This window comes from Streptomyces pinistramenti (assembly GCF_020564935.1).
GTDB lineage: Bacteria > Actinomycetota > Actinomycetes > Streptomycetales > Streptomycetaceae > Streptomyces > Streptomyces pinistramenti.
On record NZ_JAJCXB010000040.1, the window covers coordinates 1 to 57,277 of the forward strand.

At 70.8% G+C, this 57,277-nt stretch carries 49 protein-coding genes and 2 pseudogenes (1 of these 51 cut by a window edge); 15 read left to right on the plus strand and 36 right to left on the minus strand.

The annotated features are described in order from the left end of the window. The first annotated feature begins 560 nt into the window (after positions 1–560). On the plus strand, positions 561–3,230 hold the full coding sequence (locus tag LIU39_RS24035; RefSeq protein WP_443743002.1) for a helicase associated domain-containing protein: 2,670 nt from the start codon (positions 561–563) through the stop codon (positions 3,228–3,230). Between the two features lie 924 nt (positions 3,231–4,154). On the opposite strand, the gene LIU39_RS24040 is transcribed toward LIU39_RS24035, so the two are convergent. After that, positions 4,155–5,360 carry a glycosyltransferase gene (locus LIU39_RS24040; RefSeq protein ID WP_227048946.1) on the minus strand — a complete coding sequence of 402 codons (1,206 nt, stop codon included), beginning with the start codon at positions 5,358–5,360 and terminating at the stop codon, positions 4,155–4,157. Between the two features lie 987 nt (positions 5,361–6,347). On the opposite strand from LIU39_RS24040, the gene LIU39_RS24045 reads away from it, so the two are divergent. Beyond that, positions 6,348–6,932, plus strand: a complete 585-nt coding sequence (locus tag LIU39_RS24045) for a glycosyltransferase family protein (protein WP_227048947.1) — start codon at positions 6,348–6,350, stop codon at positions 6,930–6,932. Positions 6,933–6,942: 10 nt separating this feature from the next. On the opposite strand, the gene LIU39_RS24050 is transcribed toward LIU39_RS24045, so the two are convergent. The 7 genes from LIU39_RS24050 to LIU39_RS24075 all read right to left on the minus strand — a co-directional run bounded on the left by LIU39_RS24050 (position 6,943) and on the right by LIU39_RS24075 (position 11,465). Beyond that, on the minus strand, positions 6,943–7,194 hold the full coding sequence (locus LIU39_RS24050) for a hypothetical protein (RefSeq protein WP_227048948.1): 252 nt from the start codon (positions 7,192–7,194) through the stop codon (positions 6,943–6,945). Between the two features lie 662 nt (positions 7,195–7,856). Further along, entirely contained in the window at positions 7,857–8,810 is a 954-nt protein-coding gene (locus LIU39_RS24055; protein ID WP_308409409.1) for an NAD(P)/FAD-dependent oxidoreductase, read from the minus strand. Beyond that, positions 8,716–9,063, minus strand: a complete 348-nt coding sequence (locus tag LIU39_RS35325) for an FAD-dependent oxidoreductase (RefSeq protein ID WP_308409410.1) — start codon at positions 9,061–9,063, stop codon at positions 8,716–8,718. Before LIU39_RS35325 ends, LIU39_RS24055 begins: the two co-directional genes overlap by 95 nt. Then, on the minus strand, positions 9,060–9,269 hold the full coding sequence (locus LIU39_RS24060) for a ferredoxin (protein WP_227048949.1): 210 nt from the start codon (positions 9,267–9,269) through the stop codon (positions 9,060–9,062). The genes LIU39_RS35325 and LIU39_RS24060 overlap by 4 nt, the downstream gene beginning before the upstream one ends. Positions 9,270–9,304: 35 nt before the next feature. After that, the gene (locus LIU39_RS24065; protein ID WP_227048950.1) at positions 9,305–10,522 is read right to left on the minus strand and encodes a cytochrome P450; all 1,218 of its coding nucleotides are present in this window, start codon (positions 10,520–10,522) and stop codon (positions 9,305–9,307) included. Between the two features lie 135 nt (positions 10,523–10,657). Continuing rightward, positions 10,658–10,873 (minus strand): hypothetical protein, encoded by a 216-nt coding sequence (locus LIU39_RS24070; RefSeq protein ID WP_227048951.1) that lies wholly within the window; start codon positions 10,871–10,873, stop codon positions 10,658–10,660. Between the two features lie 100 nt (positions 10,874–10,973). Then, the gene (locus tag LIU39_RS24075) at positions 10,974–11,465 is read right to left on the minus strand and encodes a Mu transposase domain-containing protein (protein ID WP_227048952.1); all 492 of its coding nucleotides are present in this window, start codon (positions 11,463–11,465) and stop codon (positions 10,974–10,976) included. A gap of 11 nt (positions 11,466–11,476) precedes the next feature. On the opposite strand from LIU39_RS24075, the gene LIU39_RS24080 reads away from it, so the two are divergent. After that, the gene (locus LIU39_RS24080; protein WP_227048953.1) at positions 11,477–11,626 is read left to right on the plus strand and encodes a hypothetical protein; all 150 of its coding nucleotides are present in this window, start codon (positions 11,477–11,479) and stop codon (positions 11,624–11,626) included. A gap of 343 nt (positions 11,627–11,969) precedes the next feature. Continuing rightward, complete coding sequence (locus tag LIU39_RS24085) at positions 11,970–12,560, plus strand: snapalysin family zinc-dependent metalloprotease (RefSeq protein WP_227048954.1); 591 nt, start codon at positions 11,970–11,972, stop codon at positions 12,558–12,560. A 232-nt stretch (positions 12,561–12,792) separates the two neighbouring features. Here LIU39_RS24085 and LIU39_RS24090 read toward each other — a convergent pair whose 3' ends face one another. The 7 genes and pseudogenes from LIU39_RS24090 to LIU39_RS24120 form a co-directional block, all read right to left on the minus strand. After that, complete coding sequence (locus tag LIU39_RS24090) at positions 12,793–13,683, minus strand: serine hydrolase (protein WP_227048955.1); 891 nt, start codon at positions 13,681–13,683, stop codon at positions 12,793–12,795. Between the two features lie 858 nt (positions 13,684–14,541). Next, positions 14,542–15,585, minus strand: coding sequence for a chitinase (locus LIU39_RS24095; RefSeq protein ID WP_227048956.1), 1,044 nt, complete (start codon positions 15,583–15,585; stop codon positions 14,542–14,544). A gap of 424 nt (positions 15,586–16,009) precedes the next feature. Continuing rightward, positions 16,010–16,684, minus strand: a complete 675-nt coding sequence (locus tag LIU39_RS24100; RefSeq protein ID WP_227048957.1) for a ribonuclease FAU-1 family protein — start codon at positions 16,682–16,684, stop codon at positions 16,010–16,012. 868 nt (positions 16,685–17,552) lie between these two features. Then, positions 17,553–18,128, minus strand: a complete 576-nt coding sequence (locus tag LIU39_RS24105; protein WP_227048958.1) for a transcriptional regulator — start codon at positions 18,126–18,128, stop codon at positions 17,553–17,555. Then, a complete protein-coding gene (locus tag LIU39_RS24110; protein ID WP_227048959.1) occupies positions 18,128–19,861 on the minus strand; it encodes a helix-turn-helix domain-containing protein in 1,734 nt (577 codons plus the stop codon). Before LIU39_RS24110 ends, LIU39_RS24105 begins: the two co-directional genes overlap by 1 nt. 14 nt (positions 19,862–19,875) lie before the next feature. After that, positions 19,876–20,256 carry a hypothetical protein gene (locus LIU39_RS24115; RefSeq protein ID WP_227048960.1) on the minus strand — a complete coding sequence of 127 codons (381 nt, stop codon included), beginning with the start codon at positions 20,254–20,256 and terminating at the stop codon, positions 19,876–19,878. A 114-nt stretch (positions 20,257–20,370) separates the two neighbouring features. Further along, positions 20,371–20,810, minus strand: a pseudogene (locus LIU39_RS24120) (IS5/IS1182 family transposase); the annotation flags it as partial. Between the two features lie 351 nt (positions 20,811–21,161). Between LIU39_RS24120 and argG the strand changes: the two are divergent. Next, the gene (gene argG, locus LIU39_RS24125) at positions 21,162–22,607 is read left to right on the plus strand and encodes an argininosuccinate synthase (protein WP_227048961.1); all 1,446 of its coding nucleotides are present in this window, start codon (positions 21,162–21,164) and stop codon (positions 22,605–22,607) included. A gap of 328 nt (positions 22,608–22,935) precedes the next feature. On the opposite strand, the pseudogene LIU39_RS24130 reads toward argG, so the two are convergent. Continuing rightward, positions 22,936–23,476 (minus strand): annotated as a pseudogene (locus LIU39_RS24130) (respiratory nitrate reductase subunit gamma); the annotation flags it as partial. A gap of 417 nt (positions 23,477–23,893) precedes the next feature. Between LIU39_RS24130 and LIU39_RS24135 the strand changes: the two are divergent. After that, entirely contained in the window at positions 23,894–25,129 is a 1,236-nt protein-coding gene (locus LIU39_RS24135) for an MFS transporter (RefSeq protein WP_227048962.1), read from the plus strand. Between the two features lie 102 nt (positions 25,130–25,231). Here the strand turns inward: LIU39_RS24135 and LIU39_RS24140 are convergent, their stop codons facing one another. From LIU39_RS24140 to LIU39_RS24195, 12 genes are all read right to left on the minus strand, one after another. Next, the gene (locus LIU39_RS24140) at positions 25,232–26,479 is read right to left on the minus strand and encodes an Nramp family divalent metal transporter (protein ID WP_227048963.1); all 1,248 of its coding nucleotides are present in this window, start codon (positions 26,477–26,479) and stop codon (positions 25,232–25,234) included. Between the two features lie 112 nt (positions 26,480–26,591). Next, the gene (locus LIU39_RS24145) at positions 26,592–26,837 is read right to left on the minus strand and encodes a hypothetical protein (RefSeq protein ID WP_227048964.1); all 246 of its coding nucleotides are present in this window, start codon (positions 26,835–26,837) and stop codon (positions 26,592–26,594) included. After that, positions 26,837–28,099, minus strand: coding sequence for an L-2-hydroxyglutarate dehydrogenase (gene lhgD, locus LIU39_RS24150; RefSeq protein WP_227048965.1), 1,263 nt, complete (start codon positions 28,097–28,099; stop codon positions 26,837–26,839). Before lhgD ends, LIU39_RS24145 begins: the two co-directional genes overlap by 1 nt. 20 nt (positions 28,100–28,119) lie before the next feature. Continuing rightward, positions 28,120–29,292, minus strand: coding sequence for a pyridoxal phosphate-dependent aminotransferase (locus tag LIU39_RS24155; protein WP_227048993.1), 1,173 nt, complete (start codon positions 29,290–29,292; stop codon positions 28,120–28,122). 249 nt (positions 29,293–29,541) lie between these two features. Next, a complete protein-coding gene (locus LIU39_RS24160) occupies positions 29,542–29,937 on the minus strand; it encodes a VOC family protein (protein WP_227048966.1) in 396 nt (131 codons plus the stop codon). Positions 29,938–29,978: 41 nt separating this feature from the next. Further along, positions 29,979–31,094, minus strand: a complete 1,116-nt coding sequence (locus tag LIU39_RS24165; RefSeq protein WP_227048967.1) for an Ldh family oxidoreductase — start codon at positions 31,092–31,094, stop codon at positions 29,979–29,981. A 202-nt stretch (positions 31,095–31,296) separates the two neighbouring features. Beyond that, positions 31,297–32,637 (minus strand): ATP-grasp domain-containing protein, encoded by a 1,341-nt coding sequence (locus tag LIU39_RS24170; protein WP_227048968.1) that lies wholly within the window; start codon positions 32,635–32,637, stop codon positions 31,297–31,299. A 41-nt stretch (positions 32,638–32,678) separates the two neighbouring features. Continuing rightward, positions 32,679–34,025 (minus strand): aminotransferase class III-fold pyridoxal phosphate-dependent enzyme, encoded by a 1,347-nt coding sequence (locus LIU39_RS24175; protein ID WP_227048969.1) that lies wholly within the window; start codon positions 34,023–34,025, stop codon positions 32,679–32,681. Position 34,026: 1 nt separating this feature from the next. Further along, positions 34,027–34,458: a cupin domain-containing protein gene (locus LIU39_RS24180; RefSeq protein WP_227048970.1), complete on the minus strand. Its 432-nt coding sequence runs from the start codon at positions 34,456–34,458 to the stop codon at positions 34,027–34,029. Positions 34,459–34,518: 60 nt separating this feature from the next. Continuing rightward, positions 34,519–34,974: a discoidin domain-containing protein gene (locus LIU39_RS24185; protein WP_227048971.1), complete on the minus strand. Its 456-nt coding sequence runs from the start codon at positions 34,972–34,974 to the stop codon at positions 34,519–34,521. 22 nt (positions 34,975–34,996) lie between these two features. Further along, positions 34,997–35,749 (minus strand): HAD family hydrolase, encoded by a 753-nt coding sequence (locus LIU39_RS24190; protein ID WP_227048972.1) that lies wholly within the window; start codon positions 35,747–35,749, stop codon positions 34,997–34,999. After that, positions 35,746–37,182, minus strand: a complete 1,437-nt coding sequence (locus tag LIU39_RS24195) for a hypothetical protein (protein WP_227048973.1) — start codon at positions 37,180–37,182, stop codon at positions 35,746–35,748. Before LIU39_RS24195 ends, LIU39_RS24190 begins: the two co-directional genes overlap by 4 nt. 744 nt (positions 37,183–37,926) lie before the next feature. Here LIU39_RS24195 and LIU39_RS24200 point away from each other — a divergent pair. The 6 genes from LIU39_RS24200 to LIU39_RS24225 all read left to right on the plus strand — a co-directional run bounded on the left by LIU39_RS24200 (position 37,927) and on the right by LIU39_RS24225 (position 45,816). Then, entirely contained in the window at positions 37,927–38,949 is a 1,023-nt protein-coding gene (locus LIU39_RS24200; protein WP_227048974.1) for a helix-turn-helix domain-containing protein, read from the plus strand. A gap of 853 nt (positions 38,950–39,802) precedes the next feature. Further along, the gene (locus LIU39_RS24205; RefSeq protein WP_227048975.1) at positions 39,803–41,110 is read left to right on the plus strand and encodes an aminotransferase class III-fold pyridoxal phosphate-dependent enzyme; all 1,308 of its coding nucleotides are present in this window, start codon (positions 39,803–39,805) and stop codon (positions 41,108–41,110) included. Further along, positions 41,107–42,486, plus strand: coding sequence for an aspartate aminotransferase family protein (locus LIU39_RS24210; protein WP_227048976.1), 1,380 nt, complete (start codon positions 41,107–41,109; stop codon positions 42,484–42,486). Before LIU39_RS24205 ends, LIU39_RS24210 begins: the two co-directional genes overlap by 4 nt. A gap of 16 nt (positions 42,487–42,502) precedes the next feature. Continuing rightward, on the plus strand, positions 42,503–43,141 hold the full coding sequence (locus LIU39_RS24215; RefSeq protein ID WP_227048977.1) for a thermostable hemolysin: 639 nt from the start codon (positions 42,503–42,505) through the stop codon (positions 43,139–43,141). Further along, positions 43,128–44,711, plus strand: a complete 1,584-nt coding sequence (locus LIU39_RS24220; RefSeq protein ID WP_227048978.1) for an AMP-binding protein — start codon at positions 43,128–43,130, stop codon at positions 44,709–44,711. Before LIU39_RS24215 ends, LIU39_RS24220 begins: the two co-directional genes overlap by 14 nt. 169 nt (positions 44,712–44,880) lie before the next feature. Continuing rightward, on the plus strand, positions 44,881–45,816 hold the full coding sequence (locus LIU39_RS24225) for a TauD/TfdA family dioxygenase (RefSeq protein ID WP_227048979.1): 936 nt from the start codon (positions 44,881–44,883) through the stop codon (positions 45,814–45,816). Between the two features lie 60 nt (positions 45,817–45,876). Here the strand turns inward: LIU39_RS24225 and LIU39_RS24230 are convergent, their stop codons facing one another. From LIU39_RS24230 to LIU39_RS24250, 4 genes are all read right to left on the minus strand, one after another. After that, the gene (locus LIU39_RS24230) at positions 45,877–47,487 is read right to left on the minus strand and encodes a carboxylesterase/lipase family protein (RefSeq protein ID WP_227048980.1); all 1,611 of its coding nucleotides are present in this window, start codon (positions 47,485–47,487) and stop codon (positions 45,877–45,879) included. Between the two features lie 49 nt (positions 47,488–47,536). Then, positions 47,537–50,482 carry a helix-turn-helix transcriptional regulator gene (locus tag LIU39_RS35330; RefSeq protein ID WP_308409411.1) on the minus strand — a complete coding sequence of 982 codons (2,946 nt, stop codon included), beginning with the start codon at positions 50,480–50,482 and terminating at the stop codon, positions 47,537–47,539. Between the two features lie 24 nt (positions 50,483–50,506). Continuing rightward, positions 50,507–51,223 carry a FadR/GntR family transcriptional regulator gene (locus LIU39_RS24245; RefSeq protein WP_227048981.1) on the minus strand — a complete coding sequence of 239 codons (717 nt, stop codon included), beginning with the start codon at positions 51,221–51,223 and terminating at the stop codon, positions 50,507–50,509. Positions 51,224–51,428: 205 nt separating this feature from the next. Further along, positions 51,429–52,943: an MFS transporter gene (locus LIU39_RS24250; RefSeq protein WP_227048982.1), complete on the minus strand. Its 1,515-nt coding sequence runs from the start codon at positions 52,941–52,943 to the stop codon at positions 51,429–51,431. Positions 52,944–52,998: 55 nt separating this feature from the next. On the opposite strand from LIU39_RS24250, the gene soxR reads away from it, so the two are divergent. From soxR to trxA, 3 genes are all read left to right on the plus strand, one after another. Beyond that, positions 52,999–53,463 carry a redox-sensitive transcriptional activator SoxR gene (soxR, locus tag LIU39_RS24255; RefSeq protein WP_227048983.1) on the plus strand — a complete coding sequence of 155 codons (465 nt, stop codon included), beginning with the start codon at positions 52,999–53,001 and terminating at the stop codon, positions 53,461–53,463. 147 nt (positions 53,464–53,610) lie between these two features. Next, positions 53,611–54,591: an NAD(P)/FAD-dependent oxidoreductase gene (locus tag LIU39_RS24260; RefSeq protein ID WP_308409412.1), complete on the plus strand. Its 981-nt coding sequence runs from the start codon at positions 53,611–53,613 to the stop codon at positions 54,589–54,591. 251 nt (positions 54,592–54,842) lie between these two features. Then, entirely contained in the window at positions 54,843–55,178 is a 336-nt protein-coding gene (gene trxA / locus LIU39_RS24265; RefSeq protein ID WP_227048984.1) for a thioredoxin, read from the plus strand. A gap of 110 nt (positions 55,179–55,288) precedes the next feature. On the opposite strand, the gene LIU39_RS24270 is transcribed toward trxA, so the two are convergent. The 4 genes in view from LIU39_RS24270 to LIU39_RS24285 are tightly spaced (each overlapping or abutting the next) and all read right to left on the minus strand, a layout consistent with a single transcriptional unit that may run on beyond the window. After that, positions 55,289–56,431 (minus strand): acyl-CoA dehydrogenase family protein, encoded by a 1,143-nt coding sequence (locus LIU39_RS24270; protein ID WP_227048996.1) that lies wholly within the window; start codon positions 56,429–56,431, stop codon positions 55,289–55,291. After that, the gene (locus tag LIU39_RS24275; protein ID WP_227048997.1) at positions 56,421–57,101 is read right to left on the minus strand and encodes a thioesterase II family protein; all 681 of its coding nucleotides are present in this window, start codon (positions 57,099–57,101) and stop codon (positions 56,421–56,423) included. The genes LIU39_RS24270 and LIU39_RS24275 overlap by 11 nt, the downstream gene beginning before the upstream one ends. Then, on the minus strand, positions 57,047–57,208 hold the full coding sequence (locus tag LIU39_RS24280) for a hypothetical protein (protein WP_227048985.1): 162 nt from the start codon (positions 57,206–57,208) through the stop codon (positions 57,047–57,049). Before LIU39_RS24280 ends, LIU39_RS24275 begins: the two co-directional genes overlap by 55 nt. Continuing rightward, positions 57,205–57,277, minus strand: the final stretch of a protein-coding gene (locus LIU39_RS24285) for a GMC family oxidoreductase (protein ID WP_227048986.1). It continues 1,565 nt past the right edge of the window; the window shows 73 of its 1,638 coding nt (coding positions 1,566–1,638); its start codon lies beyond the right edge, outside the window — the gene reads right to left on this strand; it ends in the stop codon at positions 57,205–57,207. Before LIU39_RS24285 ends, LIU39_RS24280 begins: the two co-directional genes overlap by 4 nt.

Consider the following 57,277-nt stretch of genomic DNA (forward strand, 5'->3'; position numbering starts at 1 on the left):
CGTCCTCCTCCGGAGGAACGACGCATGACCCTACGGGTCATAAAGACGCACCCCCCTCCGGGGGGTAAGCCAATTCCTCCGGAATTGGCTTTGAATTCCTCCGGAATTCACGCGGTGCAATGAGGGAGTGTGAAGGATTATTCGGCGGGTGACTCAAGTCTTGTGGATCTGTTCAAACTGGGCTACCTACAGGCAGAGTGAGGGTGCGTCTATTCTTGTCGACTGTGCGTGGTCGCGGGTGACGGAGCGTTAGTGACTGATGGAATGTCACCATCTTATTTCCAGGCCGACCTGCAGGCGTCTGGCCCTGTCCCCCGACGCTCATCTACACCTTCCATGTCTACCCGTACGAACGTGATGCATCACTCCGTGATGCTGGGTAGAGTCTGTGAAAACACTGCACTATCTCAAGTGCTGGGTCCGACAGGTCATCACTGGGAGTCCCTTCAGGCTGTCGCGTTGAATTCTTGGGATTGAGAATTCGTTGAATTGCTGAATTGCTGAGATTGGAGGGTTGTGGAATGGGTGGTATTCCGCTTCGGCCGCATCAGGTGGAGGCCGTGGACGCGATTATCAAGGAGCTTTCGGGGCCGGCGGGTGGGGTGGTGCCTGCCCGGGGGTTGCGGGGGACGGTTGTGTCGTCCACCGGGTCGGGCAAGACGGTCACAGCCGCCATGGCGGCGCTGCGGATAGCGCCGAGAGGGCTGGTGGGGGTGCTGGTGCCGACGTTGGACCTGCTGGCGCAGACCGTCGAAGCGTGGCGCGCGGTGGGTCACACGGGCCCTGCGGTGGCGGTGTGTTCGCTGGGGTCTGATCCGCTGCTGGAGTCGCTGGACGTACGCTGCACCACCAATCCCACCCAGCTGGCACTGTGGGCCGGGAGCGGGCCGATGGTGGTGTTCGCGACGTACGCGTCGCTGTCGCCTCAGGGGCTGGAGGACGACCAGGACGTGGAGGGCGGGGCCGGCAGCGAGGGTGCGGTGGCGCCGGGGGTGCTGGAGCAGGCCATGCGCGGCAGCTACGGGCAGCAGCTTGCCCCCTTCGACCTCCTGGTGGTCGATGAAGCCCACCGCACCTCAGGGGACTTGGGCAAGGCGTGGGCGGCGGTGCACGACCAGGCGCGGATCCCGGCGGTGCGGCGGCTGTACATGACGGCCACGCCCCGCCTGTGGGCCACCTCCCCGAGCGCCGCCGAAGGAACGGCGCGGCAGGGCGCATCGGGCGGTGGCGGTTCTGGGGGTGCTTGTGGGGCCTTGGGTGGGCGTCTGGTGGCGTCCATGGACGACGAAGAGCTCTACGGTCCGGTGTTGTACGAACTCGCGCTGATGGAGAGTGTGGAGCGGGAGATTCTCGCCTCCTTCGAGATTGATGTGCTGGAGATCAGGGATCCCGAGGCGCCGGGGCCGGACGCGTCTGCGGAGGAGCAGCGTGGTCGGCGGCTAGCCGCGCTGCAGGCCGCGTTGCTCAAGCATGCGGATGCCACTGGTGCCCGGTCGTTGATGACGTTTCACTCGCGCACGATCGATGCGATGGCGTTTGCGCGGGCGTTGCCGGAGACGGCCGCCGAGCTGTATGAGACCGATCCGGCGGTCTACCCGAAGCGGGTGGTGGCGGAGTGGCTGTGCGGCGAGCACCCTGCGGCGCGTCGGCGGGTGGTGCTGGACCGGTTCGCGGATGGTGTGGACTCCGAGGGGTGGGTGAACGACTTTCAGGTTTTGGCGTCCTGCCGGGTGCTGGGCGAAGGCGTCGACATCCGCGGCAGGCGTGGTGTCGGTGGCGTGGTGTTCGCCGACACGCGGAGTTCGCCGGTGGAGATCGTGCAGATCACCGGCCGGGGCCTCCGCCAGGATCCGGGCGAGGGGAAGGTGGCGCGGCTGATCGTGCCCGTCTTCCTGCGGCCGGGCGAAGATCCCGAGGACATGATGGCCTCCCCCAGCTACCGGCCGTTGGTCGCCGTCCTGCAGGGATTGCGGGCGCACGACGAGCGGATCATCGAACGGATGGCGCTGCGGACCACCACCGCCCGCGGGAAGGCCACTTCCGTCGTCGCCCTCGATCCCGTGCGCGAGGAAGACGAGCACGAGGAGGACGAAGAGGGGCAGCTGGCCGCCGACGCGGACGGGACGGATGGTGAGGCCGGCAAGGGCCAGGAGGCCGAGGAGCAGGAGGAGAGTGCCGAGCGCGCGGCCGGCGGCCGCGGCGACGAGGACGGGGAGGACAAAGGTGGGGGTGTGCCGTTGCTGCGGTTCTCCCTGCCGCGCAACCCCGACGTCATCGCCTCCTTCCTGCGCACGCGAGTGCTGCGGCCTGACAGTGAGGTGTGGCTGTCCGGGCTCAACGCCCTGCGCAAGTGGGTGGAAGCCGAAGGCCATGCCCAGGTGCCGATGGACACCGTTGTCCCCATCGGGACGACCGAGAGCAACGGCGACGACGGCAACGGCGGCACGTATGCGCTGGGGGCCTGGGTCAGCGAGCAGCGCCGGGCCTTCCGTGCGGGGACGCTGAAGGCGTGGCGGGCCGAACTGCTGGATGAGCTGGGCATGGTGTGGTCGGTCGTCGATGCACGGTTCTGGAAGAACCTGGCCGCCGCCCGCGGCTACTTCGCTGTGCACGGGACGCTGGCTGCGCCGAAGGACGCGTCCGTGGATGGGGTCGCGGTGGGCCAGTGGCTGGCTAATTGCCGCAAAACCGGGGGTCTCGGCCAGGATGAAGAGCGGGCGGAGGAACGTCGGCAGGCGCTGGCGGCCATCGACCCCGACTGGAACCCGGGGTGGCCCATCGACTGGCAACGCCGGTATGCCGACTTCGCTGCGGCCCTCGCCGGCGGTGCCACGCCGGCCGAGATCCTGCCCGGCGTCACCATTCACGGCCAGGACATCGGCTTGTGGCTGCAGGCGCAGCGGGCGGGGTGGGAGCAGCTGGGTGTGGGGCAACGCGAACGCCTGGCGCAGCATGGTGTCGAGCCGCTGCCCGCATGGGGGGAAGCTCCGGCGAAGGGCTGTAGGGGCGGGGTGGGGGCCTTCGAACGTGGCATCAGTGCCTTGGCTCAGTACAAGGAACGCGAAGGGCACGTGACCGTCCCCAGAACGCACGTTGAGACCGTTGTGGTTGACGGCCAGGCGCACGCGGTGAAGCTCGGGGTGTTCCTGTCCAACAGCAAGAGCAGGCGCGGCAAACTCGCCGAGGGCAAACTCCAGGCCCTCGCGGAGTTGGGCTTGGAGTGGACGTGACGCCGCCTCTGGCCGGTCGCTGAACCGGCCCGTCATGCAGAGTGCAGCAAAGCCCCGGGCACGTCTCCCCGGGGCTTTGCACCTGTCAGCCCTCCAGGGCGGGAAGACCGGCCAGATCGGTGTCGAGATGATGCGGAAGACTGTTTCGCGGCTCTGGTGCTCTTCGATGAACCGACGCTTGGGGTCAAACGGCAACGGCGGCTGGAGGGCGATGAGTTGGAGCTGCTCGCCTAAGTGGGGCGTGCTGCGCCGGGCAGGGCGGCCCCGTGTGGCCCCGGTCGTTGGTTTTCGATGAGCTGGTCGAGGATCTTCTGCAGTTGGGCAGTTGGCACTGTCCCTTCTGGTGTCGGATGTTCGCGGTGGAGCAGCGCAGTGTGTTGTCGTAACCGCCGTCGTCCTGCTCTGTCAGGTCCGCTTCCATGTGTGTGGGCCATTCGCAGCCGTTGGGTGCGACTTGGTCGTGCAGGTACTGGCGTACGGCGCCGGGGCGGTGGTGTTGGGGCAGGGTGTGGGGTGCAGCGTCGGGTGGTGCGAGGTGAGGTGTCCTTCCAGGGCTTTTCCGTCTTGGTTGTGGTCGGCTTGTACTTCTCCGGGTACAGGGTGGTCGCCCGTTCCTGGGTGGCGTCGGTGGCTGCGTGGGCCGCCGGGTTCAGGTGGGTCGGCATGATCTGGGCCGGGGTCTCGGTGAGCGGTTCGACGGTGTCCTGGGTGTGGGTGGTGTCTCGGTCGGCGGCCCGCCCTGCTCTTCGATGTTCGGTGAACGCAGTGTGGTCGTGGCTGGGCTCGGGGCGGCGCGCCGGGCGTCGGCGGTTGGTCAGGTCCTGCGCGTGTCGGGGCGGCGGGGTGTGGGTGTCCGGGTCAGGGCAGGGCGGCGGGGTGTGGGTGTCCGGGTCAGGGCAGGGCGGCGGGCGGGGCCGGTCTTGCTCACCCGAGGGCGTCGAGCAGCAGGTTTGCGGCCATCGTCGCTCCATCGGTGTGGATTTTGGTGCTCAGAGCTTTTGCCCGCTCCTGGGTCTCGGGCGCCAGGGCTGTCTTGAACGCGATGCTCAGGGATTCGATGGTCGGGGCCGGGCCGTTGAGTGCCGCGCCGATGTCCAGGTCTGCCACGCGGCCGGCCCAGTATGGGTTGTCCGATATCTGGGCGGCTACCACCACTTGCGGCACGCCTGCCTGTGCGGCTGTCATCGTCGTGCCGGCGCCGCCGTGGTGTACGACGGCGGCCACCTTGCCGAACAGACGTTGTTGGTTGACCTCGCCGATGGCGAAGCAGTCGTCTCGGTCGTCGATCAGGCCCAGGTCTGCCCAGCCGCGGGAGACGAGTGCGCGGTGTCCCTGTGCGCGGAGTGCCTCGATGGCTCTGCGGGCGATGTCCTGCGACGGGCTCAGGCTGCCGAAGCCTATGTAGATGGGCGGTGTGCCTGCCTCCAGGAACGTCACCAGGTCGGCGGGGAGTGGGCGTTCGTCTGTCAGGCTCCATGCGCCCGTCTGGATCACGTCGAGGTCCGGGGTCTCCTGCCACGGTGCCAGGGCCGGGTCTGCTGCCAGCCACGGCTGGTCGGTGAAGACGTGGTCGCGGACGTTGTCCACCGGTGGCAGGCCGAGTGATGCCCGGTGGCTATTGAGTGTCTCGCCGAATTGCGTGTTCACGTTGTGGGCGTCCAGCTCCCACAGCGTCCGGTTGTCGTTCGGCTCCGGCTCCGGCCAGCCCGGCCGTGGCGGGGGCGCGTGGTGCGGCGACGGCAGGTGGACCGCCGCGTAGCTGGCGTATATGTAGCGGGTGTCCGTGGCCTCGGCCACGGACCGTGCGGCTATCTGTGCCAGGCCGGCTGCCACCAGCGCGTCACATCCGTCGACCGCTGTGGGGAAGATGTCGAACTGTGCGTCGACCAGCTCGGTCCGGTACCGGGACAGGTCTGCTGCCGACGGCAGAGTCGCCCCGCGCATCAATGCTCGCACCGGTGGCCCGACCGGCACCAGTTGCACGCCGATATCTGCCAGCCGTTCCGCGAACTCCTCGTCCGGCGGGGCGCACATCCGTACCTCGGCGCCGAGTTCCCGTAGCCGTGCCGCGAGTGCCACCAGTGGTTCGACATCGCCACGTGTCCCGTATGTCGACAGCAGCACCCGCATTCCGCGTCCTCTTTCGTTCTGTCGTCCCATGAGTATCGGTCGTGCCGTCAGCTTTCGAACGGTCCGCGTCGGCGGCGATGTGTCTGCCGTGGCAGATATGCGGGCAGCAGTGTACGTCGTGGGGTGCTCAACGCAGAGGTTGTCCCTGAACAGCGGGGTGCCTGGGGTTCACGTGTGCCTTGCTCTCGGCCTCGGCCGGTCGTAGCCGCCCCGCGTGCGGCGGCGGCTTTCTCGACGACGGTCCTTCGAGGTCGTGCCGGTCGGGCCAGTACGCGAGCGCGGGGGCGTGGTGCTCGCTCCGGGATGCAGGTCGTCCCAGTTGCCTGCCTCGTTCCATGCCTCCAGGTGCCGCCTGTAGGTTATGCCGGAGTCGTATCCGGGCTTCTGGGGCAGTGCTCCCGCTGGGTGCCGGTGGTCAGCGCGGGCAGGATCCCGTGCAGGCCTTGCCGGTCCGGCACTCGTGGACGGCCCTGCATCCGCTTCGGCGCCGGCTGCGGCTGCAACGGCTCGGTCAGCGGCCGCAGTTCGTCCGATACGGGCCACGGCTGCGGCTGTCTCCCCCACATTTCGCTCACGGGGTGACAAGTCGTCAGTCGCACCAACCGTGACTTTTGTCAGGGTTTTCAAGGGTCAACTCGGTGCTGTGGGTGTCGACTTCTTCCTCTGGAGATGGCGTCGGGTGTCCGCCGGGCTTTTCGCGGACGATCTCGTCGATCAATGCTCCGGTCTCGCGTGGAGCCGTCTTCGGTGATTACGGTGAGCGCCCAGCGTGCCTTCCGGTCGACGTTGCGGTGTCGGCCTTGGGCCGCCTGTAGTCGGCGAGGTGCGCAGGGTTCTGGATCGTCCGCACAACCGGAGAGCCACTCGATGCCTGGATCGTCCGCGTCCGTCCCTGATGTTTCGATCATCTTGCCCTGTGCCGGATTCGGAACGCGCTTCAGTGCGCCCTACTCGAAGGAGCTGCACTCTCTGGCTCCTGGGGTCACTGTGCTTGACCGCAGTCTGGAAGCCGTTGTCGAGCTCGCCAAGAGCGGGCTCAACGTGCGTCTGGTCGTGGTGTTCAGGGCTCACAAGCTCGACACGGTGAGTTATCTTGCGCGCTACGCTGAATCCTTTCAAATGGTCTTTGTCTACCAAGATGATTCGTTGGAATCGGGCCTCGACGGCGCGATCCGGTCCGCCTTGCCGATGACGCAAGGGCCGGTGGCCCTTGTCCTGCCTGACATCGTCATTACCGGCGCGGACAGTACGGGCAGTCTTCTCGCCGCATTGCGACGAATAGGGGCGACGGGCTGGAGCGTAGTGGCCGTCGAGGAGCGGGATCCCGACACGCTGCAGCAGGTGGGTGCGCTGGCCGTGGTCGAGGAGAACGGTGTCGTGACCGTCAGGTCGGCTGTCGAAAAGCCGTCAGATCCTTCGGGTTTCAACGCGTTCTGGGGCATGGTGACGGTCACCGAGGAAGAGGCGCACCGGTTGCCTGACGTGGTGAGCAAGGGTGCGGACAACCCTCTGGCCGGGGCGGCCGCTTTCATGGTGGAGGGAATCGTCAACTACAACACCGCCGTTGGTTGACTCCCTGGCGTCAACGAGCCGTGCGGGGGGATGTCCCGCAGTGCAGCCGCAACCGGCGGCCCGGCCCGTCGCGCACCAGGGCCTCGTTGCCGGCGGTGGAGGCGGACCTCTCCTCCACCGTGACGGCTTTGCCGTTGTGCTTCAGCTTCGTGCCCACCCTGGCCCGCGCCGGGGCTGCGCTCCAGCCGCGCCGGGGCTTGTCCCGGGTGATGCCATGGCACAGCTCCAGCACCTGGGGGTGCTGTGATCGGCCGGTGGCCATGCGGCCTGAGGGGTTGGCGGGGCCCGGATCACCGGGTCCAGCGCCGGCCACGACGAGGTGACGTGCTCGATGGCCGTCCCAGCACGGTCGCCCGCCGCGCGGCGGCCGGGTCGGCGCCTGCCTCCGGGGGCTCGCGCTCGACCCGGTCGGTGTCCGGGCCGGCCCTCCTTCAGGAGCGGTTCAGCCTGCCGCTCAGACCCGTCTCCCGGGCTGTCAGGCCGAGCGCGGCCAGCCCGGCCCGTCCGGCGGCCGGGCGGGACATCGGCCTTGTTCTGGGCGGCGCGCAGCGGCTTGCCCGCAGGACGGTGGCCGTCGTCGACCGTCACGCTGCGGAAGTGGTGCGTGACGTGGTGACTTTCTGTTACCGCGTCACGGAAGGAGAACTCGTTTCCGAAGAAGCCGGAAGCCAGCCCGGCCGAACATCTGCCGTTTGAGCATCGTGATCCGGTTGACGTGCCCTTCGACGACACCGGAGTTCCTGGGCAGGGTGAGGCCGGCGACGACGGCTTCGCGGTCGATGCCAGCGGCAAGGGTGTGGAGGCCCGAGAACGGGCGGCACAGCTGATACGGACCGGGGCGCAAGAGGGGCCGAGGGTGGCGACCAGCACAGCGGTGACGGTGGTGAGCGACTGTTCTGCGTCATTGCTTCCTGCGGCCAGGGATCAGTTCACGGTTGCTGATCGGAGTGCGGGTGTGTCTGTGAGGGCTGTCCACGACGCGCGTTCGGCGACCAGGCGGCGCGACGTGCGTACCCGGCGGGGGGTGTTCCAGCCGAGTACGCCGACCACCCTCCCGTGGTGGCCGTAGGCGGCGGCGAAGTAACCGTCGACCGGGTCGCCGTGGACGATCCGCACGTCCGCGTCGGGTGGGAAAATGCCGTACGCCTGGATCCTGGTGTCGTACTGGTCCGTCCAGAAGTAGGGCACGGGAGCAAACGGTTCGGCGTCGCCGAGCAGGTTGCCGGCCGCGGCCATGGCCTGTTCGGTGGCGTTCATCCGGTGTTCCAGTCGCATGCGGGTGCAGAAGCGCTGGTTGTGCCAGGAGGCGATGTCGCCGGCGGCGTAGATGCCGGGTGCGGCCTGGCACAGTGCGTCGCACTCCACCCCGTCCCCCAGTCGCAGACCCGAGCCGGTCAGCCAGCGGGTCGCGGGCGCGGAGCCGAGGGCCAGGACGACGACGTCGGCCGGCAGCGTGGTGCCGTCGCCGAGGTCCGCCCCGGTCACCCGGCCGGCTGCGCCGCGCAGCCGGCGCACCGGTATCCCGCAGCGCAGGCGCGTTCCGTGATCGCGGTGCAGTTCGCCGACGAGTGCGCCGATGCGGTCGCCGAACGGGCGCCGCACCGGGACGGGCTCCGGCTCGACCACGGTCACCTTCAGGTTCATGGTCCGGGTGGCCGCGGCGACTTCGGTGCCGAGGAGTCCGGCGCCGACCACGACCACTCGGGGCCCGGTGGGCAGCGCGGCGCGTAGGTGGAGGGCGTCGTCGAGTGTGCGCAGGACGTGGACCCCAGCCAGATCGCTGTCAGGAAGGCGCCGGGGGGCTACGCCGGTGGCGATGATGAGTGCGTCGAAGCCGATGGTCTCGCGGTTGTCCAGGCGCACCTGGCGGCCCGCCACGTCGAGGGCGGTGGCGCGCTGTCCGAGCCGCAGGTCGGTCTCCAGCCGCGCCAGGTCCTGCGGGGGGGCGCAGGGTGGCCCGTTCGGGCTCCCAGGCGCCGGTGAGGATCTGCTTGGACGGTGGCGGCCGGTCGTACGGCGGATGGAGCTCCTCACCGATCAGGGTGAGGTCACCGCCCCAGCCTCGGTGGCGGAGGGTCTCGGCCGCGGTCAGGCCCGCGGCCGAGGCTCCGACGATGACGGTCCGCTTCACTCCTTCTGCTCCTGTTCTTCCACCCAGATCACCCGGGCCGGGCAGAGGGCGGTGGCCTGCCGGACGTCGTCAGCCAGGTGCTCGGGCGGGGTCTCGGTGAGGAGGACGACGATGCCGTCCTCCTCGCGCTGGTCGAACACCTCCGGTGCGCTCAGCACGCACTGGCCGGAGGCGACACACTTGTTCTGGTCGACGATCACCTTCATCGGATTCTCCTTCCCTGCGCGGCACTTGGCCGCGTTCACCAGGTGATGGGCAGTTCGTAGACGCCGTAGACGAGGGCGTCGTGCCTGAAGGGGATCCCGTCGAGATCTACCGGCAGTTGCAGGGTCGGGATGCGGCGGTACAGGGTGCTGTAGACGACCTGCGGCTCGACCCGGGCCAGCGGCTGGCCCAGGCACTGGTGGACGCCGAAGCCGAAGGCCACGTGGTGGCGGGCGTTGCGGCCGATGTCGAGCCGGTCGGGGTCGGGGAAGTCGGCGGGATCGCGGTTGCCGATGTCGTTGGCGCGGATGGTCTGGCCGCCGATCTCGATGTCCTCCAGGGCCACGCGGCGCCGTCCGCTGTGCACGATCGTCAGGTAGCGCAGGAGTTCCTCGACCGCCGAGGCCACCAGCTGCGGATCGCCGCTTTCGCGCAACTGAGCCAGCTGGTCGGGGTGTTGCAGCAGGGCCAGGGTGCCCAGTGCGATCATGTTCGCCGTCGTCTCGTGACCGGCGATCAGCAGCAGCATCCCCGTGTCGGCCGCTTCATGCCGGGAGAGTTCGCCGGCGCGGACCCGTTCGGCCAGCGTGGAGAGCAGGTCGTCTGCCGGGTGGGCGAGCTTGTCGCCGATTGTCCCGTCCAGGTAGTCGATCAGCCGCTGGGTGGCCGCCCGCGCCTGCTCGCGCGTTGTGTCGCGGTTGATCAGCGTCTTGCTGTTGGACTGGAAGAAGTCGTGGTCGGCGTACGGGACGCCCAGCAGTTCGCAGATCACCAGCGAGGGCACCGGCAACGCGAACGCCTGGACGAGGTCCACCGGCCTGGGTCCGGCGAGCATGGTGTCGATCAGGCCGTCGACGATTTTCTGGATCGTCGGCCGCAGCGCCTCCACGTGCTTGATGGAGAAGGCCGCGGTGGCCATCCGGCGCAGCCGGGCGTGCTCCGGGTCGTCCATCGCGATGAAGGCCCGCGACTGCGTCCGGCGCTCCTTCGGGCCGGGGCCTTGATGGGGGTAGTGCGGGCGGGTGCTGTCCGAGCTGATCCGCGGATCGGCCAGCAGCGTCCGCATGTCCTCATAGCGAGTGGCCAGCCACGGGGTGCTGCCGTCCCATAGCCTCACCCGGCTGACAGGAGCCTGGGCCTGCCGCATGTACAGGGCTGGCGGCGGGTCGAACGGGCAGCCGGTCGCCCGGGGCATGGGGTAGTCCGACACCTCCGCCGACGGGGCATCAGTGCCGGGTGCCGAGATGGTGTTCATGGTTCTCCGCCCTTCTCCGGAAGTCCGATATGGCGGGCAGGCGCGAGGACCGGGGCCCGACACGCGTGCGGCGCGACGGGGCAGCGGAGCAGGTCCTGCCTGCAGGAGGAGACACCGAAGAGCGCACCCCGGGGGTCAGGAAGCCGTACCGCCGCGGGTGGTGCGCGGAGCTTCCCGGAGCATGCGCCGGACGATGGGCAGAGCCGTGTGCATGGCCTCGTCGCCGACGGAGGTGCTGCCGCCACGGACGGCGGCCGGGCATCCAGCTGCGCTCCCGGCGAGCACGGCCGCGGACTGGAGATCATCGATCAGCTCACCGCCGCGCACGGCGACCGCCAGGAGCCCGGACACGCCGTCCACTGGGCCGACGTGAACACACGCGCCTGACCGGACCTCGCATGGCTTGTCGCCCCGCCGGAGCCGTCTCTGCCCCGCACCAGGCGGTTATCGGTCAGCCCCGGTCGATCTGCGCGTGGCGAGCGTGAGAAGCGTGCAGCACGACCCGAACCCGTCTGCCGATCAGCCGGATCGGAACCGAATAACGGATGGTGCGGACCGGGATCTGGCCGCAGCGGTCAACCCGCGGCGTGAACAGCCCGCCCGTCTCGAACGGCTCCTCGGGCAGCGGCCTCAACAGCGGCTGTTCGACCGCGAAGCAGCCGGCAACGGTCTTGGGCCTGGAACCGATCCGGCGGGTGCCGTCCTGCCGGTCCCACTGATCAACCATCTCGTTCAGCTCGGCGAGCGAGGAAACCTCGGCAACGAGGACGAAGTGATGACGGCGGAAGCAGCCGATCCGGCCCTCGACTCCGCCCTTCTCGCGGGCGCCTTCGACGCCCGGCCGGCAGCAGAAACTCTCGATAACGAGTGAACGGCCCCAGCCTGCCGATCTACAGCTGACATGCGACGTCGGCAGGACAGGCCGCCACGAACGGACCCGCACGTACTCCGCCGATGAAGGGAGTCACCGACTTCCGCGGCGTCTGCGCGCTCACCTGGGCGCCGAACGCGCGCCCGACGTCGTACGGCGCGGAAAGGCGCTGCGGGGCACGGCACATCGTGTGGCGCCGGGCCGGCACCCACAACATCGTCTCCGGGGCGTAGGCGGCTCCGGCGGCAAGGCCGTCTGCGACCGCCGGCGCCAGGACGCTCCTCCCCTTCGGCCGGACAAGCTGAGCGCAGCCCCCGCCGCCGGGAGGCACACGGCATCCGCGTGCTGCGGGCCCGGCGAACGGCACCGGCTGCTCTTTCCCGCGACGTGGCGTACCGGCCGGGAAGCGGCCGGCGCGCGGGCGTACCGCGGGGCGGGGCCGCGGCCGAATCAGGGGGAGATCCCGAGGAGTTGACGGTGCAAGAGCGGCCGATTGCTGACTTGTAAAGGTCGTTGCCTGCGTGGTGGCCTTATCGCTTGCGGGGCAACTGATGCTCAAGGAGGCGCACGAGTCTCATGATCAAGCGAATAGCCGCCGTGGCGGCCCTGATACCGGCCATGCTGGGTACTGCGGCCGGAGGCGTTTCGGCGCAGTCCGCGCCGAAGGCGACCGCAGCGGTGGTCACCCTGACCTACGACGCCAGCCAAGCAGGGCAGTGGGCAGGCGCGATCACGCAGGCAGCGCAGAACTGGAACGCCGTGGTGCACAACGTGCACCTGCAGCCGGCGAGTTCGCCCGGTTCGGCGGACTACGTCTACAAGGCGACCGGCGGCTGGCCCCAGTCGACGCTGGGGCCGGTGTTCCCGGGCGGTAGCGGTGAGGTGCAGCTGGGCCAGGAAGCGGTGGACGAGGGCTATGACCTGGCCCGGGTCGCGACGCACGAGACCGGGCACATCCTCGGGCTGCCCGACGACTACAGCGGCCCGTGCTCGGAGATCATGTCCGGCCACGGCCCCGGCCCCTCGTGCACGAACGCCAAGCCGAACGCGGCCGAGGCAGCGCAGGTCGACCAGAACTACGCGGGCGGCACGTCGGCAACGCGCCCGAAGCCCCATCAGGTCGTGATCGACATCTGGCACAACCCGGTCCTCGCCCGCTCGCACTGACCGGCCGGCAGACGCACAGGCGGACACAGTGTGCCGGTCATCCGGGCGAGCAGACCCGGCCCGAGCCGGGAAGCGTGAGATGCCCGCGGCAGGCGATCAGCGCCGCCTGCCGCGGGTACCGGCACAAAGACACCCCACCGCTCCCCGGAGGGCTCGTCGCGGAGGCCAAAGGGCCGTCCCGTTCCGGGGATTGGCAGGTTCCGCCGCCCGGCCTGAGCCGGGCGGCGGGGGCCTACCGGTTGCCGTCGGGTACCAGGGAGCCGTCGGAGGTGCTGGGCAGGGCCTGGCGGCGCTGGGCCTTGCGCGGGCCGGAGACGGACCCGTTGAGGTCCGTGTGGACCTTCCGGGCGATGTTCTCTATCACCGCGACGCTGGCGGGCATGTCGGTGTTGTCGGCGCTCAGGACGACGAGGCCGTAATCATGCCCCTGTCCGGTGAACGCGCCGACACTGTGCACCCGCCATCCGCCGCCGGTTCGCTGCAGCCAGCCGTTCTTGACATGCACTGTCGCATCGCTCGGTGCGCCGGCCGGGACGCCCCAGCGCTGAGAGGGGATCACCCGGTTCAACAGGTCCAGCGCACAGGCACGGTGGCCGTCGTCGAGAACGGAGTTCGCCGAGGTGAGCAGCGCCATCAGTCTGAGCTGGTCGGAGGCGTTGATCTGCGTCAGCCCCCAGTAGCCGTCCGGGTCGGGGGACGTGTGCTCCATGCCTGCCAGGTGCAGGAAACCCGAGATGCGGGCGAGACCGAGCTGTTTCCACAAGGTGGTCGTCGCGTCGTTGTCCGACGTCGTGATCATGTTGGTGGCGAGCGTGCGCTCGGACGCGGTCAGGTCCCGGTGCTCGTCCTGAGCCTGGCGCAGGAGCGTGCCCAAAACGATGACCTTGACGGCGCTCGCCGAGTCGTACTGCTGGTCCGCGTTGAACGCGCACCGGGTTCCTGTGGTGCGGTCATACAAGGCAACGGAGACCCGTCCCTTGAGTGCGGCGTCTTCCACCACGGCCTTGATGTCCTTGCCGAGCTGGGTCGCAAGGCCGGTCTTGGCGGACGTGCAGGAGACCTGAGGCCGGGGCTGCTCCGCACCCGTGACCGGCATCGCGCTCGCCGGGGAGGCTGTGGCCACGATCGCGGCGGCGGTGCCGACGAGGACTGAAACGGTCGAGGTGCGCCGCAGGCCACGGGGACGGGTTGATATGTGGGGAGACAAGCGTTTCCTTACGTGAGGTGCGGGGGGGTGGGCCGAGGCAGAGCAGGGTGGCTCCGGTGTCGGCAGAGGCACGCTATGCCGGGGCAGCCGGTGCGGTGGGCGGAGGATCGGAACGGTCACGGAGCTGTTACGAAGCCCCGCGCCCTGAGTCCGGGCCGGGAGCCGAGCGGCTTTGGCTGTGGCCGTACCGTGCGGCGGAGTCGTCTCAGGGCCCGCGCGGAGCAGCGCGACGCGTCCGACGCAGCGCGGGCGCCGGCCCTCGGCGGGGAGTGACGGTCCGGCAAGGGGCAGGAGTTCGGCACCGCTACGGCGTTGAGTGCCCACCCGGGGTGTTGCAGCGGTGCGTCGCGCCGGGCGGCGCACCGACGGCGATGCCGGGCCGCTGGTTCCACGGCGGCCGCGCACCAGACGCCCTCCTCGTCCACGCCTGGCAACGATTACGGCAAACCGTCGGCCGACTGCCCATCAGCACGCCGGCCTGCGAACTCGGCTGCACCCGAGGCCACTTGGAAGGACGCTTCAGCGAGGCCGGCCGGTGCCCCTCTCCCCCTGCCGGGGTGGCCCAGCCGTACGGCGGGACAGAGGCCGTCCGGTGGGCGCGAGCGGCGCGCAGCCCGGCGATGCGGGCGGCGTCCGTGCCCATGCCCATGCCGGCGTGGGATGCCCTGGCGCTATGGGCCGAGGGTGAACTCCCCAGGGCCGTGGTGTGAACCAGGGTCAGACACCGGTTGTGACCTGGGAAATCAGGCGCACGGCCCTGGATATCCTGGGGTGTTAGCCGTTGCTGAGTGCGTCGGTGAAGGCGAAGGGCGACTGAGCGACGCCGCTGCACACCGGCGAGGCCGCCGGCTTCATGGTCTGCGTGGCGTCCCTGCCGCCCTTGGCCGGCGTCTTCGCAGCCGAGTTGCACGCCTGGTCGCGGCTGACGGACCAGAGGGACATCCGGCCGACCCCGTTGCTCGCCGCCCAGCTCGCCACCGAGGCGGCGTCGGCCAGGCTGAAGGTGGAGCCGTCGTCGTTCACGCCGATCATCGGGGTGATGCCGAGGTTGGCGTAGGTGTAGCCGGGGTCCACGGACTGCATCTGGGCCAGGGTGGCCTTGCTCGCGCTGATCGCGGCCGCGCCCATGTCGGTGCCGGTGCCCTGCCCGTAGTCCATCGTCATGATGTTGACGTTGTCCAGCTTCACGCCGGCCGTCTTGGCGGCTTTCAGCACGTTGACGCCGTCGGTGGTCAGGCCGGTGGGCATCACCGGCAGCGTCACCGAGGCGGTCAGCCCGGAGTTGTTCGCCTTCAGGTCCTTGATCGCGGTCATCTGCCGGGCCACGCCCGCAGTGTCCGCGACGGCCGCGCCCTCGATGTCGAAGTCCAGGGATTTGGTGCCGTAGGCGGTGATCTCCTTCTGGTAGCCCGCGTCGATCTGGCTCTGGTCGGTACAGGTGAAGGCCAGCGGCTCACCGCTTGCTCCGCCGGAGGAGATGATCACGCCGGCGCCCTCGGCCTTGGCCTTGGCGATCTCCGGATCGGTGTACGGGTCGTTGCCGACGGGGAGCGTGTCGCCCCAGATGTTGCTGCAGCCGGCGCCGATGGTGAAAGCGGCGGTGTAGGTCTTCACGTCATGGCTGGTGATGGCTGTGTCGAGCCGGCCTTCGGCGGAGTTGCTCATGTCCACGTACGGGGCGAACTGCGCCGCGTCCAAGCGGGCAGCCGGGCGGATCGCCTGCGGGTGCGCGGTGTCCGCGCCGGCGGCGGTGATTCCGGCGGTGGACAAGGCTCCGGCGGCTGCCGTGGCCAGGGCTATGCGGATCGGCTTCCTCATCAGGTGTCCGGTCCTTCCGTGGGGAGGGAAAGGGGGGAGAACATGAGCGCCCACCGACAAAAGTTGGACTGGACCAAGGCTGACGTCAAGAGTTCTGCAGGCCCCAACCGCCCCGTCTTTGACACCACTTGGGGAATTCCTGGAGCACAGGTTGCCGTTCAGGCGGAGATCGAGGCATCTCCCGAACCCGGTCAATCGCCGCGGCAACTGCCGTACGCCACAGCCGCCTTCGCCCGACCTGTGCTCCGTCCTGGAAACCGACAGGCCAGGTGCTGTCGGTGCCGGCCTGCCGGACCTCGTCCATCCGGGCGTGGAGCTGGGCTCGGTGCGGCGCGCCCCGCCCTCGCCCACGTCGCCGGGAGGCTCCCGCCTCCGGTGACGCCTTCACTCGTCCCCCGCAGGGAGCAACCGTCCAGCCGGCGGTTCAGCCGCCTGCCGGTGCAACCCCCTGCGCGGCCGGGGCGGGCTGCGGCAGGCTTGGTGTGGGCCAGGCCGGCTCCCACCGCCAGGACGTCCACGCGGAGGTGTCGGCGAAGGGGCCGGAGCGTTCCTTGAGCATCGCGAGGACCTGGGCGCGGGCGTCGTCGACGGCCTGGTGCTCGGTGTCCGTGACGATGCCGAGCCGCCTCACGTGGTCGTACTCGTCTTCGTCCTTCCACTGCCACCGGCTCAGGTCGGGGTCGACGACCAGGTCCACGGTGAGGTCGAAGGTGTCGAACCCGTCGGCCGTGCGGCGGGTGGGGTGCTCGAAGTTCACGTACCAGTTCCGCAGCCCGGCCGCGGTGTAGAAGGCGTTGACGCTGAACCACGCGCCCGGCGCCTTCCACAGCCGCAGCCCGGTCTCCTGCCACCGGCCGGGCGCAAGCTCCCACTCCCCCGTCGCCATCGCGTCGAACGCCTCCGTGCGCACCGAGCGGTCGCCGTCGGCGCGGGCCCTGGCGTACAGGGCGGGCCAGCGGGTCTCCGCTCCCGGCGCGCAGGCGGTCACCAGGGCCTCGCTCGTGTCGGCGACGACGCGCAGCGCGTGCTCGCTCCACACGCGGCCTGTGCGGTGCACGTCGCGCCGTACGGCTGTCTCTCCTGCCTCGAAGGTGCGCACCGGCCTCTCCTCTCTCCGTCCCGGCCGGGATGCCCGGCGCAGGCAGCAGCCCAGCACCGGTCCGGTTGCCGGGCAAGCCACCGCACGGGAGACCTTGCCCACGGTCACCTTCGGCCCACCCGGGCCAGGCCCGCCGGCGGAACAGGCCGCGGCGCTTGCCCGGCTCCTGGTCGCGGTCGTCCTCCGGCTCCGGCTCCGGCTGTACGGCGGCGTTCCTCTTCCGCGTCGGCCTGTGCGACCTGGCGGCGGTGGAGGGCGTCGCCGCCGGGGTTGCCGAGCACTTGGTGCAGCGTCTGTTCGCCCGCCCGCCCCGGGCGCCGCCGCGTCCGCGCCGCGGGTGTGCAGTTGCTCCAGGGCGGTGGCGACGACGGGCACGGCCCGGTGGCAGTCCCGGGCAGGAGCCGTGCCGGTACATGTCGAAGCGGCGGGGCGCCCAGTACCGGCGGACCGGCCAGCAGTCCGCCGGCCGGTGACAACGGCAAAACGTCCCGCCCCTCACCTGGAGGAGCGGGACTGATCGAGCGCTGGGCAGGCCTTGCACCTGCATCTCCCCGCAGGAAGCGGGGCGTCTTTCCTTGGACCACCAACGCCGGGCGCAGCAACCGGAATTCCGGCCCCGCGCTCAAGATCAACTATAAGGCATGCTGTGGCCGGCCGCCTCCACGGGAAGGGGGTGCCGATACCGACGAGGGCCACCGGCTCGCACGAGTTGTGGCACAGGGCTGAGCAGGTGTCGCGTGAGATGCCTTGCGCAGGCCACGGGCCAACAGGCCGCGCAGCGGAGCGAGGACGCCGGCGTCGGCGGAGCCGGGGAGGCAGGCCGGGGCGACCGGCCGCTCGCCCGCGGGAGTGCTGCGCGCAGGCCGGTTCAGGCGGCCCAGCCGACGGAGGCGACGTTGGTGTAGGCGTCGTAGTCGGAGCCGAGGCCGGTGATGATCTCGTCCCAGGTGGCGTCCAGGGTCTGTTCGTCGCCGGTGAGCCAGGCGTCGATGGCGGTGTCCCATACGCCGCGGACGTTGAGGGTGCGGGTTTCCAGGGCGCGTTGGTGGCGGCCTTCGACGTGGGACTGGTCGACGGGGTCGATCTCGATGCGGGTGCCGCGGCTGTGATTGTTGAGGCGGCGCTTGAGGTCGGTGGCGACGTTGTGGCGGCGCAGGTCCCAGTAGGCGGTGTCCAGGCGGGCGAGGTTGGCGGGGTTGGGGGTGCGTTCCTCGGCGAGCCAGGCGATGAGGGTGCGGGGTGTGATGCGGATGCCGGCGCGGTCCATGGCCTCGTATCCGGTGCCGGATGCGGTGAGGTAGCGCAGGCGGGCCGCCAGACCGCGCTCGGTGGTGACGGGGGATTCGATGCCCGTCACCATGCGGTCGATGCCGTGGGCCAGGGCGAGCCGGCCGGGGATGCCTTCGGCGCCGTAGTGGCCCAGATCCATCCAGCGGCCGGCCATCAGCGGGCCACCGTGCCGACGGTGTACTCACCGGACGCTTTGGCGTCACTGTGCTTGATCTTCATCTGGGCCAGGCCGCGGCCTTCGGGGAAGACCTGGCGCCAGTCGCCGGTGACGTGCAGTTCGTCGGTGCCCGTCATGGCGATGATGTCCAGGCCGGCCTGGTGGGCCTTGTATGCCTTGCCCCAGAGGTTCGCATAAGCCTGACTGTGGATGAGGTGCATCCAGTCCGGGCGGACCATGTCCCGGTTGTGGATCGACTCCCCCATGGTCGAAACGAACTTCGAGTACATCGCCTTGACGTACTCCAGGGTGATCGTGTCCTCCTGCTCGATGGCCGTCTCCCGAGCGGCAGCCAGCGTCTTGCGCAGGGCATCGAGAAAGTTCTCTGTCGCCCCCGACGTCCACGACTCGTGCACGGTCGGCCGGTCGGCCAACCCGTGTTTCGGGCCGGCCAGGCGCAGCAGGAGGCGCAGCGTGGCGTCGGTGACCCACAGGGCTCCGGGTTCGTCGCGGTCGCCGAGGGGGTCGGGCAGGTGCGGGTGGTGCCAGGGGGCGGGGGTGATCAGGTGGACGCCGGAGCGTTTGGGGCCGACGCCGTCGGTGCCGGGGGTGTGCTCCAACTTGCCGATCGGCAGCCAGCACTTGAGGGCGGAGAGGTAGGCGGCGTTGGCGTCCAGGGCGGTGACCTGGACGCTGCCGGGGATCTTCAGGGAGTAGCCGGGGTGGTGGAAGTTCGGGCGGGCCTCCCAGATCTGGTCCGGCTCCCTCTTCGAGGGCTTCTTGAGGATGTCGGGCAGGGCCGGGTAGGCGGTGTAGGTGTAGCGGGCGGTTGCCCTCGTCTCGTCGAACATCGCCATGACGTCCGGGATCGCGCGTTTGGTCAGGGCCTTCAGTGCGGCCTCTGTGTCGCCGTCGGCGCGTTCCAGTTCTTCGTGTACGGCCTGGTGGATCAGGCTGCTGGTCTCTGCTTGTGCGCGGGCTGCTGACTTCGCGCGGCGTTGCGGTCGTGAGGGCACCGGGGCTGGTGTGGGTGAGGCCACAGGGGCAGGGCTGGGGGGTGCGGTTGGTGTGCCGGCGGCCTTGGGTGCGGGGGCCGGGGTGCCGGCGGACGGCGGTGTGGTGGCCGGTGTGAGGGGCTGGCACATGGCGCCGGCGTGCAGGGGGTGGCCGTCGGTGGACCGGTAGGCCGTTTCCGCGCCGCAGCGGATGCACGGGCCGGGCTCGCCTTGCAGGGCGCGGCCGTCGGGGCCCCACGCGGTCTGGGCGGCGAGGTCCGGGGCCACAGTGATGGAGTCGGCAGGCCGAGGTGCTGCGTTCTCGGGTGGCGTGAGGTCAGAGGGCGGCTGCTGGGATTGTGGTGCTGTCGCCGCGTTGGCGGCGTCGGCTGTGCCGGGGGGGCCGGCTTCAGGTGCCGGCGTGGCGGTGGCTTCCGGGTGGGTGGATGCCGTCGGGGCCGACGGTGTGTCAGGGGCCGGGTAGCGGTGGGCGAGGCCGTCGAGCAGCCTGCGGTACGCCTCCAGGCGCTGCCCCTTGGGCTCGGCGCGGCCCGCCTCCCACGCCTGGATGCTCTGCACGCGCACCCCCAGGGCCTGGGCGACGGCGGCTTCGGTCAGTCCGGCTGCCTTGCGCAGGCGGATGCGTTCCGCGGGTGCGGGCAGCAAGGTGTTGTCGTCGACGGCTTGAAGGAGCGAGTCGATGGCGTCGAACAATCCTTGCGGCTGGTCGGTCATCTGCTGTTTCTCTCTTACCGGATGCCTTGGCGGATTTCTTCGAGGCGGGTGGTCAGCCGCTGGTAGCGCTGGGAGGCGGCCTGGGAGGAGTTGAAGCCCTGGTGCTGGGAGATCTGCTTCCAGTCCATGCCGCAGCGTCGGGCCTCCATGACCACCTGTGTCTCCAACTGGTCCATCGCCAGGCGCATCTGGTCGAACAGGCTCAGTGCCGCGGCGACCTCGTCCGTCATGTCCCCCTGCCGGCCGGCGCTTTGCCGTTGGCCGGCGGTGGTGAGCAGTCGCCTCAGCAGGGCGGCGTCCTGTTCCAGGTGGTGGGCGGGAGCGCAATCGGCGGCGGGGCCGTCCGCCAGTGCGGCCAGTCGCCGGCGCGCTGCGTCCCGAGCGTCTTGTGCCATGTGGCGACCCTACCGCACATGCACAATGAGACAACAGATCGTTGTTTCATTGTGGGGCCAGGTGTCGCCTGGTCATCGACGTCGAGGGCGTCCGCCGCGACCCGGCCGCCGCGACCGGCCGACGGCGACGGCGAGCCGGGTGCCGGCGTCGAGGGCGACCTGGTGACGGGGCGAGTGGTGGTAGTTCTTCGACTGCCAGGCGATGGGGTGGTCGCGGGCGGGGACCAGGGTGCCGTCCGCGATCAGCACGGCGTCGCGGCAAACCGCTTACGCTGCCGGAGCACGAGCGAGGGCCCGAGGTGCCGACGATGCGGCCGGCGGCCGACTTCGGCACCCCGAACAGCGGCCCCGGTTGGCGCAGCGCGAGGTCGGTCCGCCCGTAGGCGGCGGCCGGCAGCGCCCGGTCCCCCAGCGGCAGGCTCCACGGCCGGCCCCTGCGCACGGGTGGGTGCCCTCGCGCCGCAACGTGGTGATCAGCTTGCCGAACCGCCAAGGGATCAGCCCGGTGAACGGGGCTGCCCAGGCGGCTCCGACGCCGTGATCACACCAGCCATGTCAAGATCATCTCACCCGTGGCCCGCAGTTACGGGGCAGCCTTCAGCCTCCGAACCCGGCGGCAGCCGGGGCCATTTGGAGCAGCCTTCGGCGAGCAGGCGGGCTTTCCGCCAAGGCCGTCGCACGGGTATGGCGCCCCGACGCAAGCGAGCATGCTCAGCGCCCCGGCGAGGTCCGGTCGGTACCGGAGATCGTGCACCTGCGCGGCTGCGCCGACCAGGCCCGCCTCAGCCACGGCTTGCGCGCACCGGCCTGCCGCTGCCCCGGCCGCGCTCGCAGGCGGACGGGCGCCCGGTCGCCGGAAGCCAAGGAATCTTGCATGTTCATGCGTCTTTATGCATACTCTTGCCATGTCTAAGGTTCTCACCTCCCTTCCCGCCGGCGAGCGCGTCGGCATCGCCTTCTCGGGCGGCCTCGACACCTCGGTCGCGGTCGCGTGGATGCGCGACAAGGGCGCCGTCCCGTGCACCTACACCGCCGACATCGGCCAGTACGACGAGCCCGACATCGCCTCGGTGCCCGGCCGTGCGAAGACCTACGGTGCCGAGATCGCGCGCCTGGTCGACTGCCGCGCGGCGCTGGTCGAGGAGGGCCTGGCCGCGCTCACCTGCGGGGCGTTCCACATCCGCTCGGGCGGGCGTGCCTACTTCAACACCACGCCGCTCGGCCGCGCCGTCACGGGCACTCTCCTGGTCCGGGCGATGCTCGAGGACAACGTGCAGATCTGGGGCGACGGCTCGACTTTCAAGGGCAACGACATCGAGCGGTTCTACCGGTACGGCCTGCTCGCCAACCCGCACCTGCGGATCTACAAGCCGTGGCTGGATGCGGACTTCGTGACCGAGCTCGGCGGTCGCAAGGAAATGTCGGAGTGGCTTCTCGCCCACGACCTGCCCTACCGCGACAGCACAGAGAAGGCGTACTCCACCGACGCCAATATCTGGGGCGCCACCCACGAAGCCAAGACCCTGGAGCACCTGGATACCGGCGTGGAGACCGTGGAGCCGATCATGGGCGTGCGGTTTTGGGACTTTGAGGTCGAGATCGCCGCCGAGGACGTGACGATCGGCTTCGACCAGGGCCGCCCGGTGACGATCAACGGCAAGGAATTCGCCTCCCCCGTCGACCTGGTGATGGAGGCGAACTCGGTCGGCGGCCGGCACGGCATGGGCATGTCGGACCAGATCGAGAACCGGATCATCGAGGCCAAGAGCCGCGGCATCTACGAGGCGCCCGGCATGGCCCTGCTGCACGCGGCGTACGAGCGCCTGGTCAACGCGATCCACAACGAGGACACCCTCGCCCAGTACCACAACGAGGGCCGGCGCCTCGGCCGGCTGATGTACGAGGGACGCTGGCTGGATCCGCAGGCCCTGATGGTGCGCGAGTCGCTGCAGCGCTGGGTCGGCGCGGCCGTCACCGGCGAGGTGACGCTGCGGCTGCGGCGCGGTGAGGACTACTCGATCCTCGACACCACGGGCCCGGCGTTCAGCTACCACCCGGACAAGCTGTCCATGGAGCGCACCGAGGACTCGGCGTTCGGTCCGGTGGACCGGATCGGCCAGCTCACCATGCGCAACCTCGACATCGCCGACTCACGTGCCAAGCTGGAGCAGTACGCCGGGCTTGGACTGATCGGCGCAGCCAACCCCGCCATCGGTGCCGCTCAGGCGGCCGCGACCGGGCTGATCGGCGCCATGCCGGAGGGCGGCGCCGAGGCCATCGCCTCTCGCGGCGAGGTCTGCGGTGACGACGAGATGCTGGACCGCGCCGCGATGGAGTCCGGCACGGACTGACCAGCCCCATCGAGCAAAAGGCCGGGCACCGCGAGCACAGGAATGGGCCGGTTCGACGCCGTTGGCTTCGAGCCGGCCCATTCCGTTGCCCGGAGCCGGTGCTCAGGAGGAGCAGGAGGCGCCGTCGCGCCGATGCCGTCCCTTCCCGACCGGCCGAAGCCTGACGACCTCGTGCGTGGCCGACGGGGAGGCGTCGAAGGCCGGGGGCCCGCCGCTGTGTTCGCCTTCGCGGCTCGCCGGGCAGGGTGGCGCCCGGCTGAGGGGCAGCAGTCCGGCGACGGGTCGGGTCCTGTGCTCGCGCCGACCGTGGCGGGCGGCGGGGACGGGGGAATCCGGCGATGCGGGCGGGGCCGTATTCCTTGATGGTGTGGGATCTGGTCGGCGGCCGCGACCTCCAGGGCCTCGTCCCGGCCGATCCGTACGAAGCCGCCGTGTCCGCGTGCCGACCGGTAGCGGCGTCGCTTGTCCGGGTCCGAGGTGATCTCCGCGCGGGCGGCGACCGGGTCGCCGCCGTGCCGCTGTTTCGCTTCCCGGAAGAGTGCGACGAGGACCCCGCGGGCCAGGGGACGGCGTACCCGGGTCGGTGAGTAGGTGTACCAGGAGAAAGAGGCGCCGCGGGGGCAGTCGCGTGGTTCGTACTCCGGCCGGCCGGGGCCGGCCGAGGGGTGGCCGGTCTGCTGGGTCTCCCAGGCGATCAGGCCGTCCTTGACGTACACCTTCCAGGGGCAGGAGCCGGCGCAGTTGACGCCGCGTGCGGAGCGGACCGCTGTGTCGTGGGCCCAACGCTCGTGGTAGGGCTGGTCGTTGACGGCCCGGTCGGTGCGGTGGACGGCTCGCAGGCCGGGGGCGGCCGGCGTCCTGCGTAACAACCGGCCTGCCCTGAGGAGCCGTTCGGCCGCATCGGCCGCGGCCCGCGCCGCCTGTGCCTTCGCCTTCGCTTTTCCCCGTACCGCGGACGGTCACCGCCCTCTTGCGCACACGGCAGAGCAGCGCCGACCGGGAGGCGGGCGCGCTTGCCTGCCCGCCCGGCATGCCGCTGCCGAGGGCCGGGAAATCGCCGCGTCCCGGGCGTTCGGAGAGAGGCAGCCAGGTCTTTTCTTGCACTTGCCACACTTGTCGCGCGCATGTTTTTTACGGATCGCCCGCCGCGGCAGGCGCGGTCCTTGGCTGCCGCGGGTCGGCGGAACTGCGCGGCGGGATCAATGAGTTCCTCCTGCTTGCCACGGCAAGTAATGTGCAACAAGCTGGTTCGACTCTTACGTGACACTCAAGATGCGGAGCCTGTCATGCCCCGTTCAGTGCCGGATGCCGGACCGCAGCGCGTCCTTGCCGCCTCGAACTTCGTCTATACCGTCGGCAGCGGCCTCTTCCTGACCGCCGGGGTGCTGTACTTCACCCAGGCGGTGCACCTTCCCGCGAGCCAGGTGGGCCTGGGACTCGGTATCGCAGGTTTCGTCTCGCTGGCCGTGGGCATCGGCGTCGGTCATCTCGCGGACACCCGTGGCGCACGCGGCGTCTACGCGGCCACCCTCGCCGTCCAGGCGCTGGCAACGGCCGGCTTCCTGCTGGCGGACAGCTTCTGGCCGTTCACTCTCGCCGTCGGCGCGGCCACCGGGGCGAAAGCCGCGGGACTGGCCGCGCGCAGTCCGCTCATCAGGCACTACGGAGGAGACCGGCCGCAGGCCTTTCGCGCCTACCTCCGCGCCGTGACCAATATCGGTATTTCGCTCGGTGCCCTGCTGGCGGGCTGGGTCGTCCAGGTCGGCACCCTCACCGCCTACCAGCTCCTGGTCATCGGCAACGCGGTCGCCTTCGCGGCCTCCGCGTCGATCCTGCTCTTCCTGCCGCCGGTCACGCCGGGCCCCGCCGCCGGCGGCCCCCGCTGGATCGCCCTGCGGGACTGGCCCTACCTTGCGCTCACCGCGCTCGACGGCGTCATGGCCATCCAGTTCAAGGTCCTCACCGTGGCCATCCCCCTCTGGCTGATCGCCGCCACCACCGCCCCGCGCTGGCTCGTCTCGGGCACCATGCTCATCAACACCGTCATGGTCATCGCGCTTCAGGTACGAGCCAGCCGCCACATCGACTCCCCCACCAGGAGCGCCGCCGCCTACCGCCGGGCCGGCGTGGCCTTCCTCGTCTCCTGCTCGCTCATCTCACTGTCCGCGGGGATACCGGCATGGGCTGCCGCCACGCTGCTCATGACGGCCGTCGTGATCCATACCGTCGGCGAACTGTGGCACTCCGCCGCAGGCTTCGAAGCGTCCTTCGCCCTCGCCCCGCCACACGCCACCGGCCAGTACCTGGGCGTGTTCGGACTCGGGGCCGGCCTGTCCGAAGCCCTGGGACCGGGTCTGCTGATCGCGCTCTGCATCACCTGGGGCCGCCCCGGCTGGTACGTCGTGGGGGCACTGTTCACCCTGACGGGCCTGACCGCACCGCTCATCGTCCGCTGGGCCCAGCGCCGGCAGCACGCCCGGCAGGCACACCCCCAGGCCGCGGCAAAGACAGCGGCCGCTTGAACCGCCCGAACCGCTCCCGGCCCGGCCGGCGGTCAGCGGCGCCGTCCGCATCTCCTCCTGCTGGAGCGGCGGTTCACGGTCCGCACCGGGACCGGCCGGCGCTCAGGAGGAGACGAGGTCGGTGATCAGGTAGAGGTTCAGGCCGATCACGAGGGCGGCGAGGGCGGCAGCCGCGGCCGTGGTGTGGGGGCGGTTGGCCAGGGGCCCCATGATCGTGCGGTTGCCGGTGAGCCAGACCAGCGGGACCAGGGCGAAGGGGATTCCGAAGGACAGGGCGACCTGGGACCACACCAGAGCGGCCGTGGGGTCGACGCCCGCACACAGGAGGGCCACCGCCGGCAGGAGGGTGATCGCGCGGCGCAGCGTGAGCGGCAGGGACCTGTTGAGGAATCCCGACATGATCACTTGGCCCGCGTAGGTGCCGACCGATGAGGAGGCGAAGCCGGAGGCGAGCAGCGCGAGGGCGAAGGCGAGCGCTGCGGGGGCGCCGAGCATGTCGCCCAGCCCTGCGTGGACCTCGCTGATGCTGTCCGCACGGCGGCCTGCGGGGTGGAAGAGCCGGGCGGCGATGACGAGCATGGCGGCGTTTGCCAGGCCGGCCAGTCCCAGGCCGACCAGGACGTCCCGCCGTACGGGCCGCATCAGCCGTTTGCGGTCGGCGGCCCGCTCGCCGTGGTCGATGTCGTGCGTGTGCGCGCTGGTGAGGCTGGAATGCAGGTAGATCACGTGCGGCATGACGGTTGCGCCCAGGATTCCCGTGGCGAGCAGCACGCTGTGCGGTCCCGAGAATCCGGGAACGGCTCCCCCGGCCATGCCGGGCAGGTCGATGCCTGCCAGCACGGTGTCGAAAAGGAATCCCAGGAGGATCACCAGGAAGAGTCCTGCCACGGCCAGTTCGAATCGCCGGTACCCACGGGATTCCAGGCTCAGCAGCACAAAGGCGACGGCGCCTGTGATGACGCCTCCGGCGGGCAGCGGAATTCCGAGCAGGAGGTTGAGGGCGATGGCCCCGCCGATCACCTCCGCGAGGTCGGTGGCGACGGCTATCAGTTCCGCCTGCACCCACAGTCCGAGCACCACAGGGCGGGGGAAGTGGCGGCGGCACAGGTGCGGGAGGTCGTATCCGGTGGCGAGGCCGAGCTTGGCGGACAGCATTTGCACGAGTACGGCCATGAGGTTGGCCGCGATGATCACCCACAGCAGGAGATAGCCGAATGCGGAGCCGGCGGCGAAGTTGGTGACGAAGTTCCCGGGATCGACGTAGGCGATGGCGGCGACGAACGCGGGTCCGTACATCATCGCCCGGCGCTGGGCCGGCTTTCTGCGGGGCGCGGTGGTCGTGGCCGTCACAGCGTGTCTCCTCTACTGGCTTTCTCTCAGGCTTGCCCCGGTCGGGGCAGCGGGCAGCGGCAGAAGGCAGGTGATGGATTCGCGTCCGGGGGCGGGGCGGGCGGCCGGGATGTCACGAGGTGTCAGGCCGCGCCGGGGCCGGTGTGGTCCGCCGGCGGGCGGCCAGCCACAGTCCCAGCATCTCCCAGAGCGTCAGGCCGAGGCCGGCGGCCGCCAGTGCGCTCCCGGAGCGCAGGCCGCCGCCGAGCACCATCGCCCCGCCCAGCAGCGCCATCCCCACGCCGATGCCGGCGAACACCCGGAGCCTGCCGGCGTGGGTGGCCGGGAGGAGGCCGGCCGGGAGACGGGCCTGGGTCATCAGTTCTCCAGTACCTGGTCCGCGAGGCGCCGCCCGATGTCGAGTGCGGCGGTGGCGGCGGGCGAGGGGGCGTTGAGCACATGGACCTGGTTGCGGGCCCGCACCAGGAGGAAGTCGTCGACCAGGGTGCCGTCGGGGCGCAGTGCCTGTGCCCGGACGCCGGAGCCTGCCCTGACCACGTCGCCGGCCCCGATCGCGGGCACCAGGCGTGCCAGGCTCCGGGCGAACCGCCGCTGGGACAGTGACCTGGCGACTTCGCTCACGGCGGTGTGCGGATACCGTTTCGCCAGCCGCCACAGTCCCGGATAGCGGGCGGCCGACGCCAGGTCGCGGATGCAGACGTCACGCCACCGGTAGCCCTCGCGGCCGAGCGCGAGTACGGCGTTGGGGCCTGCGTGGACGGTGCCGTCCAGCATGCGCGTCAGGTGCACGCCCAGGAACGGCAGCGTCGGGTCCGGTACGGGGTAGATCAGCCCGCGGACGAGGTGCTGGGCGGCGGGCCGCAGTTGGTAGTACTCGCCGCGGAACGGCACGATCTGGACCGGTGGCCGCAGTCCGGCCATTGTGGCTATCCGGTCGGCGTGAAGGCCCGCGCAGTTCACCAGGCGGTCGGCGCGGACGGTGCCGTGGGGGGTGGCGACTTCGACGCCGCTGCCCCGGTGGCGGATGTCCAGTGCGGGGGCCGCGAGCCTCAGGTCGGCCCCGCCCTGGGTGAGTTCGTCGACGATGCGGGCGCACACGCCGGGGAAGTCGACCGCTGCGGTGGACTCGATGTGCAGTGCCTGCAGGCAGGAGACGTGCGGTTCGAACTCCCTGGCCTGTGGCGGGCCGATCAGCCTGGCCGGCACGCCGTTCGCCGCTGCCCGCGCGGCGAGCGTTTGCAGCCCGGGGAGTTCGGCGGGGGTCGTGGCCACGATGAGTTTGCCGCACACGTCCACGGCGACGCCCCGGCTGCGGGCGTAGGCGACGATGGACCGGTTGCCGGCGACTGCCAGCAGTGCCTTGTGGGAGCCGGGCGCGTAGTAGGCCCCGGAGTGGGCGACTTGCGAGTTGTGGCCGGTCTGGTGTGCAGCCCAGTGGTCCTCCTTCTCGCAGACCGTGACGTGTGATCCGCGGGCCTGGAGTTCGCGTGCGACGGCGAGTCCGACGATGCCGCCGCCGATCACCACGACGCGGGGCCGCGGGCTGCGCGGCGTGGGCGGGGCCGCCTGGGCTTCAGGGGGGTCTCCCGCGGCGGAAGGGGGCGTGGGCGAGGTGTTCATGGCTTTTTCCCGGCTGGGTTTCACCCCGCGGCCCCGGTGAGGAGCGTGCGGATGCGCTGCATGCCCTCGGCCAGGTCGTCGTCGTGGAGTGCGTAGGACAGGCGGAGGTAGCCCGGGGTGCCGAAGGCTTCGCCGGGTACGACGGCCACTTCGGCTTCGTCGAGGAGCAGGGCGGCCAGCTCGGCTGTCGTTGTGATGCGCCGGCCCCGGATCGTCCTGCCGAGCAGTTCCCTGGCCGAGGCGTAGACGTAGAACGCGCCCTCGGGTTCGGGGCAGTTGATGCCGTCGATGGCGTTGAGCATCCGCACGATCGTGCGTCGTCGGCGGTCGAAGGCCGTCCGCATGGCGGAGACGGCCCGGAGGTCTCCGGAGACGGCTGTGAGGGCGGCGGTCTGGGCGATGTTGCAGACGTGGGAGGTGGCCTGGGACTGCAGGGTCGTCATGGCCGTGACGATGTCGGGCGGGGCGATGGCCCAGCCGACCCGCCAGCCGGGCATGGCGTAGGACTTGGCGACGCCGTTGACGACGACGCAGCGGTCCTGGATGCCGGGGGTGACGACGGGGAGGGAGTGGAACTGCGCGTCGCCGTAGACCATGTGCTCGTAGATCTCGTCCGAGAGCACCCACAGGTCGTGCTCGGCCGCCCAGTCGCCGATGGCCTGGATCTGCTCGCGTGGGTAGACCGCGCCGGTCGGGTTGGCGGGAGAGCAGAAGACCAGCATGGTCGTGCTGTCCGTGCGGGCGCGTTCGAGCTGTTCGACCGTGACGCGGTATCCGGTGGACTCGTCGGCGAGGACGGGCACGGGTGTGGCGCCGGCGAGCGCGATGGTCTCGGGATAGGTCTGCCAGTACGGTGCGGGCACGAGTACCTCGTCACCGGGGTTCAGGAGTGTGGCGAACGCCTGGTGGATGGCCTGTTTGCCGCCGTTGGTGACGATGATCTGCGACGCGTCGACGCGGTAGCCGGAGTCGCGGTACGTCTTCGCCGCTATCGCCTCTCTCAGCTCGGGCAGGCCGCCGGAGGGTGAGTAGCGGTGGTGCCGCGGATCGCGGCAGGCGGCTGCCGCGGCCTCCACCACCTGTGGCGGTGTGGGGAAGTCCGGTTCGCCGGAGCCGAAGATGATGACGGGGCGTCCGGCGCGTTTGAGTGCCTTGGCTTTGGCGTCCGCGGCGAGCGTGGCCGACTCGGCGATGGCGGCGACGCGGTCGGAGACCCGGGGGCGGGTTGCCGGGCGCGCGGGGTTGTTCCGGTGCGTATGTGCGGTGTTCCGGCGGGGTGTGGGGACGGCGTTGGTGGTGGTGTCGTTGTGTCGCACAGTTCGGGTTCACCTTGTCTGAAGAGGGCGGGGCGGGGCGTGCGGTGCGCCCGCCGGCCGGGCCGTGCGGGCGGGCCGGCGTGCGGTGTCGGACGTGCCGCACGCCGGCCGGTCCCGGTGTGCGGGTCAGTCCTCGACGGGGTTGCTGAGTTCGAGCAGGTTCCCGTCCGGGTCGCGGACGTAGACGCTGTTGATGGGGCCGAGCACGCCGATGCGGACCACCGGGCCGTCTTCGATCACCGCGTTCTGTGCCTCCAGGTGGGCGATGACCTCTTCGATGGGGTCCGAGACGATGAAGCAGAGGTGCTCGGTGCCGGAGCCGGGGTTCTGGGCGGTCGGCTGGATCTCCTTGCCGACCTCGTGGAGGTTGATCTTGCTGTCGCCGAACCGGAGCGCCTTGCGGTCGTTCACGAGCATGCTGAAGGTGACGACTTCCATGCCGAGCACGCGGGTGTAGAAGTCGATGGTGGCGTCGATGTCGTTGACGGTGAGGACGGTGTGGTCGAGCCGTTCGTACTTCACGGGATCTGCCTCCGGTGGTGGGTGGTTGCTGTGGTCACGACTCAGGAGTCGTAGGTCAGGGAAGAAACGGGGTCGATGCCGACGAAGTGAGCGATGGCGTCGAGATCGGCCAGGACGGATTCCAGTACGGGGACGCCGTTGGCCAGCCGCATTTCGGTGACCAGGCGCCGGCGGTCGCCGGGGATGCGCACCGAGGTCTCCGGTTCGACGGGGGTGCCGTCTCTGACCTCCCGGGACAGCTGCTCGATCTCGGCGCTGATGGCGTCCGGGTCGCCGAGGGCGGCGGTGTTCAGGCAGAGCACGAAGTGGCCGAGGCCGGCTTCGCCGCCCTGGTAGGTGTGGCGGCTCCACCGGGCGCCGGCGAGCGGGCCGCACAGCAGCTCGGCGAAGAGGCCCAGCGCCGACCCCTTGTGCCCGCCGTGTTCCCGGCTGCCGCCGCCGAGCGGCAGCAGCGCGTATCCCTTGCGGTTGATGAGGCCGGTGACGGTTTCGGCGGCCTCGGTGGCGGGCCGGCCGTCGGGGCCCAGTGCCCAGCCGGGCTGCATCGGTTCCTGGAGCCGGTCGAGTTGTTCGAGTTTGCCGCGGGAGACGGTGCTGGTGGCGCCGTCGAAGCAGAGCGTTCCCTCGGTGGTGGGGGCGGCGTAGCAGAACGGGTTGGTGCCGAACATCGGCTCGTTGGTGCCCATCGGCGCCACCTGCGGGACGGCGTTGGTGGTGACCATGGCGAACATGCCCGCCCGTGCGGCGCGTTCGGCGAACCAGCCGGCGATGCCCATGTGGTTCGAGCGGCGGACCATCACCGCGGAGATGCCGGAGCGGGTGGCCCGGTCGACGGCGAGGTCGACGGCCGTGCACAGGGCCGGCTGGCCCAGGCCGTTGTGTGCGTCCAGGACGCACACGCTGCCGTTGTCGGTCACGACCTCGGGCACCGCGGAGCTGTTGATGTCGCCGTTGCGGACCCCTTCGACGTAGCGGCGCAGCCGGGCGACGCCGTGGCTTTCGACTCCGCCGAGGTCCGCTGCGACCAGTACCTCTGCGGTCACCGCGGCGTCGTCATGGCGTGCGCCTGCGGTGCGCAGTGCCTCGGTGGTGAATCGTGTGAGTTCGGCTGCTTCGATCAGCCGTCGCCACCCAGGGTGGCTGTCGGTGAGCGTCATGGTGTTTTCCTGTCTGACGGAAGGGGGCAGCACGCTGCTCATCGAGGTGACTGCGGCGCGATGGCCGCGACGCGTGGTGCTGTGCGTCGCTCGTCGGTGCGGGAGGGCGGAGCGCCGAGGTGCCAACGGGGGCGGGACGGGGCGGGCGCCGGGGCGGGAGGTGCCGGCGCCGGGGTGCCGGCCGCCGGTGCCTCCCGTGCTCTCATCCTGTGGGGTCGGTGTCGATCGTGACGGCCTGGCGGATCCGGGCTTCTTCGGCGTCGATGTCGGCGTCGAGCGGCGCGTCGAAGATGGCGGTCACGGCCCGGTTCGACGATTCGGTGAGCGGGAACAGTTCGTCGCCGCGCGGCTTGAGCACGAACAGTTCGTGCACCGTTGCGGGGGCGTGCTCGTCCACCGGGGCCAGGGCCGGCCAGATTCCGGTGGTGTCCGCCAGCCAGCGCGGGGTGGTTCCTTCGAGGCCGTCGGCCGTGACGTCGCGCAGGATTCCGGGGGTGTGCGCGAAGTAGACCTGCCGGCCGCGGCGCCGGAACACCGCCTGGTAGTCGGTGGGCCGGCCCATGGCGATGTCGATGAGCACCGGTTCCACCGCCTGTCCCGTGCTCAGGTGGTACAGGTGCAGGCAGGCGTCCCCCGGTGCGCGTGCCGCGATCTCCATCAGTGCGACCCGGCCGTCGTCGTCGATGCGGTATTCGGCGTGGGCGAATCCGTTCTCGAAGGCGAGCCGCTGGATGACGCCGTGCTGGGCGTCGACGATCAGGCCCGTTTCGCGGTCGTCCAGGTTGTCGGGGGGCGTGGTGTGGATGAGTTCGACGAAGTAGGCGGTGGAGTCCTCGTTGGTGCCCTTCTGCGTGAGCATCGTGACGAGGGGCTTCCCGTCGACGACGAGGGAGTCCACGTTGTACTCCCGGCCCTGGACGCGTTCTTCCACCAGGAGGCGGCTGCCGGGGTCGAGTTCGGCGATGGCGTCGATGAGTGCGGGGGTGTCCTCCACGACGCGGACGCCGATGCTGGACTCGCGGTCGAGCGGCTTGACGGCGGCCGGGAAGGGCCCGTCGTAGTGCTCGGCCAGCTGCGCCGCCCGGGGGCGGCCGGCGTCGGCCGCGGGGCCGGTGATGAGCACCGACTTCGGGCTCCACTCATCGAGGTAGCGGCGCTGGAGCAGCTTGTTGCGGCACACCCGCGAGGCGCGCCATCCCGGTGCGGGGAGTCCGAGGAGGTCGCTGACGGTCTGTCCGGCCTCCACGTAGACCTCGGCGCCCACGAGCACGCCGGCGATGTCGTAGTCCTGGGCCCAGCGGGATGCCTGGTCGGCTATTCCGCTGAGGTCTTCGGCGTCGCGCAGGCTGACGTCCGTGATGCCGGCGAAGGGGTGGTCGGGCTTGCCGAGCAGTCCGATGCCCCGCTGGACCATGGCCGAGCCCTGCTTCTGCGAGACCGCCAGCACCGCCAGGCCGCGTGCGCGCAGTTCGGTCAGGTACGGGCCGATCTTGGACAGGTCGCTGAAGATGATGAATGCCGATTGCTTTGCGGCTGAACCCACGGAAATGGTCCTTTTGCTAGTGGTGTCAGTGGTGTTGCGGGTCAGGTGAGCTGGACGGCGTCGGAGGCGGCGCGGAAGAGGGCCAGTGCCTCGGCGAGTTCGGCCTCGGATGTGGTGACCGGCGGCATGATCTTGAGCATGGCTCCGCCGAGCGTGGAGGGCACGCACACCAGCAGGCCGCTCTCGACACACTTGGCGGCCACTTCCCGGGCCACCTGCGGGTCGAAGGTCCCGTCCTGCCGGGTGAAGACCACGCCGGCGATCATGCCCATGGTTCCCACCACCCGGCGGCCGTCGGGCTGTTGCGAGGCCCAGGCGGCCAGTCCTTCGGCGAGCTGTCGGCCGCGCTGTGCGGCTTCGGCGACCAGTTGTCCGTCGGCGAAGAGGGCGAGGTTGGCCTCCGCCGCGGCGAGCGAGACCGGGTTGCCGCTGTGCGTGCTGGTGAGCTCGCCGGGACGGAGGTCCTCGGTGAAGCGCGGATCGCCCACGAGGACCGCCGAGACCGGCAGCGACCCGGAAAGGCCCTTGGCGCACAGGAGGAGGTCGGGGCGGACGCCGATGTGCTCGTAGGCGAAGAGCGCGCCGGTGCGGCCGAAGCCGGACTGGATCTCGTCGAAGACGAGCAGTGCTCCGTGCCGGGTGCACCACTCCCGCAGGGCGCGGCCCGATTCCGGGTCGATTCGGCGCAGGGTGGAGCCCTGGTACAACTCGCCCACCACGCAGGCCACGTCGTCCGGTCCTGCGCCGGCCTCGCGCAGGGCCGCCTCGATGACCTGGGGGCTCCACGACTCGCCGCGGGCCGGGTAGGGCACGCGCAGGAAGATGTCGTCACGGTCCGGAGCCCAGTCGCGCTGTGCGGGCAGGCCGCCGGCGAGCTGGGCGCCGAGGGTCCGGCCGTGGAAGGCGCCCTCGAAGCTGACGATCACGGCGCGGCGGCCGCGTGTGCGGGCGTATCGGCGGGAGATCTTCAGTGCGCCCTCGACCGCTTCGGCGCCTGTTGTGTAGAGGACGGACTGGGGGAAGCCGGTGAGTTGGGCCAGGTCTCGCACGACGCGGGCCCGCACGCGGGTCGGGAACATGTATGCGTGGAGCAGTCCCTGCTGGGCCTGTGCGCGGATCGCGTCGACGACTTCGGGGCGTGCGTGGCCGGCGTTGGCGGTGAGGATCCCGCTGGTCCAGTCCAGCCAGGAGCGGCCCTGCCGGTCGAAGATGCGGCTGCCGGCGGCGTGGTCCCACACCACCGGGTGCTGGGTGTGCATGGTGGCGGGTTCGTGGCGCCGGAGGGTTTCGATCACCCAGGCGTCGTCCTCGGCCTCGGGGTGGCGTGCGGCGGGGTTCGTCGGGCTGGTGGCGTCCGTGCCGGCTCCTGTGCTGGTCGCGGTTGCCATGTCAGCGCACCGTCCAGGCGGTCCCGGTGGTGTCCGAGGCGGTCACCGCCACGGCCACCAGGTGTTCGTCACCGGTGTTGACCAGGCCGTAGAAGAGGCCGGCGGGGGCCATGCCGGCGGTGCCGGGGCCGACGTGGTGGCGGCTGGGCTCGGGCAGTGCCCGCTTCTGCGGTGCGTCGAGGGGGTAGTGCGCGGAGGGGACATAGGCTCCGGCGGCCTCGGGCTCTTCGGTGTCGAAAACCTGGAACTCGCCGTGGCCTTCGAGGACAATGATCATTCCGTCGGCCTGGGGGTGCATGCGTGCCGAGATTTCCTGTCCCGGGTTGAGCCGCCAGGCGGCCGCCTGCATCCGTTCGCCGGCCCACAGGCCCAGCTTGCGCGGGACGGGGTCATTGCAGGGTTTCGTCGGTACGGAAACAGTTCGCATGGGCATCGAAAGCATCGCCTTTCTGAGGGGTGGCAGTGCCGGTGAATCTTTCGACGGGCAGTTCGGTCAGGATTCGAGGAGCTGTATCTGCATGATCTGGGTGAAGTACTTTCCGCTGGGGCGGATTTCCACCCCGCCGGTCTCGACCCGGATACGCCTGGTCGCCACCGGTTCGAGATCGCCTTCCCACCACTCCCCTGCGTCTGCGGAGATGCCTTCCGCGGACAGGAGTGTCTTTTCGCCGCCCTGTTCCGGGTAGGCGATCACGTGCAGGGAGCCGGGGAATCCGGTGCGGATGACGGGGACGGGGCGGCGCTGGAGGCGGATCTTCACGGGGACGCGTATCTCGCCGAGGTCGATTTCCAGGTACTCGGGGTGGGGTTCGTTCCGGCTCAGCGAGCCCCAGCCGGTGTGGGGGCTGCCGTCGAAGAGGTGCTGCTCGTTCCAGAAGTCGTACCGGTGGCAGCCGGACGAATCGGTGACGTAGCAGTCCTGGATGACACGGAGCTGTTGGACGGGCATGACTGTTTCCCTTTCCGGAGTTTCACTTCCTGAGCAGTTCGCGTGCGGCACTCATTTCGGTGAGGGCGTCCGGTACCCCGGCGAGATCGTCCACGACGGTGTCCGCTTCCGCTCGCGCCGCATCGGAGTGGGGCAGACGCCGGTCGATGAGGATGGTGGTCATTCCTACGCCCCGGGCGCCGAGCAGTTCGTGGTGCTGTCCGTCGCCGATGAAGGCGCAGGACGGGCCGGCGATACCCAGCTCATCGATGGCGTGCAGGTAGATGTCGGGGTGCGGCTTGAGGCGCTTCACCCGGTGGGAGAAAACGGTGGCGTCGAAGTACTCGCGCAGGCCGAGGTGGTCGAATATCCATTCGGCGTGGTCGGAGGCGTTCGACACCAGCGCGAGGGAGCATCCCTGCTCACGGAGTTGGTCGAGCAGCGGTGTGGCCTGGGGGTCGACCTCGAAGCTTGCGGCCATGCCGGGGAAGTGGCGCTCGACCGCCGCGTGGACCGCTTGCGTGGAGCAGGGGGTGCCGGCGATTGTGGCCGACAGGGAAATGCGTCCCACTATTCCCGGGACGACGCCTTCCATTGTTTCGTCGTGGAGTTTGTCGTAGGCGGGCTTCCAGGTTTCCAGGTCCAGGTCGAGGTCCTTTGCGACGTGACGAAAGAATGGATTATCCGGCGTCCTGTGCACCAGCGTCGAAAAAAGGTCGAAGCAGACCCCTTGGAAGGCGCTAATGATTGTTCCTCCTGATCGAATCGGCAGGGTCGGCGGGTCGTGAATGATCACGTCGACTGCAGTGACCTGTCCGGGAGTGGGTTCGCCGGCCGGCCGAGCGGAAACTGGCGCTGCTGGAAGAAGAGGTTCTGTTTGACCCAGTTCAGGCCCATGCGCTCAAAGATCACATCGTGATCGGTTTCGACCTGTGCGCCGTTCGCGGCCAGTTCGTTGATCACTGTCTCGGCGAGGTCGCAGTTGTCTGCGAGGTGCAGGGCGCCGTCCGCGTCGACCGCGTACGGGGTGTCCTCCATACCGAATCGGATGATGTCCACGCCGCTGTCCTTCTGGGCGGCGTAGGTCGCAAGGCGGCGCAGTGCGCAAGCGGACCGGCCGCGGCGGGCTCCCACGTCGAGCGGGGTGAAATGCTCGCCGGCCTGTTCCGGCAGTACCGCGGCGCCGACGGTGACGGTCACGTGGCGTTTCTTCACGCCCGGCTCGGCGAGGTCGTATTCCAGTTTCTTTGCGCTGTCCACGACCTGTTTGAACTCGGCGTAGTTCTTCGGGAACGGGAGTCGCGGGGAGAAGCCGAAGAGCAGTGTGATGTTCAGCTGCCCGCTGCCGCCGAGGTTCATGTCCGGGTGCTCGACGGCGTACCGGGTCATCGCGTAGCTCCGCGGGAACTGGACCCATTCCACTTCGCAGAAGAGGCCGAGCTGCCGGCGGGCCTGAATCGCGTTGCGGTAGACCTCGGACTGGATGGCCGGGGAGGTCCGGCCGTAGTTGGCCCCGTTGCTCGTGGAGTAGGTTTCGAGGCTGGCCGTTGTCAGGCGGTTGGACGGCTGGTAGTCGGCGATGACCTTGCTGAATTCCTCACTGTCGATGAAGTCGAGGCTCATGTCGCCGTACTGCCGCTCGATCTCGCACATCAGCTGGAGTTCGACGGCTGCTTGGAGGGTGACAAAATGTGCGCCGCCGAGGTGCAGCGGAAGGCTGCTCTGGCTGATGCGTTCCCACTCGCCGAACCTGTGGATGCTGTCCCGTACTTCGGGGCCGTTCCGGCTCGCCCCGAAGCTGATCAGCATCTCCTTGCACCGGCGTTGCAGGGGCCTGCTTATTGCCTGGTAGATTTCGTTGCTGGTGGACTGTTCGTGGGTCTTCGGGTTTCGTGCGTGGTAATGGTAGTAGCGGCACCCCATTCCGTGGAGAGCTTCTGCTTCGGCGATCAGTGCCAGCGGTGAATTCTTGATGGTAGCGCCGGTGTTGATCTTGTCGAGAAGTGTATCGCCGGTCGCTCGGTGGTTTCCGGGGGTGAACTTGGCGCCAGTCGATGCACAACCAAGTATCAGGTTCTTCTCGCCTGTCACGGGTTCCATTTCTCCCCAAACGGTGTCTGCTTTTTCCGGCAAGCGCCGTCCGCGAGCCGGAAATATCCGGCCGGCGGTGACGGCGCTCTCTGAGGCCGATTGCCGCATCGGCTCAGCGCACGGGTGGTGCATGGTCACGGTGCTTCTGCGGGCCCGTGGGAATCCGGCGCGTGTGCGCGGCCGGTCCGGGCCCGCAGACCGCCGCGTGCCGCGCGGCCGCCGGGTGCGGGCAGGGCCGGCGCCCGGGTGTGCCGGGCTTTTTCCGGGCCGGCGGCCGGCCGGCGGCTCCCGGGCCGCACTGCCGGCGGGGCGGCTCCCGGGCGGAAGGCTTCGGTTACGCCGGCACTGCCGGGAAGGCGGCCCGCGGTGTTTTGCGGGAAACTCCCGTCAGACCGGGCCGGAGTCCTGGCCCGGCTCGTGGCGGCCGGGGCGGAGAATGCCCGGGAGGCTCCGGATCAATGCGGGAGTGCGGCTCTGCGTCTGTGAAGACGGTTCTGCGCCCGGCTGCTTCGCCTTTGTCGCCGCGTCTCCCCAATTCCCGGCCCGAGTGCTTCGGCGTTCGGCTCCGGCAGGCATCTAGCCCCACCCCAGGTCGTCTTCGTCGTGCGCGGGCCTCTCGCCGCCGGCCTTCGTCACCGTGCTGTGCGCCGCGTCGCGAGCTGCCACCTTCGTTGTCTGCGCGGAGCCGAAGCCTGCGAACAGAAATATGGCGAAGGAGGTGCTCCGACATATTGACTTTCTGGCGACCATCGTGTTTCCCCCAAAAAACTCCGCTTCGTGCTCGGTTTGTTCAGCACAATGACCTTCGCACGTACGATCGCCCGATCCAAGATCGCTAAAGGGTCCTATGTTGAGCAGGCATGTTTAGGAGGGGTTCAAATCATGCAGCAACCGACAGATTCGGACGCAAGCGGTGTGAGCGCGGATGCGCTGAGGATCTACGACACGGTCCACTCCTCCCCCGGCATCCCCCGCACCGCGTTACGCGATCTCGTGCCGCTCCCGCCGGAGGACACGGCGGTGGCCACGGACCGGCTGCTGGAACTCGGACTGCTGGAGTCGGACGAGGGCGACTGCCTCTTCGCCGTGGCCACCACGTCCGTGGTCCTGCGTACCTGCATCGCGGTCGCCCGGGCCGCCACCGAGGGGCAGCGGCAGGCCCAGCGGCTGGCGTCGCTGGTCACCAACATGGACGCCCTGCGCACCATGACCGGCGCCGGGTCCACGGAACGGCTGGTGAACCTGGAGGCCGTCCGCCAGACCATCGCGCAACTGGCCGCCCAGGCGCAGTTCGAGATCCTCACGTCCCAGCCCGGCGGTCCGCGCCCCGACGAGCAGCTCGAAGAGTCCCTCGGCCGGACCCGGGGGGTCCTTGAGCGCGGCGTGAAGATGCGGACCCTGTATCAGTGGTCCGCGCAGTTCAGTCCCACGACCACCGAGTACGTCAGCTATCTCATCGGGCTCGGCGCGGAGGTGCGTGCCACCCACGACTCGTTCATGCGTCTGCTGGTCTTCGACCGGAAGGTCGCGCTCATGTCTCTCAAGGAAGCCCCGCACGGGGCGCTGGTGGTGCACGAGCCCGACATCGTGGGCTTCGCCGTGGAAGCCTACGAACGGGCCTGGACGGCGAGCCGGCCCTTCCCGACCCACTACGTCAAGGACTCGGTGCTCGCCACGTCGGACGACATCAAACTGTCCATCATGCGGCTGCTCACCGAGGGCCACGAGGTCACGGCGATCGGCAAACGCCTCGGCATCTCGCAGCGGACCTGCCAGCGGCACATCTCCGAGATCATGCAGCGGCTGGGTGCCCGCAACCGTCTCCACGCCGGCTACTTGATCAGCCAGAAGGGACTGCTGGACGCGCCTGTTTCCGCGCACCGTCTGCCCGGGGCAGCCCTGTAGTCCGCCGAGATGGCGCTCCCCGGGGGCCGCGGCCTCCGTCCGGCCCAGGTCTTCGAGGCCCGAACTTCCGGTTCGGTCCTCAGCGTTGCCCAAGGGCCGCCGGCCGGGCCGGTGCACGCGGGCGCCGGGCCGGTGGCGGCGGGGCCGAAAAGCGCTCACGTGCGGGTTCGGGGGTGCGCCGGGCATGTGCCGGGCGGTCGTGACCGGGGGCGGCGGCGGGCGGCGGGGCCGGGCCTGCGGGGGCGGTGCGGTGGTGCCGGGGTGGGGCGGGGCGGCTCTGAGCAGGCCGGATGTCCCGGTGGGGGCCCGGTACCCCGTGTTTGCGGGATGCCGGGTGTCACCTACGTGTTCACGTGATGATCGGGAGTTCCGCTGCGTTTACGGTGACTGCAGATCGGCCAGTGACCATTGTGGCTCTGGCTGTCAACGAGGTCAGGGGGAACTCGGTGACCGACGTGCGTTCCACTTCCCGAAAGCCCGGCCGCCACGGCCTGCGGCCCGTGCAGCTGCCGCCTCCCACGAGCCGGGCCCCCGGTGACCACGGGGCCGCCGCGGCAGCCCGGCCGGCACCGTCGTTCTTCCGGTGAGCACCGGCTGACGCGCGGACCTCCCGCCCGTCACACGTCACCGGCCCGCCACGGCGGGCCACGCGCCCTGCCACACACCCGCCCGCCATGGCCCGGACCCCGTGCCGTCCCGTGCAGTCCTGCACCGCCCCGCACGGGCTCCGTCGCGTCCCGGCCCGCTCCGGCCTCACCTCGCTTCGCCCTCTCCTGCATGCACACACCCGGGACCGCCATCCAGGCCCGGGTGCCGGCCCACGCCGCCCGCACCGCATCTACGGAAAGAGACGATGACCCTCCCGCACACCGCAGATCACACGACTCCCACCGCCGCGAACCCCGCAGGCGCCTCCCCTGACCACCGCCGCAGCGCGCCCGCCACGGCGGGCGCCGACCCCGTCGCCCTCGTGCGACGCCACCTCATCCAGGAGCCGCCCACCGGCCTCCCGGTGCCGGTGATCGAGCGTCAGAACGGCGCCCGGATCGAGGCCCGGGACGGCACGGTCTGGCTCGACGCCGCCGGCGGCGGGTTCGGCGGCGGCCACCTCGCCGTGCGGGCCGCGCTCGCCGAACAGGCCCGCCGCACCGCCCTGTCCAGCCGCATCCTCCTCAGCCGGCCGCTGGCCGGCGCGGTCACCGACCTGGCCGCCTTCTGCCCGGGTCCGCTGTCCGTCAGCTACCTGTGCAACAGCGGCAACGAGGCACTCGACGCGTCGCTCAAGCTGGCCAAGGGAACCCACCCCGGCCGGGGCACCGTCCTGGGCATCCGGGGCGAGTCCTACGGGACGCTCAGCCACGGCCAGTCCCTGCGGTCGGGGCGCCCCGTCCTGCCCGGCGCGCCGCTGCGCCCCGAGACCGTCCCGGCCGACGCGCCCGAGACCCTGCTGGAGCGGGTGGATGCCTCCGTGGCGGCGGTGGTGATCGCGCCTGCCGCGCCCGGCCGCCCGCTGGAGCGGCTGCCGCGCTCCTGGTGGGTCCAGCTGCGCGAGCGCTGCCACCGCACCGGTGCGCTGCTGGTCCTCGACGAGCGGCTCACCGGCCCGGCCCGCCTGGGCAGTGACCTGGGCGCCGGCGCCCTCGGCATCTTCCCCGACGTGCTGCTGCTGGGTGAGACGCTCGGCGCGGACGCGGTGCCGGTCGGCGCCGCCGTCATGACGGCCGCCGCCTACCAGCGGGTCTACGGCCGGCGCAATCCCAGCCTGCACGGCTCCACCTTCGGCGCGAACCCGCTGTCCGCGGCCGCCGTCTCGGCCGTGCTCGGCGCCGTCACCTCCGACCGACTGGCCGAGCGGCAACGGGAGTTCGCCGCCGAGGCGGGCCGGCTGCGTGAGGGGCCGGCCGGTCTGGGCGACACCGTGCGCGAGCTGCACGCCGACGGCTCGCTGCTGTGGGTGCGTGCCCGGGACGCGGCGGGGGCCGCCGCCCTGGCCGGTGCGCTCGCCCGGCGTGCGGTGCTCACCCGCCCGCCGTCCGGTGACCTGCTCACCCTGCTGCCGCCGCTCACCGCGGAGCGGACGGACACCGACCAGATCCTGGCGCGCCTGGCCGACGCTCTCAAGGACGTCGCCGCGCACCGGACCGAGGAGGCCACCGCATGAGCGCCACCACCGCCGCGACGTGGGACCGGCAGCGGATTCTCACCGCCCTGGGCCGGCACTGGAACTCCACCGCCGCGCTGATGCTCGCCGCGACCTCCCGCCAGGTCGAGTCGCACGCCCGCGGCAGCGAGGTCTTCGCCGAGGACGGCTCCGCCTACCTGGACTTCGCCGGCAGCTACGGCGTCTTCCTCGTCGGCCACCAGAACGACGCGGTGCGCGCCGCCGTCCTGGACGCGCTGGAGCGGGCGCCTGCCGCCCTGCCGGGCACCGTGCACCCGGCGGCCGCCGATCTGTTCGCGCAGCTGACCGAGGTCCTTCCGGCCCAGCTGGACCGTTTCACCCTGGGCTGCTCCGGCGCGGAGGTCTCCGAGGCCGCGCTGCGTGCCGTGTTCCTGGCCCGGCCGGGGCGCCGCAAGGTGGTCATCGTCGACGGCGGCTACCACGGCAAGACGCTGGGCGCGCTGACCGTGCTCGGCCAGGAGGAGCACCGCCGCGATTTTCTGCCCCGCGACCCGGATCTGGTCACCGTGGCGCCCGGTGACGCGGCCGCGGTGCGCCGCGCGCTGGCCGGCGGGGACGTCGCCGCGGTGTTCGTCGAACCCGTCCTGGGCGGCGCCTACTTGCGCGTCCCGCCGCGCGAGTTCCTGCCGGAGGTGGCCCGCGCCTGCCAAGAGAGCGGGACGCTGCTGGTGGCGGACGAGATCCAGACCGGGTTCGGGCGTACCGGCGCGCTGTTCGCCATCGAGCATTCCGGTGTCGTGCCGGACATCATCCTGCTGTCGAAGGCGCTCACCGGGGGTTTCCTGCCGGTTGCGGTGGCGGCCATGACCGGTGACGTCCTGGAGGCGGCGCGGCGCTCGCCGGACTGGCACCCCGGTGTGCTGGAGGGCACGGTGCCGTCGGGGGCGGCGATGGCCGCGGCGGCCGCCACCATCCGTGAGGTGCGCAGCCGGGATCTGCCGGCGCGCGCCGAGCGGGTCGGCAAGGCGCTGCGGGAGGGGCTGCGGGAGGCGGTGCGCCGGCATCCGCGGCACCTGGTCGATGCTCCGGGTATCGGGCTGATGACCGGGCTGCGGACCCGCAACCCGTCGGTGGAGAACCTCATTTCGATGCAGATGGCCGCGCGCGGCATCCATCTGGGGCATTCCCTGAACGAGCAGATGGATCAGCCGGTGCTGCGGTTCTATCCGCCGCTGACGGTGGAGGCGGCCGATATCCAGCGGGTCCTGACGGCGCTGGAGGAGTCCCTGGAGTGGCTGGACCGCCGGCCGGCGTGGCTGATGGAGCGGATCACCTGGCTGCTGCGCCGTCAGTACCGGCTGCCGCCGGCGCTCGTCCTCAAGCTCATGCACTCGAACCTCAAGGTGAACTGGTAAATCGGTAGGGGGAGACATGGAGATCGCCATCACCGCCGCCCGCTCGCCCCAGTGGCACGAGGCGCGGGATTTTGCCCGGGAGAATTACCGGGCCATGTACGGGGCGCTGACCGCGCCCGAGCCGGATCTTTTCGTGACCGTGCGGGAGAGCGCCGACGGCCCGGTGCTTGCGTGTGCCGGGCTGAGCAATGCCGAGCGCGGGGCGTTTTTTTCGGAGAACTATCTGGGGGCGCGCGTCGAGGATGCCCTGGCGGGTCTCTCGCCCGATCCGGTGCGGCGCGGTGAGGTGGTGGAGGTCGGGCCGCTGGCGGGTACGGGGGGTGCCGGGAAGGAGCTGATCCGGCTGCTGCCGATCATTGCCTGGTGCCAGGGGAAACGTTTCATTCTGGCGACCGTCACCGACCAGGTGCGGGGGCTGATGTCCCGTCTGCACGTCCCGTTCGTGCCGCTCGCGCCGGCCGACCCGGCCTGGATGGACGCGGTGGAGCGCCGTAGGTGGGGGACCTATTACGAGCGGACGCCGACGGCCGGTGCGGTGCCGCTCGACGACATCGGCCGGCTGATCAACAGTTCCACCGGCCGGTACAGCTTCGGCGATCTGGTCGTGCGCACTCCTGTCCCGCTGACCGAGGCGGTGGCCGGTGCGCACGCTTGAGCAGACGCTGAGCGCTCTGGCGGATGATCCGCGGCCGCTGGTGGAGGTGCTGGCGGCCGACGGGTCGGTGGCGCGTTCGCTGTCCTACCGTGAGGGTCTCGCGGCGGCTTCGGCGCTCGCCGCCGGGCTGCGTGCGCTCCCGGTGGCCGGGCGCGGGCCCCGTCCGGACGGTGATCCCACCGATCCCGGTCAGCTGCACGTCGGTGTGGTCATGGGCAACAGTGCGGAGTTCGTGGTCGCCGACCTCGCCGTGCTGGCCGCGGGTGCCGCGCAGGTGCCGGTGCCGCTGGCGTTCACCGCCGAGCAGGCCGCCTCGATGCTGTCGGAGGTGGACATCTGCCTGGTCGATGCGGAGGGCCAGGAGCAGCTGGCGGTCTGGGGCCGGGAGCAGGTCCTGCCGGCGGCGGCTGCTCTGGAGGTGGTGGACGTCGCGCGGCTCGCCGCTGCGGGGCCTGGCGCCGTCGCCGTGCCGCCGGCGGCGGGGCGGATCTGCAAGGTCATTCACACCTCGGGCACGACCTCGCGGCCCAAGGGTGTCTGCATCCGGGCGGACGGTCTGGAGGCGCTGCTGGCCTCGCTGCGCGGTGCGATGCCCGAGCGTGCCTACCGCCGTTACCTGTCGCTGGTGCCGTTCAGTCTGCTCATCGAGCAGGTCACCGGGATCTATCTGGTGGTGTGTGACGGTGGCACGGTCGTGCTGCTGCCGCCGGATGTGCCCCTGGTCGGGACGTCCTCGTTCGCTCCCGAGGCCGTTCTGCCGTATCTGGCGGCGGCCCGGCCGACCGCGCTGGTGGCCACTCCTGCGCTGGCCGAGTCCCTGGCGGCGCGGGCCGGTGCCGCGCGCGCCGCCGGACGCTCCCCCGTCCGGGAGCTGTTCGGTGCCGCCGAGGCGCCTCTGGTGTGCTGCGGTGGTGCGCCGGTCGATCCGCGGACCCTGGAGAAGCTGGACGGTTACGGCATCGCGGTGTACGAGGGGTACGGGCTGAGTGAGAACAGCTCCGTGGTGAGCTGGAACACTCCCGCGGCCCGGCGGATCGGCACCGTCGGCCGGCCGCTCGCCCATGTGCGGGTGGCCACCGCTGCCGATGGTGAGCTGCTCGTCAAGAGCAGTTCGCTGTTCGCCGGTTACAAGGGCGGTGATCCTTCGGGCTGTGAGGTGGATGCGGACGGCTGGCTGCACACCGGGGATCTCGCCGAGATCGAGGACGGCTATCTGCGGATCAAGGGCCGCAAGAAGAGCGTCATCATCACCGCGGCCGGCCGCAATGTGGCGCCGGAGTGGGTCGAGGCCCAGTACCGGTCGGTGCCCGGCATCCGGGCGGTGGCGGTGGTGGGTGACGGGCTGCCCGCGTTGCACGGCCTGTTCCTCATCGATCCGGCGGCCGACGCCGATGCCGTGCGGGCGCAGCTCGATGCCGTCGCGCGCAGTCGTCTGTCGCAGGTCGAGCGGGTGGAGGTGGCGCATGTGCTGCCGGCTGACGAGGGCCTGCACGCCGAGTACTTCACGGTGACCGGCCGGCCGCGGCGCACCGTGATCCAGCAGGCGGTGACCACGGGCCGCCTCGCCTGATGATCCCTGTTTGTCCGTTGCGAGGAGAGACCGGTCTTGACGCTCCCTCCTGAGGGAGGGGGTCTCACGGCTCGCGCCGTGATGCTTTCTGTTTCATCGCCGACTGTCCTGCTGCGCAGGAGTCCGTTTCCTCTCCGTCCTGAAGGCGGAGTATCCACGGAGGAATCTGATGACCGAGAACACCGAGATCATCGAGAACGCTGTCGTCACCCCGTACGGCTCGGGGACCGGGTTGCTGGTGCAGCCGCGCGGCGGCCGCAGGGACCTGTCGGCGCTGGTGCCGGCGGAGGTGGTGCGTGCTTTGGGGAGGGCCGGGTTCCTGCTGTTGCGGGGCTGGGAGGCGGGTCTGGAGGCGTTTTCCGCGTTCGTCGAGTCGCACTCCGAGCGGGTCACTCTCGATCCGGCCCGTTCCTTTCACGGTGGTACCACCGCGCAGAAGGTGGATGCCGGGTATGACGCGGTGGGGCTGCATCTGGAGAACGGCAACAGTCCGTTCGCGCCGACGCTCACCTGGTTCTACTGCCAGAAGGCGGCGTCGGCCGGTTCGCAGACCACGGTGTGTGACGGCTACCGGGTCTGGGAGGCGCTGAGCCCGCAGACCCGTGCGCTCTTCGATGCCCGGGACATTGTGTATACGCGGCGGGTGGAGGAGGCGAAGTGGAAGGGGTTCGCGGCTTTCCATCTGGGGACCGAGGATGTTGCTTCGGTGACCGTGGAGCAGTTGCGGGAGCTGGCGCGGGGGGAGGGTGAGACCGTGATCGAGCCTCTTGGTGACGGTGCGATCCGTTATGCGTACCGGATCCCGGCTGTGCACGGCACGGTCTTCGGGGCGCGTCCGGCGTTTGCCAACAGCATTCTGGGCCCCTCGAATCACTATGAGAAGCCGCGGATCACGTTCCCTGACGGTGTGGATGTTCCCGAGGCGGTGCTGGCGGAGCTGGCGGAGGTCACCGAGGAGCAGACCGAGCAGCTGGACTGGGTGGACGGTGATGTCGCTTTGATCGACAACACGCGGGTCATGCACGGCCGTCGGCCGATCGTCGATGCGCAGCGCACGATCTTCAATGCCCAGAGCGACCTGGATAGGCAGCTTCTGGCCGTGTGAGCGGGGCGTCTGCCCGGCTTCGGGCCCCGGTCGGCAGTTGCCGGCCGGGGCCCGGTCGTGTCAGGAGGCGTCGGGTGTGCCGGTGTGTGCCTGCCAGAGTTCTTCGCGTCCCGGCTCCAGGAGGGAGGGGCGGATGGTGTCGGCGGGGGTGGCGCCGAGGGTGCGGATGGCGGGGCGGTCGGGGTGGTGGGCGGGCCAGTTGGTGTGGGGGGCGGGGGTGCCGGTGCGGACGAAGGCGCCCCACAGGGCGCGCATCTGGCGGCGCAGGTGGGTCATGGTGTTCTGGTCGGTGCCTTCGAAGAGGGGGGCGTGGCGGGCTTCTTCGCGGCCCAGCAGGAAGGGGATGTCCAGGCAGTGGCAGGCCCGCAGGGCCTGGTGGCGGCCGGGGAGCTGCCAGTCGAAGCGGTAGAGCCAGGTGCGGGCGCCGTGGGTGTGCAGGGTGTCGGCGAAGTCCTGGGTGGGTGCGGCGAAGAACGCGTCGGTTTTGAGGTCCTCGAATGCGGCGGTCAGTGCCTGGGAGGGTGCGGGGGCGGCGGCTGTGTAGCGTGCCAGCGCTTCGTCGGCGCGGGGGCCGAACTCGGCGCGGAATTGGGCCAGTACCGCTTCCCGGTCGGGTCCTTCGGTCTGCCGGCCGAACCACAGGGCGCATTCGTGGCGGGTGGTGCCGAGCAGGATTTCGGTGCCGTCCAGGGGCGGGGAGTGGCGTAGTGCCCGGGTGAGGTCTGCGGCGACGACGGTGGTGTCCGCGACGAGCTGGAAGGGGGGCCGTACGTCGCCGGGCGGGCGGGGGCGGGTCAGTATGTGCTGCTGGGCGGCGCGTATCTGTTCGGCCGATGCCGTGCGCAGTTGCTGTGGGCCGGCCGCGCCCGCCGCGGTGCGGAAGAGGTCGGCGGTTTCGGCGGCTGCCTGCCGGGTCAGCGGGGCCATGCCGAGGGGGGCGCTGTGCAGCAGTGCGCGCCGGAACAGCGGGCGTACCTGGGGCAGGGCCAGCAGGGCGGCCAGGGCTTGTCCGCCGGCCGACTGTCCGGCGACCGCGATGCGTTCGGGGTCGCCGCCGAATGCGGTGATCTCTGCCCGGATCCAGCGCAGGGCCGCGATCTGGTCGAGCAGGCCGGCGTTGGTGGTGAAGCCGTCCGGGGAGGCGGTGCGGAAGGTCAGCTGTGTGCCGGTGCCTTCGATCGTTGCGGGTTCGGCTTCGTGTGGTGCGAGGAATCCCAGTGCGCCCAGGCGGTAGTTGACGAGGACGACGACCAGGTTTTCCTGGGCGGCCAGTTCCGCGCCGTCGTAGCGCGGCAGGTCGGCGCCGCCGGTCAGGAAGCTGCCGCCGGGCAGCCACACCAGTACCGGGCGTGCGCGGCCGCCGGGGCCCGGGGTCCAGATGTTCACCGTCAGGCAGGCTTCGGTCTGTGGCGTCTGGGGGTCGGCCATCAACGTGCCGACGGGTGAGGGGAGTTGGAGGGGGACGGTGCCGCGGGGGCCGGCGGCGTCGAGCGGTTCGTGCCACGGTGGCGGCTCGGCGGGCGGGGCGAAGCGCAGGGGTCCTGTGGGGGGCGCGGCGTAGGGCACGCCGCGGAAGGCGGCCACGCGTGCGTCGGGCCCTTCGCGCCGGCCGCGTACGGGCCCCTGGGAGACCTGTACGTGGACGTCTGCGCTCTGGTTCGTCAGTGCCATGCGTCGGTTCTTCTTCCTCTGCTGTGCGGTCACCGGGCGGGTTCCGCGGTCATTTGGCGATCCGGCTGGGTGTCCGGCCGGACGGGGTGTTCGCCAGCACGTGGCGGGCGAGTTCCACCCGCCGGGAGATTCCCAGCTTGGCGAAGGAGTGCCGCAGGTGGGAGTCGATGGTGTGGGTGGACAGGGAGAGCCGGCTGGCTACTTGGCGGTTGGTCAGTCCGTCGGCGACCAGCCGCACCACGCGCAGCTCCGACGGTGTCAGGTTGCTCCAGCCCTCGCCCGGCCCGCCCGCCTCCGTCTGCTGGGGGGCCGGCCCGTCGGGCGGGCGGGGCGGCTCCCCCGGGCCCCGCACCGCGGCCGTTTTGACGGTGCCGGGCGTGGTGCCGGGGGTGGTGCCGGGGGCTGGGGGGCTGCCCAGCCGGCGCTGGATCCGGTTGCGGCCCTGGACCGCGCCGCTGGTCATGTAGATCCGCTGGGCCTCGGTCAGCCGGGCGGCGGCGTCGCGTTGCCGTCCGGCCCGCAGTGCCGCCGCCCCGGCGTCCTCCAGGGCGGAGGCCAGTGCCAGCGGGTGGCTGCTGCCGCGCAGGACGCGGACCGCCCGGCCCAGTGCGGCCGGGTCGCCGGTCTGGAGGCCCTGGGCGTGCAGTGCCGCTCCCGTGACGGCGGGGACGCCGGGGTTGCGGCGGGCCAGCTGCTGTGCGGCCGCGGTCATTTCCGCTGCCTGCCGGTCGGCTCCTGCCCGGCGTGCCATGCGTACCAGGTGCGGCAGGACGAGGGGGTCGGCGGTCAGGAACGGCAGGTGTTCGGCGGGGGTGTCGTAGAGGTGGCGCAGGTGTGCGACGGCGGCGCCGGAGTGTCCTTGTGCGTCGAGGTGGACCGCGCCGGCGAATGCCGCGAGTGAGCCCAGCAGTCCTGGCGGGCCGGTCTCGGCGGGTGTGACGCGGACGAGGACGCCGGCTGCTTCTCCCGGGTCGTCGCGCAGGGTGGCGATGAGGGAGAGCAGGGCGGACAGTGCCCCTTCCAGTGGCGAGGTGCCGGTGCCGGCTGCGGCCTGCAGGCCGAGCTGTGCCTGGTGTGCGGCCTGGGTCAGCCGTCCGCAGGCCCATTCCTGCTGTGCTTTGACCAGGTGCAGGGCCGGGGCGGGGCCGGGGCGGCCGGGGCGGTCGTGGACTTCGCGCAGTACGTCGGCGGCTTCCAGCGGGTGGCCGTAGGAGGTCAGTGCGGAGGCCAGCCACAGCCGGAGCAGTTCGCCGGTGCCGTCTTCGGTGCTGTCGTGGTGGGTGTGGGCGGTGACGGCCTCGTGTGCCCGGTGTGCCGAGCAGGCGAGGTCGCCGGTGTCCCGGGCGGTCAGGCTGAGGGCGGCGTCGGCCAGGGCCACCACGGTCCGGTCGCCGAGCACTGCGCCCAGTTGGAGGGCGCAGCGTGCGGTGCGGTCGGCTTCCTGGCGGCCGCCGGGGCGCAGTGCCGCGCAGAGGGCTTGGAGGGCGTAGACCTGGGCGCGCAGGCTCCGTTGCGGTGCGGCCTCGCGCAGTGCCCGCTCCAGGTGGCCGGCGAGGTCGGCGGCGTGGCCGGTGTGGAGGGTGAGTACGGCCAGTTCCCGGGCCGCGCGGGCGCCGGTGGGGGTTTCCCAGCGGGCCTGGGCCAGTGCTTCGCGGGCCAGGGCGGCTGCCTGTGGTGCGTCGCCGGTCTCGGTGAGCAGGTGCACGGCGGTGGTGACGGGGGTGGCGGCGACGGGTTCGTAGGCGCGCAGGCGGCGCAGCAGCCGGCGTGCGGTGTCCCGGGCTGCGGGTGCCGGGTCCGGTGCGGGTGTCTGGGGCTGCAGGAGGTGGGCTGCGGGTTCGGTGTTCTCGGTGTCGCTGCCGAGTACGGCGTGGGTGGTCACTTCGGTGCCGCGGCGGCCTTCTGCCCGGTAGGTGCGGGCCACTTCGGCGTGCAGTGCCTGGCGTACGGGGCCGAGGAGGGTGGTGTAGAGGGCCTGGCGGACGAGCGGGGCGCGGAAGGCGAGCAGGGGTCCGGTGTCTGCGAGGAGTCCGGCGTCGACTGCTTCCTGGGCTGCCGCTGCCAGTGCCATGGTGGTGGTGTCGGCCAGGGCGGCGGCGTGTCTGAGGGAGAAGGCGTCGCCTAATAAGGAGCCGGTGCGCAGGACGTCGTAGGTCTTCTGGGACAGTCCGTGCCAGAGGGGGGCGATGGCCTGGGCGCAGCCTTCGGGCAGTTCCCGGCCGCGTATGCGTGTGGTGCCGTTTTCGGTGTGTATGCGTCCTTCGGTGTGCAGGAGGCGGATGAGTTTTGTGAGCAGGAAGGGGTTGCCGGCGGTGGTGGCGAGGAGCTGGTCGGCGGCCGGGTCGGGGGTGCCGCCGAGCAGTTGGCCGGCCAGTTGGCGGGTGGCCGGGCCGTCCAGTGGTGCCAGGGGGATCACGTGGGCGGCTTCTTCGGCGAACCGGGTGAATGCCTCGCGGGCGGAGCGTTCGCGTGGCACGTCGGTGTGGGCCAGCAGCCACAGGACGGGTGCGTCGGCCAGGCGGTGGACGAGGTCGGTCAGTGCGGCGAGGGTGAGGGGGTCCGCCCACTGGGTGCCGTCGATGGTGAGGAGCAGTCCGCTGCGGGCGGCGCGGCGGGTGATCAGGGTGCCCAGGTGGGTGATGAGCCGTCCCCAGCCTGCGGGTTGGGCGGGCAGGGCGGCGAGTTCTTCTGCTTCGCGGGGGTCGATGACCGGTAGCGGTCCGTCGCTCAGGGCGGCGAACAGTGGGCCCAGGGCGGTGCGTGGGGCGAGTTCGGCGACTCTGGTGCCGGCGGCGTTGATGCCGCGTGCGGCGGCTTCGCGGGCGGTGGCTTCCAGCAGTCGGCGTTTGCCCAGTCCGAAGGGTCCGGTCAGTACCAGGCAGCGTCCTTGGCCGGCCGCGGTGGCGTCCAGGCCGGCCCGCAGTAGTGCCAGTTCCGTTTCCCGTCCGGTAAGAGGGCGTTCCTCTGCGGCCGGTGCCCAGCTCTTGTGCTCCACCACGTTCACCTCTCTGCGATCCGGTTACCGCTGCCGTCTGGTGCTCCTGGCGTTGTGGCGTGCCAGCAGGCCGTCCAGGGCGTCCAGGCTGGCACGGGCGATCTGCCGGGCCGCTGCGGAGGCGTCTTCGGGGCGTCCGTCCTGGATTGCCTGGACCAGCGTTTCGTGGGGCTGTGCCCGGTAGGTGGGCTGGATGTCCTGTCGGGTGAAGAGGTCCAGGCTCTGCTGGAGGCGTCCGGCGAAGAAGCGGTAGCTCTCGGTCAGTGCGGCGTTGTGGGCGGCGCCGACGACGGCCAGGTGCATCGAGGCGTCCCGGCGGGCGAGGTTGCCGGTTTCGTCCGCGGCGGCCTGGCGGCGTTCGCGGAGCAGTTCCCACAGGCGGGTCAGGTCGCGTTCGGTGCGGCGTTGTGCGGCGAAGTGGGCGACCTGCACGTCGAAGCAGAGCTGTATCTCGAACACGTCGCGGACCGAGGCGAGTTCGATCTCGCGGAGCATCGGCACGGGGCTGCAGGTCGAGCGTACGTAGGTGCCTTTGCCGCGCTGGGGGGCCAGCATGCCGGTGTGTACCAGTGCGCTGACCGCCTCGCGGATGCTGGGGCGGCTGACTCCGAGGCGGGATGCCAGTTCCCCTTCGGAGGGGATGCGGGAGCCGATGGGCCAGCTGCCGCTCTCCAGTTCGTCGTGGAGGAGGGCGATGACTTCGTGGACGGTGCGCTGCTTGCCGATGTGCCGCAGGGTCACGTGGTGTCCTCGGTGTCCTGGGTCCTCAGTTGTCTGGTAACTGGTGCCGGCGTCGGGGGTTTGATGATTCCCGGTGGCGGCGGGTGCGGGCCGGTCGGCGGCGATGAATCGGCGTGAACATGCGGACGGGCCGGGCCGGCGGGAAGTCGTCGCGGGCGGCGGTCCGGTGGGGCGGGCGGTCCGGTGGGGCGCCCGCCCCGTGCGTTCAGCGTTCGGCGTCCGCGACCGGCAGGCCGTCCGTCTGCTGTGGGGGTGTGCCGTGTGCGGCGGCCTGGTCCTGTGTGCCGTCCGTGGCGCCTGGGCGGCGCCAGGCGGCGGTGCCGCGCCATACGCACCAGGCGCCCAGCAGGCCGGCGAGTCCGATGCCGCAGAGCGAGAGCCGGGCCTCGCCCGCGGAGGCGGGGCCGCCGAGGTGGACGAGTACGCCGGCGATGGCGGAGCCGATGGCGTTGGAGACGAGCTGGACGGTGTTGATCGCGGCGGCGGCGGTGTCGCCCTCGTCTTCCGAGCGGACGCCGCCCATGATGCGGGTGGCCACGTGCGGCCAGGCGATGCCGATGCCGGCTCCGCCCAGCAGCAGGCCCACCACCCAGGCCGCGACGACCGGGGCGCCCATGTCCTGGGTGGCCAGCAGCCCGGTGACCACGAAGCCCGCCGTGATCAGCAGTGGCCCGGCCGATGCGACGCGGCTCTTGCTGCGCAGGCGGGCGACGCTCGCGCTGGGGATCTCGCCCAGGGTCCAGCCCAGGGCGATGGCGGCGCCCACGAAGCCGGCCAGCAGCGGGGCCAGGCCGGCCAGCCGCTGTCCGAACAGCGGGATGAACGCCTCGATCTGCGAGGCCATCGACAGCAGGGCGACGGCGGCGTAGCACCAGGGCAGCGGTGAGGAGAGGGAGAAGGCGGAGCGGGGCAGGATGCGCCCGCCGCGGTGCCGGTCGTGTGCGAGCGCTGCCGTCAGTGCGGCGACCGCGGCGACCAGCAGGGCGGCGAGCAGGGCTGTTGAGCCGACCACGTTGCCGATGCTGACCAGCAGGACCGCGCCGACCAGCAGGATGACGGTCAGCGGGGAGGCGACCGGGGGCACGTCGCCGGCCTTGGTCGCCGGGACGGCCAGCGGTACGACGGCGGTCACCAGCAGCGTCGCTGCCAGCAGTGTCACCAGCGCGCCGCGCCACAGGTCGAACTGGGCGAAGGCGCCGCCGACGGCCGGGCCCAGGAACGTTCCCACGCCCCACATGCCGGATACCAGTGCGGTGCCCAGCGACCACAGCCGGTCCGGCAGCAGTGACCTGATCAGGGCGTATCCGAGCCCTGCCAGGAGGCCGCCGCCCAGTCCCTGGACGAACCGGCCGGCCAGCATCGTCTCCATGGTCGGTGCCAGCGCGCACACGACCGTGCCGGCCGCGAAGGATCCGAGTGCCAGGAAGTAGGAGTTGCGGGCGCCCAGCCGCGGCAGGACCGTGCTGACCAGTGTCGAGGAGATCACCGATGCCAGCAGGAAGACCGTGGTCACCCAGGCGTAGAACTGTCCGCCGCCGATGTCCTGTACCGCGGCGGGCAGCAGGCTCGTCGTCAGGAAGACGTTTGTCGCGTACAGTCCGACGCCGCCGGCCAGCACCACGGCGACCCGCCGGTGCTCTCTTCCGAGTAAGTCCCCCCAACTGCCGTGCCCTGACGGCCCGTTTGCCTGCGCATCCTGCTCACCCTGATCACTGGACATGCGGCGAAGATAAAACCTCATCAGGACATGAGGTCAACCCCGTATCGTCCGGGGCATGTCGAACGCCCATCAGCTGCTCACCGTCGGGGAGGCCGCGCACCGCAGCGGGGCCACGGTCGCCGCCCTCCACCACTACGAGGACCTCGGCCTGCTCAGCCCGCAGCGCACCGCGGGAAACCAGCGGCGCTATCCCCGTCATCTGCTGCGCCGCATCGCGCTGATCCGTATGGCCTCAAGTGTCGGTATCCCTCTGGCCGACATCCGCGAGGCGATGCGCACGCTCCCCGAGGACCGCGCTCCCAACCGCACCGAGTGGGAACACCTGACGGGCCTGTGGCGCGATGCCATCGAGGAGCGCATCCAGACGCTTCAGCAGATGCGTTCCCAGTTCATCGAGTGCATCGGCTGCGGCTGTCTGTCGATGAGCCGCTGCACCATCGTCAATCCGGGCGACGAACTCGCCCCGCCGGGGACGCATTTGGGGCGGGGTGGGGGCAGGGGGCGCCGGAGGGAGGACTGAGGCGGGTCGGGCGTCCGGGCCGGCGGGGTTCGGCTGTGGTGTCAAGTGGTGTGGGGGGCACGGGGGTTGCGGGGGGTGTCCCGGAAATGGCAACGAAAATTGCGTGTGCGGGAGGGGGGTCGCACTCTGGCGGCGGAGGTGATCGCTGTGAGCGGCACGCAGGATGTGACGGGCAAGGATGCGGTGTACGACGTGGTGGTGGTCGGGGGCGGGGCCGGCGGGCTGAGTGCCGCGCTGGTGCTGGCTCGGGCGCGCCGCAGGGTGGCGGTGATCGATGCCGGGGCGCCGCGTAATGCGCCTTCGGCGCACATGCACGGGTTCCTGTCGCGGGACGGGATACCTCCGGGCTCGCTGCTGGAGGTGGGGCGGGCCGAAGTTGCCGGTTATGGCGTGGAGGTGATCGACGGTCAGGTGGAGGCGGTCGAGCCGGGGTTCCGTGTGCAGCTGGCGGGCGGGCCGGTGCTCGGTGCGCGGCGGATCGTGCTGGCGGCGGGGCTGCGCGATGAGCTGCCTGACATTCCTGGTGTGCGGGAGCGGTGGGGCAGGGACGTGGTGTTCTGCCCGTACTGCCACGGCTATGAGGTGCGGGACGAGCCGATCGCGGTGCTCGGCGTGCATCCGGTGTCGGTGGAGCAGGCGTTGCTGCTGCGGCAGTGGTCGGATGACGTCGTGTACTTCCCGCACGGTGGTGAGCTGAGTGCGGCGGAGCGGGAGCGGCTGGCGGCGCGGGGGGTCCGGGTTGCCGAGGGGGTCGTCAAGCGGGTGGTCGTCGAGGGCGACCGGGTGCGCGGGGTGGAGCTGGCGGACGGGCGGACGGTGCCGCGGTCGGCGGTGTTCCTGTTCCCGCGGATGACGCCGAACGACGGGATGCTGGACGGCCTTGAGTGCAAGCGGGATGAGCGCGGCTGGCTGGTGACGGATCGTTCCGGCAAGACCAGTGAGCCCGGTGTGTACGCGGTCGGCAATGTCATCGATCCCCGGGCGCAGGTGGTGACCGCGGCCGGGATGGGTGCGGCGGCGGCGTTCGCGATGAATCACGACCTGGTGGATGAGGACGTCGAGCGGGCGGTGGAGGCGCGGCGGGTGCAGCAGGAGTCGCCGGTGCCGGTGGCGGGGGATGTCTGGTAGGTCGCAGGTGTCCGGTGGGCCGGCGGTGCCGGCGGTCTGCCGGTGGGCCGGGGCCCGGTGGGCGTCTCCCCCGTGGCGGCTGCCGGTGTTGCCCCTGGTGACGGCCGCCCCGCAGGTGTTGCTTGCGGGGCGGCCGGATCTCCGGCCCGGTGATCGGCCGGTGTGGCGGTTGCCGCTGCGCCGTGCGGGCCGTGCCGCGTGTGTGCGGTGGGCGGCAGGGACGAGGAGAAGAGGAGAGAAGGGGTGGTGTCATGTCGCAGTCGAAGTCCGTGGATGCGCTGACGGAGGAGACCTTTGCCGGCCGGGTGCTGGAGGCGAAGGGCAATGTGCTGATCCAGTTCTGGGCTCCGTGGTGCGGGCCGTGCCGGATGGTGTCGCCGATCGTGGCGCAGCTGGCGGCGGAGCATGCCGGGGTGCTGGATGTGGTGAAGGTCAATGTGGATGAGGAGCCGGGGCTGGCGGCGCGGCACGGGGTGTCCTCGATTCCGGCGTTCGCCGTGTACCGCGGCGGGGTGGTGCAGGAGGCGTGGGTGGGGGCGGCGCCGAAGGCGGTGCTGGAGAAGAGTCTGGCGCCGTATCTGCGCTGAGTGCCGGTCCGTTGGCGGGCGGCTGCGTGCGCGGTGTGCGTGGCCGGGTTGCGGGAGGGCTGCGCCGCACGCTCCTTGTCCGGGGGCGTGCGGCGCGGTCGTGTGAGGGGTTACAGGCCCAGGGAGCGGCCGATGAGTTCTTTCATGACTTCGGTGGTGCCGCCGTAGATGGTCTGGACGCGGCTGTTGGTCCATTCGCGGGAGATGGCGGATTCCTTGAGGTAGCCGAAGCCGCCGTGGAGCTGGAGGCAGCGGCCTGCGACGTCGACCTGGAGTTCGGTGGTCCACCATTTGGCTTTGGCGGCGTCGGTGACCGAGAGGCGGCCGGCGTTGAGTTCGCTGATGCAGTGGTCGAGGTAGACCTGGGCGATGGTGATTTCGGTGTCCATGGTGGCGAGCTGGAAGCGGTTGTGCTGGAAGCTGCCGATGTTCTGGCCGAATGCCTGGCGGGTGCGGGCGTAGTCGAGGGTGTCGGTGAGCATGCGTTGGGCGGCGGCGACGGCGACGGTGGCGATGCTCAGGCGTTCGCGTGGCAGGCCGGCCATCATGTGGGCGAGGCCGGCGTTCTCCTTGCCGATGAGGTTGCCGGCCGGGATGCGGCAGTCGTCGAAGAAGAGTTCGCAGGTGTCGCTGGCGTGCCAGCCGAGTTTGTCCATGCGGCGGCCGCGGGTGAAGCCGGGGGTGCCGCGTTCGACGGCCAGGAAGCTGATGCCCTGGGCGCCGCGCTGGGGGGCGGTTTTGGCGGCGACGACGATCAGGTCGGCGTTCTCGCCGTTGGTGATGAAGGACTTGGTGCCGTTGAGGAGGTAGGTGTCGCCGTCGCGGTGGGCGGTGGTGCGGATGTCGGCGACGTTGGAGCCGGCGTCGGGTTCGCTCATGGCGATGGCGGCGATCGTCTCGCCTGCGCACAGGCCGGGCAGCCAGCGTTTTTTCTGCTCGTCGGTGGTGCGGGGGGCGAGGTAGGAGGCGATGACGTCGTTGTGGGCGACGAAGCCGGGGGCGGTGGCGCGGGCGTGCATGATCTCCTGGGAGAAGACGGCGGGGAAGCGGAAGTCGCTTTCGCCGCCGCCGCCGTACTCGGTGGGCACGCCGATGCCCAGCAGGCCGGCGGCTCCTGCCTTGCGCCATACCTCGCGGCTGACGATGCCGTCCTTCTCCCACCGGGCGTGGTGCGGGAGGACCTCGCGGGCCAGGAACTCGCGGCACAGGGCGCGGAAGTCCTCGTGCTGCGGCTCGTAGCGGTCAGGGGACATGCGGCTCACCGGTTTCTGCTCGTCGTGTGCCGTCGCCGGGGTGGCCGGTGGTGTCGGCGGCGATGAGGGCGAGGGTGTCGCGGGGGTGGTGGATGGCGGCGAAGTGGCCGCCGGGGATGGTTACTTGGCGTATTGGGCCGGTGGTGTGTGCGGCCCACTGCCGCATTGCTTCCGGTGGTGCGTAGGGGTCGTCGCGGGCGGCGATGAGGGTGAGGGGGGCGGTGGTCTGCAAGGTGGCGGCCTCGGTGGGAAAGGCGCGGCGGACGGTGTGGTCCTGGCGCAGCATCCGCAGCAGGAGGGTGCGCATGGCGGGGTGGGCGAGGACCTGGGGCGGGGTGCCGCCGTCGGCGGCGGTCTTGGCCAGCAGGTCTTCGTCGGGGAGGTCGGCGAGGTTGTCGGGGGGCTGCAGGCGGGGCGGGAGGGCTGCGGAGAGGTAGGCGCGGGCGGGGGGTTGGCCGGTTTCCTGGGTGACGGCGGCGGCGACGGCCAGGCTCAGGGTGGCGCCGAAGCTGTGGCCGAAGGTGGCGTAGGTGAGGGTGCCGCTGTGCTCGCGGGTGGTGAGGAGGTCGGCGGTCAGGTGTGCGGCCAGGGTTTTGACGAGGGCGTGGTAGTCGGTCACGGGGGTTTCGCGGGTGCGGGTGCCGCGGCCGGGGGCGTCGATGCCGTGCAGGTGGAGGCTGTGGGGGCGAGGGGCTGCCAGGGGCGGTAGAGGAGGGAGGTGGCGCCGGCGTGCGGGAAGAGGTAGAGGCGCAGCGGGGGGCGGGGTGGCGGGGTCATGTCTCGTCCTTGAGGGTGCTGAGGATTTTCTCGGCGAGCATGAGGGTGGTCAGGTTGGTGGGGGCGGAG

Coding starts and splice junctions, on each gene's coding strand:
- LIU39_RS24210 (WP_227048976.1), top strand. CDS start 41,107: ATGAGCGCCACCACCGCCGCGACGTGGGACCGGCAGCGGATTCTCACC.
- LIU39_RS24060 (WP_227048949.1), bottom strand. CDS start 9,269: ATGAAGGTGATCGTCGACCAGAACAAGTGTGTCGCCTCCGGCCAGTGC.
- LIU39_RS24105 (WP_227048958.1), bottom strand. CDS start 18,128: ATGGCCGGCCGCTGGATGGATCTGGGCCACTACGGCGCCGAAGGCATC.
- LIU39_RS24040 (WP_227048946.1), bottom strand. CDS start 5,360: ATGCGGGTGCTGCTGTCGACATACGGGACACGTGGCGATGTCGAACCA.
- LIU39_RS24050 (WP_227048948.1), bottom strand. CDS start 7,194: ATGGCCACCGGCCGATCACAGCACCCCCAGGTGCTGGAGCTGTGCCAT.
- LIU39_RS24095 (WP_227048956.1), bottom strand. CDS start 15,585: ATGAGGAAGCCGATCCGCATAGCCCTGGCCACGGCAGCCGCCGGAGCC.
- LIU39_RS24270 (WP_227048996.1), bottom strand. CDS start 56,431: ATGTCCCCTGACCGCTACGAGCCGCAGCACGAGGACTTCCGCGCCCTG.
- argG (WP_227048961.1), top strand. CDS start 21,162: ATGTCTAAGGTTCTCACCTCCCTTCCCGCCGGCGAGCGCGTCGGCATC.
- LIU39_RS24180 (WP_227048970.1), bottom strand. CDS start 34,458: ATGCCCATGCGAACTGTTTCCGTACCGACGAAACCCTGCAATGACCCC.
- LIU39_RS24115 (WP_227048960.1), bottom strand. CDS start 20,256: ATGGCACAAGACGCTCGGGACGCAGCGCGCCGGCGACTGGCCGCACTG.
- LIU39_RS24175 (WP_227048969.1), bottom strand. CDS start 34,025: ATGGCAACCGCGACCAGCACAGGAGCCGGCACGGACGCCACCAGCCCG.
- LIU39_RS24065 (WP_227048950.1), bottom strand. CDS start 10,522: ATGAACACCATCTCGGCACCCGGCACTGATGCCCCGTCGGCGGAGGTG.
- LIU39_RS24135 (WP_227048962.1), top strand. CDS start 23,894: ATGCCCCGTTCAGTGCCGGATGCCGGACCGCAGCGCGTCCTTGCCGCC.
- trxA (WP_227048984.1), top strand. CDS start 54,843: ATGTCGCAGTCGAAGTCCGTGGATGCGCTGACGGAGGAGACCTTTGCC.
- LIU39_RS24110 (WP_227048959.1), bottom strand. CDS start 19,861: ATGACCGACCAGCCGCAAGGATTGTTCGACGCCATCGACTCGCTCCTT.
- LIU39_RS24280 (WP_227048985.1), bottom strand. CDS start 57,208: ATGACCCCGCCACCCCGCCCCCCGCTGCGCCTCTACCTCTTCCCGCAC.
- LIU39_RS24230 (WP_227048980.1), bottom strand. CDS start 47,487: ATGGCACTGACGAACCAGAGCGCAGACGTCCACGTACAGGTCTCCCAG.
- LIU39_RS24080 (WP_227048953.1), top strand. CDS start 11,477: ATGAAGGGAGTCACCGACTTCCGCGGCGTCTGCGCGCTCACCTGGGCG.
- LIU39_RS24085 (WP_227048954.1), top strand. CDS start 11,970: ATGATCAAGCGAATAGCCGCCGTGGCGGCCCTGATACCGGCCATGCTG.
- LIU39_RS24250 (WP_227048982.1), bottom strand. CDS start 52,943: ATGTCCAGTGATCAGGGTGAGCAGGATGCGCAGGCAAACGGGCCGTCA.
- LIU39_RS24145 (WP_227048964.1), bottom strand. CDS start 26,837: ATGACCCAGGCCCGTCTCCCGGCCGGCCTCCTCCCGGCCACCCACGCC.
- LIU39_RS24215 (WP_227048977.1), top strand. CDS start 42,503: ATGGAGATCGCCATCACCGCCGCCCGCTCGCCCCAGTGGCACGAGGCG.
- LIU39_RS24205 (WP_227048975.1), top strand. CDS start 39,803: ATGACCCTCCCGCACACCGCAGATCACACGACTCCCACCGCCGCGAAC.
- LIU39_RS24225 (WP_227048979.1), top strand. CDS start 44,881: ATGACCGAGAACACCGAGATCATCGAGAACGCTGTCGTCACCCCGTAC.
- lhgD (WP_227048965.1), bottom strand. CDS start 28,099: ATGAACACCTCGCCCACGCCCCCTTCCGCCGCGGGAGACCCCCCTGAA.
- LIU39_RS24185 (WP_227048971.1), bottom strand. CDS start 34,974: ATGCCCGTCCAACAGCTCCGTGTCATCCAGGACTGCTACGTCACCGAT.
- LIU39_RS24165 (WP_227048967.1), bottom strand. CDS start 31,094: ATGACGCTCACCGACAGCCACCCTGGGTGGCGACGGCTGATCGAAGCA.
- LIU39_RS24200 (WP_227048974.1), top strand. CDS start 37,927: ATGCAGCAACCGACAGATTCGGACGCAAGCGGTGTGAGCGCGGATGCG.
- soxR (WP_227048983.1), top strand. CDS start 52,999: ATGTCGAACGCCCATCAGCTGCTCACCGTCGGGGAGGCCGCGCACCGC.